This is a genomic window from Agrococcus carbonis, assembly GCF_900104705.1.
Lineage (GTDB): Bacteria > Actinomycetota > Actinomycetes > Actinomycetales > Microbacteriaceae > Agrococcus > Agrococcus carbonis.
In genome coordinates this window covers 2,347,838-2,403,194 of record NZ_LT629734.1, presented here as the reverse complement: position 1 = coordinate 2,403,194, position 55,357 = coordinate 2,347,838, and the positions used below count along the sequence as shown (strand labels likewise).

General features: G+C 72.1%; 58 protein-coding genes, 1 tRNA gene and 1 riboswitch (2 of these 60 cut by a window edge). Of the genes, 17 read left to right on the top strand and 42 right to left on the bottom strand.

The window, feature by feature from the left end; all coding sequences use genetic code 11:
- The 11 genes from atpD to prmC all read right to left on the bottom strand — a co-directional run.
- On the bottom strand, positions 1-86 hold the start of the coding sequence (atpD, locus tag BLT67_RS11575; protein ID WP_172802018.1) for a F0F1 ATP synthase subunit beta. Its footprint begins 1,378 nt before the window's first position; the window shows 86 of its 1,464 coding nt (coding positions 1-86); it begins with the start codon at positions 84-86; its stop codon lies off the left edge, out of view.
- Between the two features lie 21 nt (positions 87-107).
- Positions 108-992, bottom strand: coding sequence for a F0F1 ATP synthase subunit gamma (locus BLT67_RS11570; RefSeq protein WP_092667157.1), 885 nt, complete (start codon positions 990-992; stop codon positions 108-110).
- A gap of 23 nt (positions 993-1,015) precedes the next feature.
- On the bottom strand, positions 1,016-2,650 hold the full coding sequence (gene atpA / locus BLT67_RS11565) for a F0F1 ATP synthase subunit alpha (protein ID WP_092667156.1): 1,635 nt from the start codon (positions 2,648-2,650) through the stop codon (positions 1,016-1,018).
- Positions 2,651-2,676: 26 nt separating this feature from the next.
- On the bottom strand, positions 2,677-3,462 hold the full coding sequence (locus BLT67_RS11560) for a F0F1 ATP synthase subunit delta (protein ID WP_092667155.1): 786 nt from the start codon (positions 3,460-3,462) through the stop codon (positions 2,677-2,679).
- Positions 3,462-4,007, bottom strand: a complete 546-nt coding sequence (locus BLT67_RS11555) for a F0F1 ATP synthase subunit B (RefSeq protein WP_092667154.1) — start codon at positions 4,005-4,007, stop codon at positions 3,462-3,464. The genes BLT67_RS11560 and BLT67_RS11555 overlap by 1 nt, the downstream gene beginning before the upstream one ends.
- A gap of 7 nt (positions 4,008-4,014) precedes the next feature.
- Positions 4,015-4,251 carry an ATP synthase F0 subunit C gene (gene atpE / locus BLT67_RS11550; RefSeq protein WP_092667153.1) on the bottom strand — a complete coding sequence of 79 codons (237 nt, stop codon included), beginning with the start codon at positions 4,249-4,251 and terminating at the stop codon, positions 4,015-4,017.
- A 40-nt stretch (positions 4,252-4,291) separates the two neighbouring features.
- Positions 4,292-5,119, bottom strand: coding sequence for a F0F1 ATP synthase subunit A (gene atpB, locus BLT67_RS11545; RefSeq protein WP_172802056.1), 828 nt, complete (start codon positions 5,117-5,119; stop codon positions 4,292-4,294).
- Positions 5,120-5,280: 161 nt separating this feature from the next.
- Positions 5,281-5,724 (bottom strand): hypothetical protein, encoded by a 444-nt coding sequence (locus BLT67_RS11540; protein WP_092667151.1) that lies wholly within the window; start codon positions 5,722-5,724, stop codon positions 5,281-5,283.
- Positions 5,725-5,738: 14 nt separating this feature from the next.
- Positions 5,739-6,944, bottom strand: a complete 1,206-nt coding sequence (locus tag BLT67_RS11535) for a glycosyltransferase family 4 protein (RefSeq protein WP_092667150.1) — start codon at positions 6,942-6,944, stop codon at positions 5,739-5,741.
- 4 nt (positions 6,945-6,948) lie between these two features.
- Positions 6,949-7,617: an L-threonylcarbamoyladenylate synthase gene (locus tag BLT67_RS11530; protein ID WP_092667149.1), complete on the bottom strand. Its 669-nt coding sequence runs from the start codon at positions 7,615-7,617 to the stop codon at positions 6,949-6,951.
- Positions 7,618-7,684: 67 nt separating this feature from the next.
- Positions 7,685-8,554 (bottom strand): peptide chain release factor N(5)-glutamine methyltransferase, encoded by an 870-nt coding sequence (gene prmC, locus BLT67_RS11525; RefSeq protein ID WP_231945488.1) that lies wholly within the window; start codon positions 8,552-8,554, stop codon positions 7,685-7,687.
- Positions 8,555-8,678: 124 nt separating this feature from the next.
- On the opposite strand from prmC, the gene cysK reads away from it, so the two are divergent.
- Both cysK and epsC read left to right on the top strand, forming a co-directional pair.
- Positions 8,679-9,608 carry a cysteine synthase A gene (cysK, locus tag BLT67_RS11520; RefSeq protein WP_092667147.1) on the top strand — a complete coding sequence of 310 codons (930 nt, stop codon included), beginning with the start codon at positions 8,679-8,681 and terminating at the stop codon, positions 9,606-9,608.
- Positions 9,609-9,615: 7 nt separating this feature from the next.
- The gene (epsC, locus tag BLT67_RS11515; RefSeq protein WP_092667146.1) at positions 9,616-10,170 is read left to right on the top strand and encodes a serine O-acetyltransferase EpsC; all 555 of its coding nucleotides are present in this window, start codon (positions 9,616-9,618) and stop codon (positions 10,168-10,170) included.
- Here the strand turns inward: epsC and BLT67_RS11510 are convergent.
- The 14 genes from BLT67_RS11510 to lysA form a co-directional block, all read right to left on the bottom strand.
- On the bottom strand, positions 10,167-10,727 hold the full coding sequence (locus BLT67_RS11510; RefSeq protein WP_092667145.1) for an OsmC family protein: 561 nt from the start codon (positions 10,725-10,727) through the stop codon (positions 10,167-10,169). The genes epsC and BLT67_RS11510 overlap by 4 nt on opposite strands.
- Positions 10,728-10,864: 137 nt before the next feature.
- Positions 10,865-11,239: a DMT family transporter gene (locus BLT67_RS11505; protein WP_092667144.1), complete on the bottom strand. Its 375-nt coding sequence runs from the start codon at positions 11,237-11,239 to the stop codon at positions 10,865-10,867.
- 1 nt (position 11,240) lies between these two features.
- Entirely contained in the window at positions 11,241-11,555 is a 315-nt protein-coding gene (locus BLT67_RS11500) for a DMT family transporter (RefSeq protein ID WP_092667143.1), read from the bottom strand.
- An 11-nt stretch (positions 11,556-11,566) separates the two neighbouring features.
- Positions 11,567-11,631, bottom strand: a riboswitch (guanidine-III (ykkC-III) riboswitch).
- 31 nt (positions 11,632-11,662) lie between these two features.
- Positions 11,663-12,118 (bottom strand): hypothetical protein, encoded by a 456-nt coding sequence (locus tag BLT67_RS11495; RefSeq protein WP_092667142.1) that lies wholly within the window; start codon positions 12,116-12,118, stop codon positions 11,663-11,665.
- A gap of 4 nt (positions 12,119-12,122) precedes the next feature.
- Positions 12,123-12,728 (bottom strand): carboxymuconolactone decarboxylase family protein, encoded by a 606-nt coding sequence (locus BLT67_RS11490; protein ID WP_197674419.1) that lies wholly within the window; start codon positions 12,726-12,728, stop codon positions 12,123-12,125.
- A 118-nt stretch (positions 12,729-12,846) separates the two neighbouring features.
- Positions 12,847-13,308, bottom strand: coding sequence for an AAA family ATPase (locus BLT67_RS11485; RefSeq protein ID WP_092667141.1), 462 nt, complete (start codon positions 13,306-13,308; stop codon positions 12,847-12,849).
- 232 nt (positions 13,309-13,540) lie between these two features.
- On the bottom strand, positions 13,541-14,668 hold the full coding sequence (locus BLT67_RS11480; protein ID WP_092667140.1) for a ScyD/ScyE family protein: 1,128 nt from the start codon (positions 14,666-14,668) through the stop codon (positions 13,541-13,543).
- 159 nt (positions 14,669-14,827) lie between these two features.
- Complete coding sequence (locus BLT67_RS11475) at positions 14,828-15,085, bottom strand: PLDc N-terminal domain-containing protein (protein WP_092667139.1); 258 nt, start codon at positions 15,083-15,085, stop codon at positions 14,828-14,830.
- A 37-nt stretch (positions 15,086-15,122) separates the two neighbouring features.
- Positions 15,123-16,205, bottom strand: a complete 1,083-nt coding sequence (gene prfA / locus BLT67_RS11470; RefSeq protein ID WP_092667138.1) for a peptide chain release factor 1 — start codon at positions 16,203-16,205, stop codon at positions 15,123-15,125.
- A 1-nt stretch (position 16,206) separates the two neighbouring features.
- Positions 16,207-18,420, bottom strand: coding sequence for a transcription termination factor Rho (gene rho, locus BLT67_RS11465; protein WP_092667137.1), 2,214 nt, complete (start codon positions 18,418-18,420; stop codon positions 16,207-16,209).
- A 124-nt stretch (positions 18,421-18,544) separates the two neighbouring features.
- Complete coding sequence (thrB, locus tag BLT67_RS11460) at positions 18,545-19,543, bottom strand: homoserine kinase (protein WP_231945660.1); 999 nt, start codon at positions 19,541-19,543, stop codon at positions 18,545-18,547.
- A gap of 8 nt (positions 19,544-19,551) precedes the next feature.
- Positions 19,552-20,637 (bottom strand): threonine synthase, encoded by a 1,086-nt coding sequence (thrC, locus tag BLT67_RS11455; RefSeq protein WP_092667135.1) that lies wholly within the window; start codon positions 20,635-20,637, stop codon positions 19,552-19,554.
- Between the two features lie 9 nt (positions 20,638-20,646).
- Positions 20,647-21,942 (bottom strand): homoserine dehydrogenase, encoded by a 1,296-nt coding sequence (locus BLT67_RS11450; protein ID WP_092667134.1) that lies wholly within the window; start codon positions 21,940-21,942, stop codon positions 20,647-20,649.
- Positions 21,939-23,357, bottom strand: coding sequence for a diaminopimelate decarboxylase (gene lysA, locus BLT67_RS11445; protein ID WP_092667133.1), 1,419 nt, complete (start codon positions 23,355-23,357; stop codon positions 21,939-21,941). The genes BLT67_RS11450 and lysA overlap by 4 nt, the downstream gene beginning before the upstream one ends.
- Before the next feature lie 100 nt (positions 23,358-23,457).
- Here lysA and BLT67_RS11440 point away from each other — a divergent pair, with 100 nt between their 5' ends.
- Entirely contained in the window at positions 23,458-24,231 is a 774-nt protein-coding gene (locus BLT67_RS11440) for a DNA-3-methyladenine glycosylase (RefSeq protein WP_172802017.1), read from the top strand.
- Positions 24,232-24,316: 85 nt separating this feature from the next.
- Here BLT67_RS11440 and argS read toward each other — a convergent pair whose 3' ends face one another.
- On the bottom strand, positions 24,317-25,975 hold the full coding sequence (argS, locus tag BLT67_RS11435) for an arginine--tRNA ligase (protein ID WP_092667132.1): 1,659 nt from the start codon (positions 25,973-25,975) through the stop codon (positions 24,317-24,319).
- Positions 25,976-26,036: 61 nt separating this feature from the next.
- On the opposite strand from argS, the gene BLT67_RS11430 reads away from it, so the two are divergent.
- Complete coding sequence (locus tag BLT67_RS11430; RefSeq protein WP_157674346.1) at positions 26,037-26,648, top strand: hypothetical protein; 612 nt, start codon at positions 26,037-26,039, stop codon at positions 26,646-26,648.
- Between the two features lie 163 nt (positions 26,649-26,811).
- Here BLT67_RS11430 and BLT67_RS11425 read toward each other — a convergent pair whose 3' ends face one another.
- From BLT67_RS11425 to BLT67_RS11385, 9 genes are all read right to left on the bottom strand, one after another.
- The gene (locus BLT67_RS11425) at positions 26,812-27,603 is read right to left on the bottom strand and encodes a transglutaminase-like domain-containing protein (RefSeq protein ID WP_092667130.1); all 792 of its coding nucleotides are present in this window, start codon (positions 27,601-27,603) and stop codon (positions 26,812-26,814) included.
- A 36-nt stretch (positions 27,604-27,639) separates the two neighbouring features.
- Entirely contained in the window at positions 27,640-28,320 is a 681-nt protein-coding gene (locus BLT67_RS11420) for a type II secretion system F family protein (RefSeq protein WP_231945487.1), read from the bottom strand.
- Between the two features lie 209 nt (positions 28,321-28,529).
- Positions 28,530-29,459 carry a type II secretion system F family protein gene (locus tag BLT67_RS11415; RefSeq protein WP_197674418.1) on the bottom strand — a complete coding sequence of 310 codons (930 nt, stop codon included), beginning with the start codon at positions 29,457-29,459 and terminating at the stop codon, positions 28,530-28,532.
- Entirely contained in the window at positions 29,456-30,913 is a 1,458-nt protein-coding gene (locus BLT67_RS11410; RefSeq protein WP_092667127.1) for a CpaF family protein, read from the bottom strand. Before BLT67_RS11410 ends, BLT67_RS11415 begins: the two co-directional genes overlap by 4 nt.
- Complete coding sequence (locus BLT67_RS11405) at positions 30,910-32,079, bottom strand: AAA family ATPase (protein WP_092667126.1); 1,170 nt, start codon at positions 32,077-32,079, stop codon at positions 30,910-30,912. The genes BLT67_RS11410 and BLT67_RS11405 overlap by 4 nt, the downstream gene beginning before the upstream one ends.
- Positions 32,076-32,804: a Flp pilus assembly protein CpaB gene (gene cpaB, locus BLT67_RS11400; protein WP_092667125.1), complete on the bottom strand. Its 729-nt coding sequence runs from the start codon at positions 32,802-32,804 to the stop codon at positions 32,076-32,078. The genes BLT67_RS11405 and cpaB overlap by 4 nt, the downstream gene beginning before the upstream one ends.
- A gap of 4 nt (positions 32,805-32,808) precedes the next feature.
- Positions 32,809-33,828 carry a Tad domain-containing protein gene (locus BLT67_RS11395; protein WP_157674345.1) on the bottom strand — a complete coding sequence of 340 codons (1,020 nt, stop codon included), beginning with the start codon at positions 33,826-33,828 and terminating at the stop codon, positions 32,809-32,811.
- Entirely contained in the window at positions 33,825-34,214 is a 390-nt protein-coding gene (locus BLT67_RS11390; protein WP_092667123.1) for a TadE/TadG family type IV pilus assembly protein, read from the bottom strand. Before BLT67_RS11390 ends, BLT67_RS11395 begins: the two co-directional genes overlap by 4 nt.
- Before the next feature lie 76 nt (positions 34,215-34,290).
- On the bottom strand, positions 34,291-34,482 hold the full coding sequence (locus BLT67_RS11385; RefSeq protein WP_092667122.1) for a Flp family type IVb pilin: 192 nt from the start codon (positions 34,480-34,482) through the stop codon (positions 34,291-34,293).
- A 692-nt stretch (positions 34,483-35,174) separates the two neighbouring features.
- On the opposite strand from BLT67_RS11385, the gene BLT67_RS11375 reads away from it, so the two are divergent.
- The 3 genes from BLT67_RS11375 to BLT67_RS11365 all read left to right on the top strand — a co-directional run bounded on the left by BLT67_RS11375 (position 35,175) and on the right by BLT67_RS11365 (position 36,607).
- On the top strand, positions 35,175-35,810 hold the full coding sequence (locus BLT67_RS11375; protein ID WP_092667120.1) for an acyl-CoA-like ligand-binding transcription factor: 636 nt from the start codon (positions 35,175-35,177) through the stop codon (positions 35,808-35,810).
- A 42-nt stretch (positions 35,811-35,852) separates the two neighbouring features.
- Positions 35,853-36,491, top strand: coding sequence for an A24 family peptidase (locus BLT67_RS11370; protein WP_092667119.1), 639 nt, complete (start codon positions 35,853-35,855; stop codon positions 36,489-36,491).
- 43 nt (positions 36,492-36,534) lie between these two features.
- Positions 36,535-36,607, top strand: a tRNA-Arg gene (locus tag BLT67_RS11365).
- A 98-nt stretch (positions 36,608-36,705) separates the two neighbouring features.
- Here the strand turns inward: BLT67_RS11365 and BLT67_RS11360 are convergent.
- Positions 36,706-36,909 carry a DUF1918 domain-containing protein gene (locus BLT67_RS11360; RefSeq protein WP_231945486.1) on the bottom strand — a complete coding sequence of 68 codons (204 nt, stop codon included), beginning with the start codon at positions 36,907-36,909 and terminating at the stop codon, positions 36,706-36,708.
- Between the two features lie 120 nt (positions 36,910-37,029).
- Here BLT67_RS11360 and BLT67_RS11355 point away from each other — a divergent pair, with 120 nt between their 5' ends.
- The 4 genes from BLT67_RS11355 to BLT67_RS11340 all read left to right on the top strand — a co-directional run bounded on the left by BLT67_RS11355 (position 37,030) and on the right by BLT67_RS11340 (position 40,770).
- Entirely contained in the window at positions 37,030-37,623 is a 594-nt protein-coding gene (locus BLT67_RS11355) for a TetR/AcrR family transcriptional regulator (protein WP_172802015.1), read from the top strand.
- Between the two features lie 38 nt (positions 37,624-37,661).
- Positions 37,662-37,958, top strand: coding sequence for a metal-sensitive transcriptional regulator (locus BLT67_RS11350; RefSeq protein ID WP_092667117.1), 297 nt, complete (start codon positions 37,662-37,664; stop codon positions 37,956-37,958).
- 43 nt (positions 37,959-38,001) lie between these two features.
- Complete coding sequence (locus tag BLT67_RS11345) at positions 38,002-38,337, top strand: heavy-metal-associated domain-containing protein (RefSeq protein WP_092667116.1); 336 nt, start codon at positions 38,002-38,004, stop codon at positions 38,335-38,337.
- A gap of 219 nt (positions 38,338-38,556) precedes the next feature.
- Positions 38,557-40,770, top strand: coding sequence for a heavy metal translocating P-type ATPase (locus tag BLT67_RS11340; RefSeq protein WP_092667648.1), 2,214 nt, complete (start codon positions 38,557-38,559; stop codon positions 40,768-40,770).
- A gap of 56 nt (positions 40,771-40,826) precedes the next feature.
- Here the strand turns inward: BLT67_RS11340 and BLT67_RS11335 are convergent, their stop codons facing one another.
- From BLT67_RS11335 to BLT67_RS11325, 3 genes are all read right to left on the bottom strand, one after another.
- Positions 40,827-42,092 (bottom strand): acyltransferase family protein, encoded by a 1,266-nt coding sequence (locus BLT67_RS11335; protein ID WP_092667115.1) that lies wholly within the window; start codon positions 42,090-42,092, stop codon positions 40,827-40,829.
- A 260-nt stretch (positions 42,093-42,352) separates the two neighbouring features.
- Positions 42,353-42,985 (bottom strand): arsenate-mycothiol transferase ArsC, encoded by a 633-nt coding sequence (locus BLT67_RS11330; RefSeq protein WP_157674344.1) that lies wholly within the window; start codon positions 42,983-42,985, stop codon positions 42,353-42,355.
- Positions 42,986-43,104: 119 nt separating this feature from the next.
- Positions 43,105-44,538, bottom strand: coding sequence for a helix-turn-helix domain-containing protein (locus BLT67_RS11325; protein WP_092667113.1), 1,434 nt, complete (start codon positions 44,536-44,538; stop codon positions 43,105-43,107).
- Between the two features lie 170 nt (positions 44,539-44,708).
- Here BLT67_RS11325 and BLT67_RS11320 point away from each other — a divergent pair, with 170 nt between their 5' ends.
- Positions 44,709-46,577 (top strand): phosphoenolpyruvate carboxykinase (GTP), encoded by a 1,869-nt coding sequence (locus tag BLT67_RS11320; protein ID WP_092667112.1) that lies wholly within the window; start codon positions 44,709-44,711, stop codon positions 46,575-46,577.
- Between the two features lie 90 nt (positions 46,578-46,667).
- On the opposite strand, the gene BLT67_RS11315 is transcribed toward BLT67_RS11320, so the two are convergent.
- On the bottom strand, positions 46,668-47,609 hold the full coding sequence (locus tag BLT67_RS11315; RefSeq protein WP_157674343.1) for a hypothetical protein: 942 nt from the start codon (positions 47,607-47,609) through the stop codon (positions 46,668-46,670).
- A gap of 335 nt (positions 47,610-47,944) precedes the next feature.
- Here BLT67_RS11315 and BLT67_RS11310 point away from each other — a divergent pair, with 335 nt between their 5' ends.
- The 5 genes from BLT67_RS11310 to BLT67_RS11295 all read left to right on the top strand — a co-directional run bounded on the left by BLT67_RS11310 (position 47,945) and on the right by BLT67_RS11295 (position 53,118).
- A complete protein-coding gene (locus BLT67_RS11310) occupies positions 47,945-48,607 on the top strand; it encodes an FMN-binding negative transcriptional regulator (RefSeq protein WP_092667110.1) in 663 nt (220 codons plus the stop codon).
- A 51-nt stretch (positions 48,608-48,658) separates the two neighbouring features.
- A complete protein-coding gene (locus BLT67_RS11305) occupies positions 48,659-49,198 on the top strand; it encodes a sigma-70 family RNA polymerase sigma factor (protein WP_231945485.1) in 540 nt (179 codons plus the stop codon).
- Positions 49,195-49,932, top strand: coding sequence for a hypothetical protein (locus BLT67_RS13550; protein ID WP_172802014.1), 738 nt, complete (start codon positions 49,195-49,197; stop codon positions 49,930-49,932). The genes BLT67_RS11305 and BLT67_RS13550 overlap by 4 nt, the downstream gene beginning before the upstream one ends.
- 101 nt (positions 49,933-50,033) lie before the next feature.
- Positions 50,034-52,151 carry a TPM domain-containing protein gene (locus BLT67_RS11300; protein WP_172802013.1) on the top strand — a complete coding sequence of 706 codons (2,118 nt, stop codon included), beginning with the start codon at positions 50,034-50,036 and terminating at the stop codon, positions 52,149-52,151.
- A gap of 169 nt (positions 52,152-52,320) precedes the next feature.
- Positions 52,321-53,118, top strand: coding sequence for a PspA/IM30 family protein (locus BLT67_RS11295; protein WP_092667108.1), 798 nt, complete (start codon positions 52,321-52,323; stop codon positions 53,116-53,118).
- 63 nt (positions 53,119-53,181) lie between these two features.
- Here BLT67_RS11295 and BLT67_RS11290 read toward each other — a convergent pair whose 3' ends face one another.
- Together BLT67_RS11290 and BLT67_RS11285 are read right to left on the bottom strand one after the other, a co-directional pair.
- Positions 53,182-53,730 carry a hypothetical protein gene (locus BLT67_RS11290; RefSeq protein WP_092667107.1) on the bottom strand — a complete coding sequence of 183 codons (549 nt, stop codon included), beginning with the start codon at positions 53,728-53,730 and terminating at the stop codon, positions 53,182-53,184.
- Positions 53,731-54,498: 768 nt separating this feature from the next.
- A protein-coding gene (locus BLT67_RS11285; protein WP_172802012.1) for a glycosyltransferase crosses the window boundary here: on the bottom strand, positions 54,499-55,357 show its 3' portion. Its footprint extends 407 nt past the window's final position; only the last 859 of its 1,266 coding nucleotides appear in the window; its start codon lies beyond the right edge, outside the window; the stop codon is at positions 54,499-54,501.

The window sequence follows — 55,357 nt, the reverse complement described above, 5'->3', positions numbered from 1 at the left end:
ATGTCGACGACGGGACCGGTCACGCGAGCGACGCGACCGACGCCGGCCTGCGTCTGCGAGGTCTCGGTGGTGTCAGTGATGGTCATGGTGGTGGTTGCCTTTCGTGGCTACTTCGCCGAGGCGAGGGCGTCCGCGCCGCCCACGATCTCGGAGATCTGCGTCGTGATCTCGGCCTGGCGCGCGTTGTTGCGCAGGCGGGTGTAGTCGGTGATGAGCTTGTCGGCGTTGTCGGAGGCCGACTTCATCGCCTTCTGCGTGGCTGCCTGCTTCGCGGCGGCCGACTGCAGGAGGGCGTTGAAGATGCGGCTCTCGACGTAGACCGGCAGCAGGGCGTCGAGCACCTGCGCGGGCTCCGGCTCGAACTCGTAGAGCGGCAGGTGCTCAGCGGTGCTGGCATCCTCGGCCTCCACGACCTCGAGCGGCAGCAGCCGCACGGTCGTCGGGTCCTGCGTCATCATGCTGACGAAGCGGTTGTAGACGACGTGGATCTCGTCGACCTGCTCGGAGACGTAGGCCTCGAGCACGGCCTCGGCGATCTCCTGCGCCACCTCGGGCGTCGGGGCGTCCGAGATGCCCGTCCACTCCTTGACGTAGGGCCGCTGGCGGAACTTGAAGTAGCCGACGGCCTTGTTGCCGACCAGGTAGTGGTCGACCTCCTTGCCCTCCGCCTCGAGCTTCGCCCGCAGCTCGCCCGCCTCGCGGATGATCTGCGAGTTGAACGCGCCGGCGAGGCCGCGGTCGCTCGTCAGGATGACGATCGCCGCCCGCTTGAGCTCATCGCGCTCCACGGTGAGCGGGTGCGCCTCGTTGGAGTACGTGGCGACCGCGCTCACCGCGCGCGTGAGTGCTCGGGCGTACGGGTTCGACGCCTTGACGCGGACCAGTGCCTTCTGGATGCGCGATGCAGCGATGAGCTCCATCGCCTTCGTGATCTTCTTGGTCGACTGCGCAGACTTGATCTTCTGCGTATAGACCCGGAGCTGGGCTCCCATTCCGCCTCCTCAGCGAGCTCGCGTCAGCGACGGCCCTTGACGATCTGCTCCTGGTTGACGTCCTCGACCATCGGGTTGTTCGCCTCGGTGCCGGGGTCGGTGATGCTCGTCGTCTCCTTGCCCTGCCAGTTCTTGGCGAACTCGTCGACCTCGCGCTCCAGCTGAGCCTTGACGTCGTCCTCGAGCTTGTTGCTCTCGCGGATCTTGGTCAGCACGTCGCTGTTGCCGCGCAGGTGCTCGAGCAGCTCGGACTCGAACTGCAGCACCTGGCTCACCTCGACGTCGTCGAACTTGCCGTTGGTGCCGGCCCAGATCGAGACGACCTGCTCCTCCACCGGGTACGGCGAGTACTGCGGCTGCTTGAGCAGCTCGGTGAGGCGGGCGCCGCGCGCCAGCTGACGGCGCGATGCGGCGTCGAGGTCGGATGCGAACATCGCGAAGGCCTCGAGCGAGCGGTACTGGGCGAGCTCGAGCTTGAGCGTGCCGGAGACCGACTTGATCGACTTGACCTGGGCGTCGCCCCCGACTCGCGAGACCGAGATGCCGACGTCGACCGCAGGACGCTGGTTGGCGTTGAAGAGGTCGGACTGCAGGAAGATCTGGCCGTCGGTGATCGAGATCACGTTGGTCGGGATGTACGCCGAGACGTCGTTGGCCTTGGTCTCGATGATCGGCAGGCCCGTCATCGAGCCGGCGCCGAGCTCGTCGGAGAGCTTCGCGCAGCGCTCGAGCAGGCGCGAGTGCAGGTAGAAGACGTCGCCGGGGTAGGCCTCGCGGCCCGGCGGGCGACGCAGCAGCAGCGACACCGCGCGGTAGGCCTCGGCCTGCTTCGACAGGTCGTCGAAGATGATCAGGACGTGCTTGCCCTCGTACATCCAGTGCTGGCCGATGGCCGAGCCCGAGTAGGGGGCGAGGTACTTGAAGCCGGCGGGGTCGGAGGCGGGCGAGGCGACGATGGTGGTGTACTCCATCGCGCCGGCGTCCTCGAGCGCGCCCTTCACGGAGGCGATGGTCGAGCCCTTCTGGCCGACGGCGACGTAGATGCAGCGCACCTGCTTGTTGACGTCGCCCGACTCCCAGTTGGCCTTCTGGTTGATGATCGTGTCGATCGCGAGGGCCGTCTTGCCGGTCTGGCGGTCGCCGATGATCAGCTGGCGCTGGCCGCGGCCGACGGGGATCATGGCGTCGATCGCCTTGATGCCGGTCTGGAGCGGCTCGTGCACCGACTTGCGCTGCATGACGCCGGGCGCCTGCAGCTCGAGGGCGCGGCGACCGCTCGAGGCGATGTCGCCCAGGCCGTCGATCGGGTTGCCGAGCGGGTCGACGACGCGGCCGAGGTAGCCCTCGCCGACGGGGACGGAGAGGACCTCGCCCGTGCGGGTGACCTCCATGCCCTCCTCGATGCCACCGAACTCACCGAGCACGACGACGCCGATCTCGGTCTCGTCGAGGTTCTGGGCGAGGCCGAGCGTGCCGTCCGCGAAGCGGACGAGCTCGTTGGCCATGACGCCGGGCAGGCCCTCGACGTGCGCGATGCCGTCGGCGGCGTCGATGACGTGGCCGACCTCGGCCGTCGTCGAGGCCTGGGCCTCGTAGGACGAGACGAAGTCGGCGAGGGCGCCCTTGATCTCGTCGGGGCTGATGGTGAGCTCTGACATGTGTCTTCCTCTTCGGATGCTTCGACCTAGCCGAGCTTCAGGCGCAGGTCGGTGAACTTGGAACGGACGGTGCCGTCGATGATGTCGTCGCCGATCGAGACCCGCAGGCCGCCGAGGACCTCCGGGTCGACGATCTGCTGCAGCTGCAGCGTGCGGCCGTACTGGCGCTCGAGGCCGGCGCGGAGCCGGTCGAGCTGCGCCTCGGGCATCGCCCGGGCGGTGGTGACGACCGCGAGCGAGCGGCCTGCGGCCGCGGCGACCTCGGTAGCCGCGCTGCGCAGCAGCTGGCCGATGCGACGGCCGCGCGGCGCGCGCACGAGGTGGTCGAGGATGACGGCGGCGGCCGGGCTGGCCTTGCCGGCGAGGAGGCGCTCGACCAGGCGGGCCTTGTCGTCGGCCGAGCCGCGCAGGCCCCCGAGGGCCAGCTCGAGGTCGGCGTCGGACGCGACGATCCGCTGGAACGAGGCGATCTCGCCCGCGACGTCCGTCTCGCCCGCCGACTGCACGGCGACGCGGATGCCCGCGGCGTCGATGGCGGCGAGGAGGTCGGCGGGCTCGGACCAGCGCTGGCGCGCGAGGTGCGCGACGATCGAGACCGCCGGTGCACCGAGCTGGCCGAGCACGCGCTGGGCGAGCGCCGCGCGCGCGTCGGGGCCCGAGACCGCGTCGGCGAGCGACGCGAGCACCTGCGGGCTGCGCTCGATCGCGCGGGACGCCTGGAAGAGCTCCCTCGCGTCCTCGAGGCCGGCCTGCGGCTGCGCGCGGAGCGCCTCGTCGATGCCGGCTCGCGCCTGGCTGGTCGCGCTGCCCACTAGCGGTTCGCCCCCTCGCGCTCGAGGTCGGCGAGGAAGCGGTCGACGATCGCGGCCGAGCGGGCGTCGTCCATCGACTCGCCCACGACCTTCTCGCTCAGGTCGAGGGCGAGCGTGCCGACCTCGGACTTGAGCGACGAGAACGCCGCCTGGCGCTCCTGCTCGATGCGCTGGTGCGCCTGCGCGGTGATGCGCTCGGCGTCCTCGGTCGCGCGGGCCTTGAGGTCCGCCTCGATCCGGGATGCGTCGGCGCGCGCCTGCTCCTTGATGCGAGCCGCCTCGGCACGCGCCTCGGCGAGCTGGGTGTTGTACGACTCGAGCGCGGCAGCGGCCTCCGCCTGTGCCTCCTCGGCCTTCTTGATGCCGCCCTCGATCGCGGCGGCGCGCTCGTCGAGCAGCGCCTGCACGCGGGGAAGGACGACCTTCCAGAAGATCAGCAGGAGGACGACGAAGATGACCGACGACCAGAGGATGTCGTAGAAGGCCGGCAGCAGCGGGTTGGGCTGCTCCCCCTCCTCCGCCATCCTGAGTGCAGTTGTCAGCATCGAGGCCTCAGACCATGAAGAAGAACGTGGCGATGCCGATGAAGGCGAGCGCCTCGGTGAACGCGATGCCGATGAACATCAGGACCGTCAGGCGGCCCTGCAGCTCGGGCTGGCGGGCGACGCCCTCGATCGTCTTGCCGACGACGATGCCGACACCGATGGCCGGGCCGATCGCGGCGAGGCCGTAGCCGACGGTGCCGATGTTGCCGTTGATCTCGGCGAGAATGGTCGTGGCGTTGTCCACGGTGTTTCCTTCCGTTGGTTCCGGGAGTCCGGGGTTGAGGTCAGTGCTCTTCAGCCAGCGCGAGCTGGATGTAGATGGCGGTCAGGATGGCGAAGACGTAGGCCTGCAGCAGCGAGACGAAGATCTCGAAGATCGTGAAGGCGAAGCCGAAGACGAGGGTGCCGGCGCCGAGCGCCGTCCATCCGCCGCCGAGGCTGAAGATGAAGAAGTGGGTCGCGGCGAAGAACAGCACCAGCATGAGGTGGCCGACGAGCAGGTTCATCATCAGTCGGAGCGTCAGCGTGATGGGGCGCAGCACGAACGTCGAGATGAACTCGAGCGGCGCGACGATGATGTAGAGCGGCCACGGCACGCCCGACGGGAAGAGCGAGTTCTTGAAGAACGCGCCCGGGTGCTTCTTGACGCCGGCGTAGATGAAGGCGCCGTAGGCGACGAGCGCGAGCACGAGCGGCACGCCGATGACCGAGGTCCCCGCGATGTTCAGGAACGGGATGACGCCGGTGAGGTTCATCGCCAGCACCATGAAGAAGATGGTGGTGATGATCGGCAGGAAGCGCTTGCCGTCCTTCTCGCCGAGCAGGTCGTACGCGATGCCGTCGCGCACGAAGCCGAGGCCGAGCTCGATCATGCTCTGGCCGCGCGTCGGGATGAGGCGCATCTTGCGCGTGCCGAGCACGAAGATCAGGATGAGCGCCGCGGCCGCGATGAAGCGGACCAGCATGATGCGGTTGATGCCGAAGATCGGCGAGTCGTCCTCGAACCACGCGACGGCCGGCTCTGCGAAGAGGAAGACCGGCGGGAAGAAGTCGGCAAGGCTCGGCGGGTGGAACGGCTCTGGCTCGGTTCCAGCAGAGGCCAGCAGCGTCATCAAGGCGTTCAGCGTCTCTTCCTCAACCTCATGGCGCCTGGCGCCGGTTCGACGTCGGTGCGCCCCCTCGCGCGATCACGCTCGCAGTCGAGCGGCGCAGTGGGGGAGCAGGAAAACCCTATCAGAACGGCGGGAGCCGACTGCACGCGGCGCGCGTCCGATCAGGCCTTCGCGCCCGATGCGGGACGGCCCTGCGTCTCGTCGTCGGCGTCGCTGTCGACCGTCGGCTGGCGGCTCGTGGTGACGACGGCCACGTCGATCGCGAGCGAGCCGAGCACGGCCGTCACGAGCGAGCCGAACGCGACGCCGCGGTGGAGCCACTCCTGGTCGCCGAGCACGAACACGAGCACGATGAACAGCACGAACTTCAGCAGCCAGCCGCCGAGCACGATCCCGAAGAACGCGCCGGAGACCATCTGCCCCTTCGAGACGGTGAGGGCGAGCATGATGCTCGCGGCCGTCAGCATGCAGAAGATGATCGCGAGGGCCGTGCCGACCAGTGCGGAGGCGACGCCCGCGCCTGCGGCCAGGAACCATCCGACGACCCCGCCGACGATCGCGACGGCCGCGGCCAGGATGCCGCCCCACAGGAGGATGCGCTGCATGATCTTCGTAGTGGTCACCGGCGGTCCCCCAGGGTGTCGGCGCGGGTCGTGGCGCGTGTGTCGATGCGGGTCGGCTCCATCTTCCCACGCGCGGCGCGCCGCTCGCGCATCACGCGCAGGAACGTGCGCCAGACGCGGCGGCCCACCGGCGCCGCGGTGAGCATCGCGCACACGAGGAAGCCCACGAGCATGATGCCGAGCACGATCCACCAAGGCCAGAGGAGGAAGAGCAGGCACCCCACCGAGACGACCGTCGTCCACGCGTAGAAGATGAGCACGGCGCCGAGGTGCGAGTGCCCCATGTCGAGCAGCCGGTGGTGCAGGTGCTTGCGGTCGGCGGCGAACGGGCTGTTGCCGTTGACGACGCGGCGCACGACGGCGAGCACGAAGTCGGTCAGCGGCAGCAGCAGGATCGCCAGCGGCAGGAGCACCGGGATGAACGCCGGAAGGATCTGGCTGCGGCCGCCCATCGTGCCGAGGTCGATCTGCCCGGTGACGGCGATCGCGCTCGCCGCGGTGAGGAGGCCCAGCATGAGCGCGCCGCCGTCGCCCATGAACATGCGCGCGGGATGCCAGTTGGTGGGCAGGAAGCCGAGGCACACCCCGACGATCACGGCGGTGATGAGGCTCGCGAGCGAGAAGTAGGCGTTCTGCTGCGCGAAGTTCTGGCTGATCATCCAGATGTAGCCGAAGAACGCGGTCGAGCCGATGATCGTCGTGCCGGCGACGAGGCCGTCGAGGCCGTCGATGAAGTTCACCGCGTTCATCGCGAGCACGATGATGAGCACGGTGAGGCTGATCGCCATGGTCGACGACGGCACCGTGAGGCCCGCGATCGGCAGGCTCACGATCTGCACGCCGAAGAGCGCGACGCCCGTCGCGACCAGGATCTGCGCGCCGAGCTTCAGCATCCAGTCGAGGTCGAAGAGGTCGTCGAGCACGCCGATCACGCAGATCGCGACGGCGCCCCCGAGGAGGGTGAGGATGCGAGTCGGCTCGGCCCAGATGCCGGCGAACTCTGGCACCAGCGCGGCGATGCCGAAGGCCCCGAGCACGCCGATGCACATCGCGACGCCGCCGAGGCGGGGCGTCGGGCGCGAGTGCACGTCGCGCTCGCGCACGGGAGGGTGGATGCCGTGCTTGAGCGCGAAGCGCAGCACGATGCGGCTGGCGACGAAGGTGATGACCGCCGCCGCGAGCGTGATGAGCAGGAAGGTCATCGCATCAGTCGTCGGCGAGCAGGTCGCCGAGCGCCGCCGCGACCGCCTCGCGCGGCAGCACTCCCTGGCGGACGATGCGCACGACGCCGCCGGTCGAGCAGTCGAGGATGGTGGAGCCGTTCTGCGCCCCCGCAGGCACCTCGGCGCCCACCGGGCCCGCGTCGAGCACGAGCGCGATGCGGTCGCCGAGCATCTCGGCCGCCTCCTGGGCGGTCGTCGCGGCGGGCATGCCGTGCAGGTTGGCGCTCGAGACCGCGAGCGGGCCCGTCTCGCGCAGGAGCCCGAGCGCGATGGGGTGGTCGGGCACGCGCAGCGCCACCGTGCCGCCGGTGTCGCCGAGATCCCACGTGAGCGACGGCTGGGCGCGCACGATCACGGTCAGCGGGCCCGGCCAGTGGGCCTCGAGCAGCGGCTCGAGCTCGGGCGGGAACGCCTCGGCGAGCGCGGTCGCCATCGCGCGGTCGGCGACGAGCACGGGCGGCGGGAAGCCCCGGTCGCGGCCCTTCGCGGCGAGCAGGCCGGCGACGGCCGCGTGCGAGAACGCGTCGGCGGCGATGCCGTACACGGTGTCGGTCGGCATGACGATGCACTGGCCCGCGGCGACGGCGGTGCGGGCCGCCCGGACGCCGTCGAGGAGGGACGCGGGGTCGGCGCAGTCGTAGATGGCGGGCACCCGTTCATGGTAGTCCGCCGGGTGGGTGCGCTCCCCCGTCGCCGCCGCGCAGGCGGCGCCGCTGCGGCTACCGCGTGGCGGCCGTGACGCGGTCGCGGTCGGTGAGGTCGCGCAGCGTGCGCGCGTCGTGGAAGCCGGCGTCCTCGAGCATCGCGCGCACCGCCGCCGACTGGTGCTCGGCGTGCTCGAAGGCGACGAGTCCGCCCGGCGCGACGAGGTCGGCCGCGAGGGAGACGAGGTCGCGGATGAAGTCGAGCCCGTCGGCGCCCGAGTAGAGGGCGCCCTCGGGGTCGAACGAGCGCACCTCGTGGTCGGCGGGCACGGATGCGTGGGGCACGTAGGGAGGGTTGGAGACGAGCACCGCGACCGAGCCGGGCACGACGCCGACCGCCGCGAGCGCCGCCGCGTCGCGCGCGTCGGCGTGCAGCAGCAGCACCTCCGGCGCGAGCTCGGTGAGGTTGCGGCGCGCCCACGCGTACGCGGCCGGGCTCGCCTCGACCGCGATCACTCGTGCGTCGGCCTCGCGGGCGAGCGCGATCGCGATCGCGCCGGAGCCGGTGCCGACGTCGAGGACGATGCCGGGGACGCCCTCGGGCTGCCGCCGCAGGTGCTGCAGCGCGACCTCCACGAGCAGCTCGGTCTCGGGCCGCGGCACGAAGACGCCCGGGCCGACCTGCAGCTCGACGTGCCGGAACGGGGCGGTGCCGGTGATGTGCTGCAGGGGCTCGCGGCGCTCCCGACGGGAGACGGCGAGCAGGAACCGGGCCAGCGCATCCGCCTCGAACGCGCGGCCCATCGCGATGTCGACGCGGAGCTCGCCGAGGCTGATGCCCGCGGCCCACGCGGCGAGCAGCTCTGCGTCGGGGCCCGTGATGCCGGCCTCGGCGAGGCGGGCGCGGGCCTCGCGCACGACGTCGGCGACCGGCTGCTGCTCCACGGCTCCACGGTAGTGCTCGGCACATGGGCGGCATGACGGGGAATGCTGAGCGCGAGGCGTGCGCTGGCCCGGATGCGTTCCCGTAGTGTAGTAGCCAGGCTTCCACCCGATGAAAGGACACGGAATGGCGCGCATCTTCGATGACATCACGGCCACGATCGGCGGCACCCCCCTGGTGCGCCTGCAGCGGCTCGACGACACCGACGCGACCGTGCTGGTCAAGCTCGAGTCGTTCAACCCCGGTGCGTCGGTCAAGGACCGGATCGGCCGAGCGATCATCGACGCCGCCGAGGCCTCCGGCGAGCTGCGACCCGGCGGCACGATCGTCGAGGGCACGAGCGGCAACACCGGCATCGCCCTCGCGATGGTCGGCGCCGCCCGCGGCTACCGCGTGGTGCTCTCGATGCCCGAGACCATGTCGGTCGAGCGACGCGCCATCCTGAAGGCCTACGGCGCCGAGCTCGTGCTCACGCCCGGCCCCGACGGGATGCGCGGCGCGGTGGAGCGCGCGCGCCAGATCGTCGACGAGACGCCCGGCGCCGTGCTCGCCCGCCAGTTCGAGAACGAGGCGAACATCCGCGTGCACCGCGAGACGACCGGCCCCGAGATCTGGCAGGACACCGACGGCGAGGTCGACATCTTCGTCTCCGGCATCGGCACCGGCGGCACCATCACGGGCGCGGGCAACTACCTCAAGGAGCAGAAGCCCGACGTGCGGGTCGTCGCCGTCGAGCCCGCCGACTCGCCGCTGCTCACGAAGGGCCAGGCTGGCCCGCACAAGATCCAGGGCCTCGGCGCCAACTTCGTGCCCGCGATCCTCGACACCGAGGTGTACGACGAGGTCGTCGACGTCGAGCTCGACGACGCGGTGCGCGTGGGGCGCGAGCTCGCCGCGACCGAGGGCATCTTCGCCGGCATCTCCTCGGGCGCGATCGTGCACGCCGCGCTCGAGATCGCGCGCCGCCCCGAGTCGGCGGGCAAGACGATCGTCGCCATCGTGTGCGACACGGGCGAGCGCTACCTCTCCATGCCGATCTACGCCGACCTGGGCTGAGGCTGCTGTGGGCCTGCTGCACATCCGCGAGGACATCGAGACCGCCAAGCGCCACGACCCGGCGGCGCGGGGGGCGCTCACGATCGCCCTCACGTACTCGACCCTGCACGCGGTGTGGGCCCACCGCATCCACCACCGCCTCTGGCACGCCGGCGCGCGCTCGCTCGCGCGCGCCGGCAGCCAGTTCGCGCGCTTCATGACCGGCGTCGAGATCCACCCCGGCGCGCGCATCGGGCGGCGCTTCTTCATCGACCACGGGATGGGCGTCGTGATCGGCGAGACCGCCGAGGTCGGCGACGACGTCATGCTCTACCACGGCGTGACGCTCGGCGGCACCGCGAACGCCGCCGTCAAGCGCCACCCGACGCTCGGTCACCGCGTGCTGGTGGGCGCGGGCGCGAAGATCCTCGGACCCGTCGCGCTCGGCGACGACGTCAAGGTCGGCGCGAACGCCGTCGTGCTGCACGACGCCCCCTCGGGCGCGACGCTCGTGGGCGTGCCCGCGAAGCCCGTGCAGCGCACTGCGCCGGCCGAGCTGCCGCAGATCGAGTACTCGATCTAGGCGACGTCGTCCGGCTCGCCGGCCTCGACCGGCTGCGCGGCGGCGGGCGCGATGTCGTAGCCGACGGGCGTGCCCGCCTCGACCGTGCGCGAGACGGTGCAGAGCTTGTCGTGCGACAGCGCGACGACGCGCTCGACGAGCTGGGCCGCCTTCCGCCCGCCCTCGTCGTCGCCGAAGGCGAGGTGGAAGCTGAGGTGCAGGTCCTCCATGCGGTTGCCGCCCGCCGCGTCGACGACCTTGCGGCCGGTCGCCTCGACGCGGAACTCGGTGGGCTCCGCGCTGCGGGAGGTCACCGCGTCGACGTCCATCGACGAGCAGCCGGCGATCGCCGCGAGCAGCAGCTCGACGGGGCTCAGCAGCTGGTCGCCGTGACCGAACTCGAGCTCGGCGCCCGCCGCGTTCCGCGCCACGAACCGCCCGGTGGCGAGGCGGCGCAGCTCAATCGCGCGGCGCGCGGGGTCGGGAGCGGCGGTGCCGGGTGCGACGGAGTCGGCCGGGCTGGCGGATGCGGGGCTGGCGGATGCGGCGGCGGGGCTGGCGGATGCGGCGGAGGTCATGCGCTCATCGTGGCACGGCGTCCGCGCCGGTCGGCCCTGTGTCGCCCTGCCACCGCATCCGCTGGCCCTCTCAACGGCCATGCCGGACCGATGTGCTCGATGCGAGCACATCGGTCACGGATGGCCGTTGAGCCGTCTCAGGCGGGCTCGGATGCGTCGGGCTCGGCAGCCGGTGCCGGCTCGTGCCGCTCGGTGAGCGCGAGGCCCGCCACCGCGACGAGGATCCCGGCGAGGAACACGAGCATGAGCGGGTTCCACGGCTGGGCGCCCGTGACGAGCGCCCACAGCACGGTGAGCGCGCCGCCCACGCCGGTCCAGACGGCATAGCCGGTCGCGAGCGGGATGACCTGCACGGCCCGCTCGAGCCCGATGAAGCTCGCGATCGCGGCGACGCCGAACACGATCGCCGGCGCGAGCCGCGTGAAGCCCTCCGACTGCCCGAGCGCGGTCGCCCAGACGGCCTCGAGCACGGCGCTGACGAGCAGCACGATCCATGCGGTGCGGCGGCCCACGTCAGCTCACCAGCTTCAGGCCGACGAGGCAGCCGACGAGCAGCACGAGCAGCAGCGAGCGCACGAGCGTCAGGCGCTCCTTGCCGCGCGCGAGCTGCAGCAGCACGGTCGCGACGGCACCGACACCCACCCACACGGCGTACGCGGTGCCCGTCGGGATCTCGAGCATCGCCCACGCGAGGCCGCCCATCGACGCGGCCATGGCGACGACGAACAGCACCGTCGGCCGCCAGCGGCGGAAGCCCTTCGACGCCTGCATGGCTGCGGCCCACACCGCCTCCAGCAAGCCCGAGGCGATCAGGATCACCCACGACATGACGAGTCCCCTCTGGCCGTCTTGTCGCGATGCGGGTACGGCTCCCTCGTCCGCGGGTCCGACGTCGGAACCTCGCTCGCGAGGTTATCAGACACCGCTGGAGGGAGCTAGGGGCGGATGCGTCCGCCTGCGCCGTCGTCCGTCGCGCCCGGCTCGTCGGGCAGCGCCCGCTCCCCGAGCACCGAGTCCTCCTCGGGCCGGCCGTCGCGCACGGCGTCGTCGCCGAGCGCGGTGCGCGCGCGCCAGCTCGCGAGCGTGAGGCCGACGGCGAGCACGATCGCCGACAGCACGGCGAGCACCGCCGCCACATCCGTCGCCGCCTGCGCTACCGCGACGAGCGAGCCGACGGCGGCGGTCGCCGAGACCGCGGCCGTCAGCCAGGTGAGCGGCGTGGCCGCGCGATGCGTGCCCGCGTACACCGACGCATCCGCCCGCAGGCCCGCGCCCGGCAGCCCGAGCGCGCCCGGCGCGACGCGGCCCAGGCCGATGCGGTGCACGACGACCGCCATCGCGATCGCGCAGGCGGCGAGCAGGGCGGCGACGACGGCGAGCAGCGCGGGCATGCCGTCATCCTGGCACGCCGCCCGCGGGCGGCCTGCCCCACGCGATCGCGGCGCGCACGGCGTCGGGGGCGGATGCGTGCAGCTCGGCGTCGGGTGCGGCCCCCAGCGCGTCGTTCACGGTCGAGAAGGCGATGCGCGCGGCGACGTACGCGGTGAGCGCGGCGATCGCGCGGTCGTCGAGCCCGATCGCGCGGAGCGCGGCGATGTGGTCGGGCGTCGTGCCGTTGGGATCGCGCACGAGCTGGCGCGCCCACGCCGCGAGCGCCCGCTCCCCCTCGTCGAGCCCCGAGGCGGGCTCTCCCGCGAGCACGGCCGCCGCCGTGCCGGCATCGCTCGCGCTCGCGAGCCGCGTGCCCCACGCGTACGAGCAGTATGCGTCGCCGAGCTCGGCCGCGAGCGCGCTCACGACGATGCCCTTCTGGCGGAAGGTCAGCCCGGCCGCAGCCGCTGAGGACTGCGCGAGCGCCGTCCACGCGTCATTGACCTCGGGCATGTGCGCCCACACGCGGGTGAGGTTCATGACGTAGCCTTCGCTCTCGCGATCCGCGTCGTACATCGCCTCGACGGCGGCGTCGGCCGCCGGCTCGCTGAGGAATCCTGCGTCGGCCACGGCGCCTCCCGTCCCGTCCGAGCAGCCGGGAGCACCCGGCTGGCCGTCAGCGTAGACCCGCGCGCGGGCGCCGTCCAGGCGGGCGGCAGCGCCCGTGCGGCTGGCGCGACGCCGCCGATCAGGCGGTCTCGACGATGCGGTGGCGCTCGTCCTCGCCCGGCCACTCGAAGCCGTCGACGTAGGCGGCGAGCGCCGCGTCGTCGAGCACGACCGCGTCGGGCCCGGGCTCGCGCTCGTGCAGCCGCTCCTGCAGCGTCTCGAGCGGGGCGCGCACGACGACGAGCTCGGTCGTGACGCCCATCGCCCCGCAGCGCATCCGCCACCGATCCCGCACCTTGCGCGTCGAGAGCGAGGCGTCGAGCACCACGTGGCGGTCGGCGGCGACGCCGTCTGCGAGCCGGCTGTGCAGGTCGGCGTCGATCTGCTCCATGAGCTCGCGGGAGGGCCGCCCGTCGCGCACGCCGCGCGCCCACGCCTCGCGGTCGTACGAGAGCAGGAGCGCGCCGCGCTGCTCGAGCTCGCGCGCGTAGGTGGTCTTGCCCGCGCAGACCGGGCCGCACAGCAGCGTCACCTCGGCCATGGCGCGAGCCTACGCCCGGCGGCGCGGGTGCGCGCAGTGAGCGGTCGCCGTGGGCGCCAGGCGCCGAGCGGTGCGCGCGGCGAGCGGTAGCCGTCCGCGCCGGGCGCCGAGCGGTGCGCGCGGCGAGCGATAGCCGTCCGCCCGGGAGGTGGCGGCGCGCCGCTACCTCCCGGGCCGGCCGCTACCCGCCGGCGCTGGGAAGCGACGATGCGGATGGGCGGGCGGAGCCGGCTCAGCGCAGGTCGACGCGGATGACCGAACCGCTCCCCGCCGACACGGAGCCCACCGTCAGATAGGCGTCGTGCCCGCGGATGGCGAGGCCGTAGGGCGCGGTCAGGCCATCGACCACTGCCTCGTGGCTCGAGCCGCCCGGCGTGATCCGGCGCAGCGACCCGACGTGCCCGTCGAAGAAGTTCGCGTCGTCGAGCTGCACGGCATAGAGGGTGTCGCCCCGCCACGCGAGGCTCGTCACCATCGTGAGGCCCGTCGCGTACGCCGACACCTGGCCGCCGGTGGTGACGCGCCAGATGGTCGAGCCGCCGGTCGGGAACGGGAAGCCGGTCAGCTGCGAGACGTACAGCGCGCCGTCGGGGCCGACCGCGACATCGGTCGGCACGGCTTGCGGGGGCACCATCCCCTCGCCGAAGGGGTTCGGCACCGGCGCGCCGTTCGGGAAGGTCGTGACGAGCCGCTCGCCGCCACGGCCGACGATGAGCAGCGTGTTGCCGCCGGCGTCGGTGACCGCCCAGCGGTTGCCGTCGAGCGCGGTGAACCCGACTGCGTTGCTGTCCGGCGGCTGGTTCCCGTCCGGATTGTTCGCGAGCTCGAACGCGGCGAGATCGGCGACGCCCTCCAGCTGCGATGGCGTGAGAGGCGCCGCGCGCAGGTCGCCGGTGCGCAGCGTGCCGAAGGTCGCGTAGTCGCCCGGCAGGCTCGCGCGAGCGCTCGTGGCGCCGGAGAGCCCGCCGACCAGCACGGACACCCGCGTGCCGCGCACGTCGACGTCGGATGCGCCGATCACCTCGCCGTTGAAGAAGAGGGCGGGCAGGCCGGTCACGACCCGACGCTGCGCATCGCCGCGCACCTCGGTGACCGAGCCGGTGAATCCGCACGCCTGGAACTCGGCGGGCGCGCCGGGGATCGCGGTGCAGGAGTCGGCGGTGCCGGCCTCGGCGACGTAGAGCCGGTGGCCAGGACCGACGGAGAGCTGGCGGGGGTTGTTGAGCCCGGTCGCGACCGTGACCGGCTCGTCAGAGGGTGGGCCCGCGAGCGCCGGTGCGCCGGCGACGGCGAGCAGGCTGAGGCCCATGAGCGCCGCGGCCGCTGCGGCCGTCGCTCGGGAGAGGGCAGTGCGAGACATGGAGGTCTCCTCATCGCTGAGTGCTGGGAGCGCGTGACCACGACGGGTGTCGACGGCACCAGGCTCGCCGACTCCCCCTGCGCGGACAACCCCCGTGTCGCGTCAGGTGTGTCGCATCAGCTGTGTCGCGTCAGGTGTGTGCGGAAGGCCGCGGGCGCGTCAGGCGGATGCGCGGTCGGCCGAGCGCGCGTCGCGCGGCGGCCGCAGGATCCACCACGCGATCGGGCCGAGCACCGGCAGCGCCAGGATCAGCAGTGCCCAGACGACCGCCTGCACGCCGCTCAGCTCGCGCGAGCGCAGCACCTGCCAGAGGGCCGTCACGGTCAGCGCGAGCGCGACCGCCAGGACGAGCGACCACATGATGTCGTACCCGGCGGGCAGCAGCGGGTTCGTCACGTCGGTCGCGGGGATCGTCATGCGCCGAGGCTACCCGGCAGCACCACGAGGAGCGGCCTCAGCCCTCGTCGCCCGAGAGGGCCGCGAGCCGCGCCTCCTCGTCGGCGGCGATGCACGAGTCGATCACCGGCTGCAGCGCGCCGTCCATCACCGAGTCGAGGTTGTAGGCCTTGAAGCCCGTGCGGTGGTCGGCGATGCGGTTCTCGGGGAAGTTGTAGGTGCGGATGCGCTCGGAGCGGTCCATGCCGCGGATCTGCGACTTGCGCGCATCCGACGCCGCCGCCTCGAGCTCCTCCTGCTGCTTCGCGAGCAGGCGGGCGCGCAGCACGCGCATGCCGGCCTCGCGGTTCTGCAGCTGGCTCTTCTCGTTCTGCATCGAGACGGTGATGCCGGTCGGCAGGTGCGTGATGCGCACGGCCGAGTCGGTCGTGTTGACGCTCTGGCCGCCCGGGCCCGACGAGCGGTAGACGTCGATCTTCAGGTCGTTCTGGTCGATCTGGATCTCGTCCGGCGCATCCACCTCGGGGAAGACCAGCACGCCGGTCGTCGACGTGTGGATGCGGCCCTGCGACTCGGTCGCGGGCACGCGCTGGACGCGGTGCACGCCGCCCTCGTACTTGAGCGACGCCCACACGCCCTCCGCGGGGTCGTTCGACGACGACTTGATCGCGATCTGCACGTCCTTGAAGCCGCCCATGTCGCTCGGCGTCGACTCGAGCATCTCGACCTTCCAGCCGCGGCTCGTCGCGTAGTGCGAGTACATGCGCACGAGGTCGGCCGCGAACAGCGCCGACTCCTCGCCGCCCTCGCCGCCCTTGACCTCCATGATCACGTCGCGCCCGTCATCCGGGTCGCGCGGGATGAGCAGGCGGCGCAGGCGCTCCTCGGCCTCGTGGGCCGTCTGCTCGAGCGCGGGCACCTCCTCGGCGAAGGCGTCGTCCTCGCGCGCGAGCTCGCGCGCGGCCTCGAGGTCCTCCCCCGCCTGCTGCCAGCGCTCGTGCGCAGCCTTGATCTGGCTGAGCTCGGCGTAGCGCCGGTTCACCCGGCGCGCACGGCCGGCGTCGGCGTGCAGCGCCGGGTCGGCGAGCTGCTGCTCGAGGTCGGCGTGCTCGGCGAGGAGCCCTGCGACCGACTCGAACACGTCAGTCCTTGTCGTGCTGGCCGGGCACCGACTTCGAGACCTTCATGAGGAACTCGACGTTCGACTGCGTCTCCTTGAGCTGCTTCAGCACGATCTCGAGCGCCTGCTGCGTGTCGAGCCCGGCGAGCGCGCGCCGCAGCTTCCACATGACCTTCGTCTCCTCGACGCCCATGAGCATCTCCTCGCGGCGGGTGCCGGAGGCGTTGACGTCGACGGCGGGGAAGATGCGCTTGTCGGCCATCTGGCGCGAGAGGCGCAGCTCCATGTTGCCGGTGCCCTTGAACTCCTCGAAGATCACCTCGTCCATCTTCGAGCCGGTCTCGACGAGCGCGGTCGCGAGGATCGTGAGCGAGCCGCCGTGCTCGATGTTGCGCGCGGCGCCGAAGAACTTCTTCGGCGGGTAGAGCGCGCTCGAGTCGACACCGCCCGAGAGGATGCGGCCGGATGCGGGCACGGCGAGGTTGTAGGCGCGGCCGAGGCGCGTGATGCCGTCGAGCAGCACGACGACGTCGTGGCCCAGCTCGACGAGACGCTTCGCGCGCTCGATCGCGAGCTCGGCGACGATCGTGTGATCCTCGGCGGGCCGGTCGAAGGTCGATGCGATGACCTCGCCCTTGACGGTGCGCTGGAAGTCGGTGACCTCCTCGGGGCGCTCGTCGACGAGCACGATCATCAGGTGCACCTCGGGGTTGTTCTCGGCGATCGCGTTGGCGATGGCCTGCATCACGAGGGTCTTGCCCGCCTTCGGCGGCGACACGATGAGGCCGCGCTGGCCCTTGCCGATCGGCGACACGAGGTCGATCACGCGGGTCGAGAGCTTGCCGGGCGCCGTCTCGAGGCGCAGGCGCTCCTGCGGGTAGAGCGGCGTGAGCTTCGAGAACTCGACGCGGTTCACCGACTCCTCGGGCGACTGGCCGTTGACCGAGTCGACGCGCACGAGCGCGTTGTACTTCTGGCGGCTCGACTGCTGCTCGCCGTCGCGCGGCTGCTTGATGGCGCCGACGATCGCGTCGCCCTTGCGCAGCCCGTGCTTCTTCACCTGCGCGAGCGAGACGTAGACGTCGTTCGCGCCGGGCAGGTAGCCCGAGGTGCGCACGAACGCGTAGTTGTCCAGCACGTCGAGGATGCCGGCGACCGGCAGCAGCACGTCGTCCTCGTGGATCTCGGGCTCGGCGTCGGTGCCGCGCGTGCGGCCGCGACCGCGGCCGCGGCGCGAGCCGTCGTCCTGCTGCTGCTGCGGCTGCTGCTGCGCGCCCTGCTGGTTGCGGCCGCGGCCGCGGCCTCGGCGCGAGCCGCCCTCGTCGTCGGCGTCGTCGTCGTGGTGCTGCTGGCCCTGACCGCGCTGCTGGCCCTGCTGGCCCTGCTGGTCGTTGCCCTGGCCGCCCTTGCCGCGGCTGCGGCGACGGCGCGAGCCGCCCTGGCCCTGGTCCTGGTCGCCCTGGTCCTGGTCGCGCTGGTCCTGCTCGCGCTGGCCCTCGCCGTCGGCCTGGTCCTGCGCCTGGTCGCCGCGTGCCTGCTCGGCCTGCGCGTCGCGCTGTGCCTGGTCGCCCCGTGCCTGGTCGCCCTGGGCCTGGTCGCCCTGGTCGCCCTCGCGCTGCTCGCCGCGGCGCTTCCGTCCACGGCCGCCCTCGGCGGGCTCGGTCGCGGATGCGTCGGGCTGCGCGTCGCTCGCGGTCGCGGGCGCGTCGGCGGCCGACGCATCCGTCGTCTCGACCGCGGCGGGCGCCTCGGCCTCGGCGGTCGGCTCGGCGTCCGCCACCTTGCGCGAGCGGCTCGCGCGGCGCGCGGGGCGCTTCGGCGCCTCCTCGGCGGCCTCGCCGGTCTCGGCGGCCTCGCTCGTCTCGGCGGGCGCCTCGGCGGCGTCGGGCGCGCTCTCGGTGGCCTCGGCCTCCGCCTGCTTGCTGGCCGCGGTGCGGCGGGTGCTGGTGCGGCGCTTGGCCGCGGGCTTCTCGGCGGGGGCGTCGGCGGTCTCCCCGGCAGACGCAGCGGGCGCCTCGTCGGCAGGCGCGGCGGGCGCCTCCTTGGTTGGCGCGGCGGCCGCCTGGGCCACGGACGTCGTCGTCGCGCGGCGCGAGCGGCGCTTGGGCGCTGCGGCGGGCTCGGCGGTCGCCTCGGCCGCGGGCTGCGCCTCGGGCTGGCGCTGGGGCTCGCTCTGAGGCTCGCTCTGGGGCTGGGTGGTGTCGGCTGCTGCCGCGATGTCGGTCGTCTCGCTCATGACGCGAGTGCTCCTTCGATGTCGGCCCGCGCGCGATGTCGCGGGCGTGGGACCTTGACTCCCGCTGCGCCCATCGCCCTAGGGGCGATCGAACGCGTCAGAGATGCGGAGAGTGGAGTCAGAATCACCCCATGCCGGGTGTGACCACGGCACTGGCGGGGATGCGCTCCACTGTACCACCGCGGATGTCGACGGCGAGCAGGTGCGCGTGCCATGCCTCGGCGCGCTCCTCGACGATCCGGGCGGCGTCCAGCCGGGCCGCGGGGTCGGCCGCGAGCACGAGCACCGAGGGGCCCGCTCCCGAGACGACGGCCGCGTGGCCGGCGGCGCGCAGCGCCTCGATGAGCGCGCTCGTCGCGGGCATCGCGCTCGCGCGGTACGACTGGTGCAGACGATCCTCGGTCGCGTCGAGCAGCAGCTCGGGGCTCTGCGTGAGCGCCGCGACGAGCAGCGCCGAGCGCGACACGTTGAACACCGCGTCGGCGTGCGGCACGGCCTCGGGCTGCAGGCTGCGCGCGAGCTTCGTCGACATCGTCGCCTCGGGCACCGCGACGAGCAGCGAGACGCCGCGGTGCACGGCGAGCTGCTTCTGGCGCGGGCCGGTCTCGTCGACCCACGCGATCGTGAGGCCCCCGAAGATCGCGGGCGCGACGTTGTCGGGGTGTCCCTCGAGCTCGGTCGCGTAGCGCAGCACGTCGTCGTCGCCGACCTCGACGACCCCCTCGAGCAGGCCCTTCGCGGCGAGCACGCCCGAGACGATCGCGGCGCCCGACGAGCCCATGCCGCGGCCGTGCGGGATGCGGTTGGTCGCGGTCAGGTGGAGGCTCGGCGCCGCGACGCCGACGCGGTCGAAGACGTGCAGCAGCGAGCGCGCGACGAGGTTCGACTCGTCGGTCGGCACCTCGCCGGCGCCCACGCCCGTGACGTCGACGCGCACCTGCGGGCCGTCGGCGCCCGGCACGGTCGCGACGACCTCGAGCTCGTCGTGCACGTTGAGCGCGAGGCCGAGCGTGTCGAAGCCGGGGCCGAGGTTGGCGCTCGTCGCGGGCACGCGCACGCGCACGCGGCGGCCGTCGGGCACGGTCGGCTGGGCGCCGGGGGCTGCCGCGGCGCCCGCGGGCATCTCGCCCGTCATGCGAGCCCCAGCAGCTGCGCGACCTGCGCGGTGTCGGCGTCGGCCGACTCGGGCTGCGCATCCGAGCCGTCCTCGCGCTTGAGGCCCCACTGCGCGTCCTTGAGCCCGTGGCCCGTGACGGTGAGCGTGACGGTGGCGCCGGCGGGGATGTCGCCCGCGGCGTGCCGCTCGAGCAGGCCCGCGACCGAGATGGCCGAGGCCGGCTCGACGAAGACGCCGGTCGAGGAGGCGAGCAGCCGCTGCGCCTTCAGGATGTCGGCGTCGCCGATCGCGGTGATCGAGCCGCCCGACTCGTCGCGCGCGTCGAGCGCCTGCTGCCACGACGCGGGGTTGCCGATGCGGATTGCGGTCGCGACCGTGTCGGGCTCGCGCACGACCTCGCCGCGCACGATCGGGGCAGCGCCCGCGGCCTGGAACCCGAGCATCCGGGGTCGCTTCGTGGCCATGCCGCTCGTCTCGGCGAGCGAGTAGCCGCGCCAGTAGCTCGTGATGTTGCCGGCGTTGCCGACCGGGATGAGGTGCAGGTCGGGCGCGTCGCCGAGCACGTCGACGATCTCGAGCGCGGCGGTCTTCTGGCCCTCGATGCGGTCGTCGTTCACCGAGTTCACGAGGTGCACCGGGTACTGCTCGGCGAGCTCCTTCGAGATCTCGAGGCAATCGTCGAAGTTGCCGCGCACCTGCACGATGCGCGCGCCGTGCACGACCGACTGGGCGAGCTTGCCCATCGCGATCTTGCCCTCGGGCACGAGCACGATCGCCTGGATGCCGGCCGCCGCCGCGTAGGCCGCCGCAGCCGCCGAGGTGTTGCCGGTCGAGGCGCACGCGATCGCCTTCGCGCCCTTGTCGATCGCGCGCGAGACGGCGACGGTCATGCCGCGGTCCTTGAACGACCCCGTGGGGTTGAGGCCCTCGAACTTCACGAGCACGCGCGCATCCGTCATCTGCGAGAGCGCCTTCGACTCGATGAGCGGGGTGCCGCCCTCGCCGAGCGTGACGACGGTCGACGCATCCGTCACGTCGAGCACGTCGGCCCACTCGTGCAGCACGCCCCGCCACTGGTTCCGCTGGCTCTGCTTCAGCATCTGGTCCTCCTAGTCGATGAGCCGGATCACGCTGTCGATCCGCTCCACGTCGTCCTGCTGCTCGAGCGCCTCGAGCACCGATGCGATGCGCCCCTCGCTCGCGGTGTGGGTGCCGAGCACGAGCGAGGCCGAGCCGTCGCTCGGATCCTGCCGCACCGACTCGACCGAGACGCCGTGCTCCGAGAGCAGCCCGGCGATGCGGGCGAGCACGCCCGGCCGGTCGGCGACCGTGAGCGCGAGCTCGTGCCGCGCGAGCACGTCGGCGAAGGGCGCGAGCCCCAGGTTGGCGTGCGTCGAGACGGGCATGCCGGGGCCACCGGCCACGTGCCGGCGCGCCATCGAGACGAGGTCGCCGAGCACCGCCGAGGCGGTCTCGGGGCCACCGGCGCCCGCCCCGTAGAACATGAGGTCGCCCGCCGATTCGGCGGTGACGAAGATCGCGTTCATCGCCTCGTGCACGGCGGCGAGCGGATGCGTGCCCGGCAGCGAGACGGGATGCACGCGGGCCGAGACGCGGTCGGCGCCGTCCTCCCCCGCGACCCGTTCGCAGATGGCGACCAGCTTGAGCACCCGGCCGCCCCGCTCGGCCTGCTGCACCATCGCATCCGTCACGCCCGTGATGCCCTCGCGGTGCACCTGGTCGGCGGGCACCTCGGTGTGGAAGGCGAGCGAGGCGAGGATCGTCGCCTTGCTCGCGGCGTCGAAGCCCTCGATGTCGGCGGTCGGGTCGGCCTCGGCGTAGCCGAGCGCGGTCGCGGTCGCGAGCGCGTCCTCGAGCGACGAGCCCTCGGTGTGCATGCGGTCGAGGATGAAGTTGGTCGTGCCGTTGACGATGCCCATCACGCGCGTGACGCGGTCACCGGCGAGCGACTGCTCGAGCGGGCGGATGATCGGGATCGCGCCGCCGACCGCCGCCTCGTAGGCGACGTGCGCGCCGACGACCGCCGCCGCCTCGAAGAGCTCGGGACCGTGCGCGGCGACGAGGGCCTTGTTGGCGGTGACGACGTCGGCGCCTGCGGCGAGCGCCTCGAGCAGCAGCGTGCGGGCCGGCTCGATCCCGCCGAGCAGCTCGACGACGATGTCGGCGCCCGCGACGAGCGTCTCGAGGTCGTCGGTGAGCAGCTCGCGCGGCAGCTCGACGTCGCGCTTCGCGTCGACGTCGCGCACCCCGATGCCGACGAGCTCGAGCGGCGCGCCGACGCGGGCGGCGAGCTCGTGCTGCTGCTCGATGAGCAGGCGCGCGACCTGCGAGCCGACGCTGCCGGCGCCGAGCAGCGCGATGCGGAGGGAGCGGTAGTGGTTCATGCGGATGCGGCTCCTGGGTTCTCGGCGACGAGGCCGGCGTCGAGGCCGGCGTCGCGGGCGAGGAGGTCGTCGATGGTCTCGCGGCGCACGAGCGTGCGCACGGCGCCGTCGCGCACGGCGAGCACCGGCGGGCGGGGCGCGGCGTTGTAGTTCGAGGCGAGCGAGTGGCAGTAGGCGCCGGTCGTCGCGACGGCGAGCAGGTCGCCGGGCGCGACGTCGCTGGGCAGCCACTCGGCGTCGACGACGATGTCGCCCGACTCGCAGTGGCGGCCGGCGACGCGCGCGAGCATCGGCTCGGCGTCGGATGCGCGGCTCGCGATGCGCGCGGAGTACTGCGCGTCGTAGAGCGCGGGTCGCGCGTTGTCGGCCATGCCGCCGTCGACCGAGACGTAGGTGCGGGTGCCCTCCGCGAGCCGCACGGGCTTGATCGTGCCGACCTCGTAGACGGTGACGCCCGCAGGCCCCACGATCCAGCGGCCCGGCTCGATCGCGATGCGCGGCACCGCGACGCCGAGCTCGGCGGCGGCGGCCCGCACCGCATCCGCGAGGCCCTCGGCGATGGCCTCGATCGGCTCGGGGCTGTCGGCGGCGGTGTAGGCGATGCCGAAGCCGCCGCCGAGGTTGAGCTCGGGCAGCGGGTCGTCGCCGCCCAGCTCGGCGTGCAGCGCGAGCATGCGGCGCGCCGACTCGGCGAAGCCGTCGGCGTCGAAGATCTGCGAGCCGATGTGCGTGTGGAGGCCCACGAGCTCGAGGCCCGGCAGCTCGCGGATGCGCGCGACGACCGCGGGCGCCTCGGCGAGCGGGATGCCGAACTTCTGGTCCTCATGGCTCGTCGCGAGGAACTCGTGGGTCGAGGCGTGCACGCCCACCGAGATGCGCAGCCGCACGCGCTGCGCGCGGCCGGCGCGGGCGGCGGCGGCGCTGATGCGCTCGGCCTCGATCGCCGAGTCGATGATGAAGGTGCCGATGCCGGCGGCGACACCCGCCTCGATCTCGAGCTCGGACTTGTTGTTGCCGTGGAAGCCGATCGCCTCCGGCTCGACGCCCGCGCGCAGCGCGAGGGCGAGCTCGCCGCCCGTGCAGACGTCGATGCGCAGGCCCTCGGCGCGCATCCAGCGGGCGATGTCGGCGGTGAGGAGCGCCTTGCCGGCGTAGTAGACGTCGACGCCGGCGGCGCCCCGCTCGGGCGCGAACGCCGCGTCGAAGGCGGTGCGGATGCGGCGGGCGCGGTCGCGCACCTCGGTCTCGTCGACGAGGAGGAAGGGCGTGCCGTGCTGCTGCGCGATCTCGCGCAGGTCGGCGCCGCCGACGTGCAGCGCGCCGTCGACGCGCTCGGCGCTCGCCGGCCAGACCCCGTGGGCGAGCGCGTTCGCGTCGGCTACGTCGGGCAGCTGGGGGGCAAGCGGGTGCGGCACGGGGACTCCGTCCGAAGGGGGTGGTGGCCTGGTGTGCAGGCGGCGTCGGCGCTTGTGGCGCTGTGACCATCCTACGGAACGGTCAGATACCGTGCGGTGCGTGCTGACCCCTGACGCAACCTGGTTCGAGCGCGACCCGCTCGAGCTCGCGCCGCTGCTGCTCGGCGGGGTGCTGCGGCGGGCGGATGCGGCGGGCACCGTCGCGCTGCGCCTCACCGAGGTCGAGGCCTACCGCGGCAGCGACGACCCGGGCGCGCACACGTTCCGGGGGAAGACGGCGCGGAACGCGACGATGTTCGGCCCCGGCGGACACGTCTACTGCTACTTCACCTACGGCATGCACCACGCCGTGAACATCGTCGCGGGGCCGGAGGGCCTCGGCTGGGGCGTGCTCGTGCGCGCCGGGTCAGTGGTCGAGGGGCACGATCTCGCGGCCGAGCGGCGGCACGTGCGACGCTCGACCCGCATCGCGGGCGAGCTCGCGCGCGGCCCCGGCAACGTCGCGCAGGCGCTCGGCGCGACCCTCGCCGACGACGGCGCCCCCCTCGTCCCCCTCTTCGCCGGTCGAGGAGGGCGCGCCGCAGGCGCACCCGTCACGAGACCAGCTCCGCACCCTGATCGCTTAGACCCGCAAGCCCGCGCCGAGCTCACCGCGCCCCGCGCTGGTCGAGTAGGCGGCGCAGCCGCCGTATCGAGACCACCCGTCACCTGGTCCTTCGAACCAGCCCCGACGCCGCCCCCGCACACCACCGGCCCGCGCGTCGGCGTCAGCGGCCCCGGCGGCGACGCATCCGCCTACCCCTGGCGCTTCTGGATCCCAGGCGAGCCGAGCGTCTCGGCGTACCGGCCGGCGGCACCGCGCAAGCGGTCGTAGCCCCTCGCGAGTCGCTGATGCGTGCGCGACGCGGCGGATTCTTTCTTCGACCGCGACACCGTTGGCCGCGTCTGCGCGCGGTTGACTACATGCGCTCCGGCGCCGAGACGCCCACGGTCGACAGCGCCGTGCGCAGCACCTGGCCGGTCGCGTCGTTGAGCCACAGGCGCGTGCGGTGGAGCGTCGTAATCTCCTCCTCGCCCTGCGGGGTGACGCGGCACGCGTCGTACCAGCGGTGGTAGAGGCCCGCGAGCTCCTCGGCGAAGCGCGCGACGCGGTGCGGCTCGCGCAGCTCGGCCGCCTGCGCGAGGACGCGCGGGAAGTCGGCGAGCGCGCCCAGCAGCGCCGACTCGGTCGCGTGGTCGAGCAGCGACGGGTCGAACTCCGAACGCTCGACGCCCGCGGCGGCGGCGTTGCGGCCGACGGCCGACATGCGGGCGTGCGCGTACTGCACGTAGTAGACGGGGTTGTCGTTCGTGCGCTGCGTGAGCAGCTCGAGGTCGATGTCGAGCGGGGTGTCGGCGCTCGAGCGCACGAGAGCGTAGCGCGCCGCGTCGACGCCCACCGCATCCACCAGGTCCTCCATCGTGACGATGGTGCCGGCGCGCTTCGACATGCGCACGGGCTGGCCGTCGCGCATCAGGTTGACCATCTGGCCGATGAGGATCTCGAGGTTGTGGTGCGGCTCGTCGCCGAACGCCGCGCACATCGCCATCATGCGGCCGACGTAGCCGTGGTGGTCGGCGCCGAGCATGATGATGTTCTGCTCGAAGCCGCGGTCACGCTTGTTCTGGTAGTAGCCGATGTCGCCCGAGAAGTAGGCGGGCTGGCCGTTCGAGCGGATGACGACGCGATCCTTGTCGTCGCCGAAGGTGGTGGTGCGCAGCCAGAGCGCGCCGTCCTCCTCGAAGACGTGACCGCGCTCGCGCAGCACCTCGATGGCGCGCTCGACCGAGCCGTCGGACTGCACCTGGTGCTCGTGGAAGTAGACGTCGAAGTCGACGCCGAACTCGTGCAGGTCGCGCTTGATCTCCTCGAACATGAGCGCGACGCCGCGCTCGCGGAACGTCTCCTGCAGCGCCTCGTCGTCGAGGTCGAGCAGGTCGCCGTCGTAGCCGTCGTCGACCTGGCGGGCGATCTCGGCGATGTAGGCGCCGCCGTAGCCGTCCTCGGGCGTGGGGTCGCCGCGGAAGGCCGCGACGAGGCTGCGCGCGAAGCGGTCGATCTGGCCGCCGTGGTCGTTGAAGTAGTACTCGCGGGTGACGTCGGCGCCCTGGCGCTCGAGCACACGGCCGAGGCTGTCGCCGACGGCGGCCCAGCGGGTGCCGCCCATGTGGATCGGGCCGGTCGGGTTCGCGGAGACGAACTCGAGGTTGATCTTCACGCCGGCCAGGGTCTCCCCCGCGCCGTACGCGTCGCCCGCCTCGACGATCGTGCGGGCGAGCTCGCCCGCGGCGCCCGCCGCGAGGGTCAGGTTGATGAAGCCGGGGCCCGCGACGTCGGCACGCTCGATGCCTTCGACGCCCGAGAGCTCGCCCGCGACCTCCTCGGCCAGCTCACGCGGGTTCGTGCCGGCCTTCTTGGCGAAGCGCATCGCGGCGTTCGTCGCCCAGTCGCCGTGGTCGCGGTTGCGCGGGCGCTCGAGCACGATGTCGCCCTCGCCGACCTCGACATCCGCCGCTCGTCGCCCGACCGCCGAGCGGACGGCGGCGAGCACGGCGGCAGAGAGATCAGAGGGCTGCATCCTTCGATTCTAGTCCGCGCGGCTATCAGAGATCGTCGCCGGTGCGCCCTAGTCTGGCTGCATGTCGAGCCCCAGCCTGCGCATCCGTCGTCACCGTGTGAGTCAGGGCGGTGCCCGCCGCATCTGGCCCGCCACGATGGTCGTCGCGGCGACCGCGCTGGCACTGACGGGATGCGGAGAGCCGGGCGTGCTCGCGCCGACCGACTCCGCCGAGCCGTCGACGAGCGCTTCGTCGGAGCCGACGCAGCAGCCGGGCGCGAGCGAGACGCCCGACGACAGCCCCGCCCCCAGCGGCTCGGCACAGCCGACGACGCCGCCCGTCGCGGGCGACCTCGCGTGCGCAGACGTGTTCACCGCCGCGCAGCTCTACGACTTCAACCCCAACTTCGCACCGACGACGGATGCGGGCGACCTGCCCGGCGTGATCGCCGACATCGCGGATGCGGGCGGCACGGTGTGCGCGTACCAGCACGTGACGGGTTCGGACCGGCTCGTGATCGGCGTGCTCCAGGGCATGGGCAACTTCAGCGCGCCCGAGTTCGAGACGGTCGGCGGCGAGGGCGTCGCGACCTCGACCAACGGCAGCGCCGTAGTGAGCGCAGCCTCGATCTACTTCGCCGAGCTGCGCGACGCGCAGCCGGTCCTCGACGAGGTCGCCGGCAACCTCGACTGACCGCTCGCTGGTCGAGTAGACGGCCGACGGCCGTCGTATCCAGACCTGCCGCCCCTAAGCCGGTCGAGGCGGGCGCGGCGCAGCCGACCTCTCCCGGGACCGCCGCCCCCTCGCCGGTCGAGGAGGGCGCGCGCGGAGCTCGCACCCGCCACGAGACCCATCGCTACAGGATGCGATACCGCTCCCGCGAATCATCGACCGCCCCTTCCGGCAGCGCGTCATCGCTCGCTCGCACACGAAGCGACGTCAACGTGACGGGGTTCCCCGTCGTCGTCGCCCACGCTGTCTCGAGCGCATCCGCGCCGGTCGCGATGCGGATCAGACTCCCCCGCGGCGCGAGGCCGGTGGGGTCGACCACCCACCAGTCGTCGTCGACGAACACCTCGGCCACCGCGTGGAAGTCGGGCGGGGTGAGCCCCGGCGCGTAGACGCCGACGTACCGGGCGGGCACGCCGGCAGCGCGCGCAAGCGCGATCATCACGTGGGCGTAGTCGCGGCACATGCCGCCGCGCTTCGTCAGCGTCGTGACCGCGGAGTCGTCGATCGCCGACAGGGCAGGGGCGTACGTGAAGCTGCGCGCGATCCAGTTGCGCATCGCGTCGAGCTGCTCGAAACCGCTCGCGCGACCGAACCGCTCGTCGACGAACCCCCTCAGTGCACTCGCCTCGACGTAGCGCGAGTCCTCGAGGTACCGAGCCGGATCGCCGTGCGCGATCGGCCGCTCGAGCCCCTGCAGCGAAGTCTCGACCTCGACCTCGAGCGCTCCAGCCGGGGCAGTGAAGATGAGCTGTTGAGTGTCGTGCGCGCCGGGCAGCAGCTGCCAGTCGACTGCTTCGCCTCCGACGGCGACTGAGATCCGGTCATCGGATGCGTACGCGCCGGCTGGCAGCACCAACAGCGTGAAGTCTGTAGCGCCCGCGAGCGACATGGAGAACGTGGCGTGGGCGGTGCGCATCTCGCCGATTCTCCCACGAGCGCTGCGGCGCGTCGCTCAGACGTTGCTGAACGCCGACATGATGTTGATGACCGCCGGCCCCATGATCACGATGAACAGCGCCGGCAAGATGCACACGATGAGAGGGAACACCACCTTCACCGGAACCTGCTGCGCTTTCTCCTCCGCCCTCTGCCGCCGCTTGAGCCGCATCTCTGCGGCTTGAGTCCGCAAGACATCGCCAATCGAGATTCCGAATGCGTCCGCTTGCAGGATGGCGCGCACGAATTGGCGCAGGTCTGGCACCTCGTTCCGCTCTCCGAGCTCCTTGAAAGCCTGCGCCCGTGAAACTCCCATTCGGATGTCTTGCAGGGTGCGAGTGAATTCTTCAGCCAGTGCGCCCTTTCCATTCGCGGCCGCCCTGGACATGGCGGCGTCGAACGCCAGCCCGGCCTCGACCGCGATCGTCATCTGGTCGAGTGTGTCGGCGAGTTCCAGCTGAATGCGCTGATCCCGCTCCTGCCCGCGGCTGAGCAGCAGCAGGTCGGGAAGGAAGTAGCCGATCACAGAGGCGAGTGCAAGTACCAAGACGAGCACCGAGTCCTGGCCGGTGAGGCCGGCGATCGCGACGAGCGCCGCGCCAAGCGGAACGACCAGCATCTTCACCACGAGAAGACGTTCGAGCGTCCAGTCCGCGGGTCGTCCCGCCCTCGCATGCTGGCGGGCCAGCAGGGTCACGAGAGGCGGCGGCGTCAGCTTGCGTGCCAGGTGCGGCAAACCTCCAGCGCCTTCTGCAACTCGCTCATCGACTACCGCTCTGTCACCTCGATGGAGATTGCGAACTATGCTGGACCGTCCTCGGAAGGCGGTTTGGTCGAGGACGACTACCAGGGACCCAGCGCCCACCGCCACCAGCGCGGAGATGAGAAATAGAGAGTCGCCAGGCATCAGAACTTGATCTCCACGGTCTTGTACAGCCAGATCCCGCCAACGACCATCAGAACAGCACCACCAGCGAGCATCGCGATGCCGAGACCGGACGCGAACAGCGGGGCCAGGTAAGCGGGATTGATGATCATCAGGAAGCCCGCTACTCCAAAGGGCAGGGCCATGAGGATCACGGCGGACAGCCGGCCTTCAGAACTCAGCGTCTTCACTTGCCGGCGGATCTGCCCTCGTTCGCGGATGGTATGGGCGACTCCGTCCAAAGTCTCGGCCAGACTGCCCCCCACCTCTCTGTTGATCGCGATCGCCTGCGCCGTCCAATGGAAGTCTTCGCTCGCCATGCGGTCCGCTGCCTCCTCGAGAGCGGCCACCACGGGGCGCCCGATGCGTGCTTCGTTGACGATCCGAGCAAGCTCGCTTGCGCTGGGTTCTTCCGACTGCTGCGCGACCGAACCGAGCGCCTGCATCGTGCTGTATCCAGCCCGCAAGCTCGAAGCCAGCAATTGCAAGGTGCCGTCGAGCTGGGTCGCGAATGCGTCCCTCCGCCGAGCGATGCGGATATTGAGGAACAGCATGGCGACCACGGGACTTGCTGCGGCCGCGATCACGGACAGCCAGCCGGCGCCCAGGAGCAGCGTGGCAGCGAGCACCGCGACAGCCAGCACGCCGATCAGAAAGGCGAAGTCTTGTGGCTTGGTGCGGATGCCTGCAAGATCGAGACGGTTGGCGAGCGCGCCCGAACGACCCGCGAGCACTCTTCCGACGAGCGTGGTCGCGGCATCCGCCGCTCCGGCCAAAGCTCCGTCTCCGTCCCGCACTGGCGGTCGTCTGCGCTCCCGGGGAAGCCTCTCGCGCCCTGGGTCGGCGGCAACCACGACTGCGGCGCCAACTCCCAGCGCGACGGCGCCGGCCGCCATCGCGATGATCGTCACAGCGTCCTCGGCACGTCGAACATGCCCGGCGGCAGACTCACGCCCAGGTCATGGAGGCGCTCAGTGAACTTGGGACGCACGCCGGTCGCGATGGGCGATCCCAGGAACCGGCCGTTCGCATCCTGCCCGGCCGCGAAGTCGAAGACGAAGACATCTTGCAGCGTTACGATCTGGCCCTCCATACCGACCACTTCCGTCACCGCGGTGACGCGGCGCGACCCGTCGCGCAAGCGGGTGAGTTGCACGATGACGTCGACCGCCGAAGCGATCTGCTCCCGAATGGCCCGCAGCGGCAGCTCCATCCCGGCCATGAGTACTAGGGTCTCCAAGCGTGCGACAGCGTCGCGGGGAGAATTCGCGTGCACGGTCGACAGCGACCCGTCATGACCCGTGTTCATCGCCTGCAGCATGTCGAGCGTCTCTCCGCCGCGAACCTCGCCCACGACGATGCGGTCTGGCCGCATTCTGAGTGAGTTGCGCACGAGATCTCGGATCGTCACTTCGCCCTTGCCTTCAGTGTTCCTCGGTCGAGACTCCAGACGCACTAGGTGCTCCTGCTGCAACTGGAGTTCGACGGCATCTTCGATAGTGATGATGCGCTCCTGCGGCGGGATGAACGACGACAGCACATTGAGCAGCGTCGTCTTTCCGGTCCCTGTGCCTCCCGAGACGATGATGTTGAGCTTGCCCTCGACGCATGCCTGCAACAGGTGCGCCATCTGGACGGTCAACGTGCCGAAGCGAATGAGATCCGGCACTTTGAACGGGTCCGTCGAGAAGCGCCTGATGGTCAGCGTCGAGCCGGAGAACGCAAGCGGCGGAATGACCGCGTTGACTCTCGAGCCGTCTTCGAGGCGGGCGTCGACCATGGGCGACGACTCATCGATGCGTCGACCGATTCGTGTCACGATCCGCTCGATCACCCGGCGCAGTTGCTCCTCTGACGTGAAGCGCACGGCTGCCCGTGTCAGTTTGCCGCCGCGCTCGACGTAGACGTTGTCGGGTCCGTTGACCATGATCTCTGTCACGGACGGGTCGTCCATGAGGCGTTGCAGGGGGCCCAGTCCAAGCACATCGTCGCGGACTTCGTTGATCAGCCGCTGCCGCTCTTCCCCGGTCAGAGGAGCCTGCTCCGCCTCGACGATGCTGTTGAGCTCGTCCCTCACGATCGCTTGCAACTGCTCTTCGGACAGCTTCGGGTCGTTGAGACGCGTCCCGATGTGAGAGTAGAGCGCCTCGGCGACACGCTCCTTCACGCGCACGAGCGCGTCGTGGCCGTCACCCTGACCTGTCGGCGTCTCGAGGCGGTCGGCATCGGCAGGCGTCTTTGCTGGGAGCTGGGCCAGTTCCTCGGCGGCGCGCCGCGCACGTCGAGTTGCGGGCTGTTCCGTGGCGGTGGACTTGGAATCCGACTCCTCACCCCGCGCCGCGAGCCGGCTTGCAAGACTCGTCATCGTCGGCCCTTGCGACCTCGACCGGTAGGCGGAGCAACGTACGCCGCTAGCAACTTGCGGAGCTGCTTCGCCACGGGGTCGCCAGGCCGTTGCATGAGCAGGGGTTCTCCCGTATTGAGCGAGTGTGTCACCGCTCGAGAGAAGGGGATGGTGATATCGACTGCCGACCGGATCGTCGCTTCCACGTCGGCGACGGATAGGCCTCCCTTGGGGTCGGCGAAGTTGAGCAGGACCTGACGAGAGCCCGGCAGCATGCCGAGTTCCCGCAACGTCGCTATCTCCTTGCGGAGGCCGCGCACCCCCGGAACGTCGAAGGTGGTCAGCATCACGGGGTCGGTGGTGTGGTCCAGTGCCGACAGCGTTCTCGGCTCCAGGCCCGCCGCCGTGTCCAAGACGACGAATCGAAACTGCGATGCGAGCATCCCGACGAGTGACCCGACCTGCCCCGCATCGACGGCTTCAGCGGCGGCTGGGTCCTCCGGCGCAGCGATGACGTACAAGCCGGACGAGTGTTGCGCAAGCTGGGTCTTGAGCGCGATCGGATCGCGCAGCGCGGGGCCTTGCACGATGGCATCGAGCGTGAACTCAGGCTCCATCGCAAGCGCGGTCGCGACGTCGCCGAACTGCAGGTCGAGGTCGACAAGGACCACGCCTCCTGGAACGAGTTCCGCGAGACCGATAGCCAGGTTAGTCGCGACGGTTGTCTTCCCCGCACCGCCCTTTGGCGAGAGCACTGAGATCACCCTCGCGGGCGCGCGCCCGCCTGGCGAACTCGGGTCGCTCGGTGCTCGCCGAGCGATTGCGGCGCTTGCTGCACGCTCCAGCGCAGCACGCAGAGCCGCGACGTCAACTTCGGGCGCCAGCACGTCGCGCACCCCCGCGCGCATGGCCGGCATCGCAAGTTCCCGGGGGTCCCCGAGGAGCATGACGGCGGTACCCGGCAGATACGCGTCCAATCGAGCAGCCAACGCGAGCGCGGGTTCGGCCGCGCGACTTGCGTCGATCACGATGACGTCTGGCAGTGACTCGTGCTGCAGTTGGGCCAGAAGGTCGGCCGGCTCACTCGGGAGCGTGTGACCTGGCAGCGCGATGCATCTGCCTTCCGCCGCCTCGAGCACCTTGCTCCTCAAGTCCGCGGAGTCGCTCGTCAGCAAGACATTGCTCACTCGAAAGCCTCCTCGACCGTCACGATGCGGGTGCCCTCTTCCGGCACCGTCGAGCTCTCGAGCGACAAGTACACCGAGCCGAACTCGTGACCGAATACCACGCGCTCAGCATCGGCCGGCGAGAGCGCCAAGGTCACCATCAGCGTGTCGGCGACTGCCTGCTGAACTTCCTCGCCGTCTTCGTTGGTATCCACAGACGCGGCGCCTACGACTTCAACGACGAGCACCTTATGAAGGATCAGGTGCGTCTGATCTATCTCGCCGCCATCCGTGCGCACCGTAGCGGAGATGAACACACCGACGGTATCGCCGGGGCGCAACTCTCCGCCTATGACGCGCTTCGGCTCGAGCTGGAGCGACAGCGTGAGCAGATCTTCGGGCACCTCGACTGCCCGATCGAGATCCTCGGGCGCAGCGAAACGCGATGAGAGTAGCTGCTCCCCCGGTTGCAGGTCCGTAGTGGTCACCATCCCCGCCACGTCCCCGAGGTCGGTCAACGCGCCCGGCACTACGGCCGCAGAAGGGATCTCCGAAACAAGGACCGAGCGAGCGAGCGATTCTGCAGCAGAGCCTTCACTGATCGGTTCGGCGACCATGAGCACCTCGGTGGGGCTCATTCGCTCCATCGCTCGAGAATCCGCCGCGCTGGCATACAGAAAGGTCAGGACGCCGCCGACTGCAGCGACCAGGAGCGCGGCCAGGGCCACGATGAGCCTCCGGATCATGGGTTCACCCTCCAGTAGGGATCCGAAGCTCGACGCTCGTCGAGCCAAGTCGCGGCCCGGTCGGGCTCGTCTCGAATCCGGAGTCGAGATCGACGTACCGCTGCACCGTTCCCGCGATGCAATCGTCGTTGTTATGGCATGAGGACGTGCCCGTCCCCGCGCTGCCTTTGTTGTTCTTGTAACCGGTCAGAGTGAAGGAGATGTATCCGAAGACCCGATATTGTGCGTTCGCGCCAGAATCTCGGGTCTCGTCGAAGATCGGAACAAGAACGGTCTGGCCGATCATCGCTCGAAGCTCCGCATCGCTGCAGGTCGGCGTGCGGCCCGGACGGGAATCGAACCAGCCGCCGGCGCCCGTCGTCGCCGTGCAAGGCGACGAGGTTGTGAGCCAGCCGAACCCGCCCGGAGGAGCGGTGCCGTTGGGTCCCTTGGGGTTGGTGCCCACGGGACAGTTGTGGAAGTCGCTGTTGTTGCCCTTGCTGAAGAGGACCACATTGGTTGCGGCTGCAGGGATGTTGAGACCGACCACATTCCCCGTTGCGTCGCGAAGTACGTCAGACGCGCCGAGCCGAGCCCAATGGGCGATCTCACACCAGGAGATCGCAAGAGGCAGGTGCGACCCACGGACCGGGTATTGGTTCCAGGAGGCCGCCGATCGAGCAGTGAGCTCTGCGTCGTCGATGCCGATGATGGGCGCGAACCAGAAATCGCGGTCGGATGCGGTCTCAACCTCGACCCAACCGCGTGCGGGGTCGACGTCGAGATCTTCGATTCGCGCGGCCCCCCCCATGGGGTTGTTCGCCGTTGCAAGAGACGCCGCGACTGCGGCTGTGCCCGTGCAAGCTCGAACCGCGCAATGCTGAGCCACCGCCAGCGCCGCGGCGTCCGCGCCGTGCTGAAGACGCTGTCGATCGGCGTTTGCCGCGCTGACATCGATGGCAAGTGCCGCCATAGCCAGCAGCGGCACGAGGAGGATTGCCACCCAGACCGCGACAGCGCCGCGGTCCCTGCGTTCCCGCTTCATCCGTTGCATCTCATCGTCCCCGATCCTTCAAGTGTCAGTGACGTGCCGAACACGCCGCCGAAGAGGGGCACGTTCGTGCGTGTGACGACGGCACGGACGTTCCCGCCAGCGGAACACGCCGCGATGGGTTGGAGCACCGCGCCTTGCGCCGCGGTGCCGGCGACCGAGGCGGCGGCCCGGTCGCGCGCGGCCGTCATCGCCTGAGTAGGAGTTCCGTCGGAGAGTACGTAGACCCGCACGGCATCCCGTGCCGCGTTGTCCAGCAAGGTTTGGACGTGGAAGGCGTAACCAAAAGAGATGATTCCGAAGGTCAGCAGGAGCAGGATTGGAAGCACAAGCGCGAACTCGACCGCCGCTGCCCCGCGATCACGGGGATTCGTTGACATGCTAACTCCGACCGCAACGGACTACGAGACGGGTGTGGCGCTCGGCACAACGTCCGAGCGCCACACGTCTCACGACTCAGGCGGGGGTGAGGTCGAGGCCGGCGAACAGGTCGCGCAGCTGGCCGCCAAATGCGAACACGGCGACGATGATGACGATCGCGATGCCGGCGACCATGATGCCGTACTCGACAGCGGTCGCGCCGCGGTCGTTCTTCTTGTCGAATCGGTCAGCCACGAAGGTCTGAGCCGCAACGAGGAATGCGAGCATGGAGGTTTCCTATCTAACAGGCCCAGAGCTGGGGACTCCGGTGCTTGAGGGATGCCGACCCTGGTGGGCCGACGACGATGATGCTTTCATGCCCGTTGCTCAGGACGCAAGATTCCGCATCCCCAAGATTCGCTTAACTACGCGATTCCGGTGTGTCAGCCCTCGCCACGCGTAGTAAACGCGCGCGCCGCCGCATCGAGACCGCCGCCGAGAAGAGCAAGTACCTCCTCGCCGAGAAGGGCCACCGCTGCCAGGACAGCAACTGATATGAGCGTCGCGATCAGGGCGTACTCGGTAGCGACCGCCCCTCTGTCGGCCTGCGCGCCACCGGCAGCCTGCCGGTTGCCATCGGGTTCCGAAGCTCCGATCACGTTCAATTCCTTCCCGCGTCTGATCGCTCAGACACTGGCCGCGTCTCCGTACCGCAGGCAAGACCAGGAAGCCAAGGAAGCGCTCAGGAACTGAGTTGCCGAGACGGCAACCTTTTGATTTGCGCAAGATGACTTGACTATAACGGCGTTTCGCAAGAAGATCAGCACGCGGGGACGAGTCGAGCTCCGCACCCATCGGTGCCCCGGCACCCTAAACTCGAGATCGGGCCCGCCATGCACGCTCCTGCGACCCGCCGCCTTGCGCCGGCCACAGCATCCGCATGGCTCGCGCTCGGTGTCTCCTGGGTACGGTGATCCCCCATGCCTGAGACCAGCACCCCCGACGAGCACCCGCGGCCCGGGCTGCGTGAGCGCAAGAAGGCGCTCACCCACCGCACCATCGCCGACGCAGCGTTCGACCTCACCATCGAGCACGGCCTCGAGGGCGTGACGATCGACCAGATCGCCGACCGCGCGTTCGTGTCGCCGCGCACGGTGTCGAACTACTTCACCTCGAAGGAGGCGGCGATCATCGCGGCGCGCAACAACGCGCCCGTCGAGCTGCTGCACGGCCTCGAGGAGCGCCCCGCCGATGAGACGCCGCTGCGCTCGCTGCGCTCGGTGATGACCACCGCCATCCGCGCGTGGGGCAAGGAGCAGCTCGAGGCGCTCAAGGCGAAGGAAGAGCTCATCATGCGCTACCCCGCGCTGCTGCCCCACCGCATGGCGCAGTACGACGAGCTCGAGGACGCGATCCGCATCGCGATCGCCGAGCGCACCGGCACCGACGCCGAGACCGCGCCCTACCCGCGACTGATCGCCGGTGCTGCGAGCACGGCCGTGAAGACCGCGATCCGGGTGTGGGACACGACCGGCGGCGACGCCGGCGCGATCGCCGACCTCGTCGACGAGGCCTTCGACGAGCTCGAGGCCGGCCTCTCCCCCGACGTGGCCTGAGCCTCCGCGGCGGCGAGCCGCCGGTGCCATAGCATCGGCCCGATGCCGCCCCTCGTGATCGCCCTCGCCGCCGTGCTCTGCGCGGTGGCCGCGTGGCTGCTGACGCCCTGGGCGCGGCGCATCGCCGAGAGCGACTCGCGCTGGCTGCACCGCGCCGTGCCAGCAGCGATCGGCGCCGTGGCGGGGGCCGGCGCCGCCTTGATCGCGGACCACTGGGCCGTGCTGCTGGCCCTCTGCGCTCTCGCGATCGGCGCGGCGCTGCTCGTGCCCGTCGATCTCGCGGTGTTCCGCCTGCCGGATGCGATCGTCTGGCCGACGACCGGTGCAGTGCTCGGGATGCTGCTGGTCGCGGCGGTCGCGACCGGCGAGTGGGCGCGGTTCGGGTGGGCGCTCGCGGCGATGCTGATCGTCGGGGTCATCTACTTCGCGCTCGGCTGGATCGCGCCGCAGAGCTTCGGGCTCGGCGACGTGAAGCTCTCGCTCGTGCTCGGGCTCGCGCTCGGCTGGTTCGGCTGGCGCGCGGTGCTCTGGGGCATGCTCGGCGGCTTCGCGGTCTTCGCGGTCGTCGCGCTGCTGCTCGTCGCCACGCGCCGCGTCTCGCTCAAGTCGGATCTGGCGTTCGGCCCGTGGATGCTCGTCGGCGCTTGGGCGGGACTGGCGGTCGGAGCGGTCAGCGCGTAGCGCGCGCGGTGATAGATTGGTCGCCGCTGCCTCGCGCAGCCCGGCCCCCATAGCTCAGGGGATAGAGCGTCTGCCTCCGGAGCAGAAGGCCGTAGGTTCGAATCCTACTGGGGGCACGTCGCACGCTTGCGCGAGGCCCTTCGGGGCTCGCGCGCGACGTGCTCGTCGGCCCGTCCCGGGCCCGAGCTCATCTCTGGGAAGAGTTCGACGCTCCTCACCCGCCCGAGATCACATGCGCATCCGGCCCCGGGAACAGCAGCCCCTCGTGCCCGTCCTCCCAGCGCACGAAGAACGGCGGCCCGCCGCCCTCGCCGCGCGCCTCGAGCACCTCGCCCTCGCGCCGCGGCTTGTCGACAGCGCTGCCCTCGACGACGACCCTGTCGCCCGCCTTCGCCTGCATCGCCACCACCTCCCGCATCCACCATGCTCGCGGCGGCGAGGGTTGGCAAGGGAGTGGCGCCGGCAGCCGGAAGACACGCGACTGATGAGCCGCGCCCGCAGCGCTTCGCCGCGCGCAAAACGCCGTATGCTTACCGCCATGGGACGACCCCGCCTCCACGACGAGCACCTGCGCCAGCGCCTGCTGGAAGCCGCGACCGATCTCATGGCCGTCGAAGGCCCTGACTTCTCGCTGCGGCCGCTCGTCGCCTCCGTCGGCACCTCGACCTCAGCGGTGTACTCGCTCTTCGGCTCGCGCGGCGAGCTGCTCGAGGCCATCACGGTGCGCGCGGCGAGCTCGTTCGTCGAGGCGCAGGAGGAGGTCGCGGACGGCTCGCCCGTTGAGCGCATCGTCGCGCTCGCGCACGCGATCCGCAGCTGGGCGGCGGATCACGCGGCGATGTTCCAGGTGGTCTTCGGGCGCACGAACGCCTCCCCCGCCATCGCCGAGGCGCGCGACACGACGACGCAGCCGCTGCAGGATGCGGTCGCCTCGGCGATCGAGCAGGGCGTGCTGCACGGCGATGCCGAGACCACGACCCGCATGATCTTCGCCGGCGTGCACGGCTTCATCGCCCTCGAGCTGCTCGGCCACTACCCCGCCGACGAGGCCGACGCGCTCTACGACGCGCTGCTCGCCGCGATGTGGCGCGGCTGGGCCACGCCCGAGCACATCGACGCGCTCGCGGCCTGACCGTTGCCGTCGATACCCCTCGGGGGTATCATCGTCGCATGACCACCACCGCGCCGCACGGCTACATGGCCGACAAGGATGCGCTGCTCAAGCGCCTGCGCCGGGCCGAGGGCCAGGTGCGCGGCGTGGCGCGCATGGTCGACGAGGACGCCTACTGCATCGACATCCTCACCCAGGTCTCCGCCGCCACGAAGGCGCTCGAGACCGTCGCGCTGCAGCTGCTCGAGGATCACCTCGCGCACTGCGTCGCCGAAGCCGCCGAGACCGGCGGCCCCGTCGCGCAGCAGAAGCTGAGCGAGGCGAGCGCCGCCATCGCGCGGCTCGTGCGCTCCTGACCACCGATCCCCCGCATCCGACCGACCGATCGAAAGGCCCCCCATGATCCAGCCCATCGAGATCATCTCCACGCCCACCGACAGCACCGAGCAAGCAGGCGGCTGCTGCGGCGGCGGCTGCTGCTCGACCGACGCGGGCGCCGCGGCCAGCGCGACCGAGACGGGCGTGACGCAGTCGTTCGCCGTCGAGGGCATGACGTGCGGCCACTGCGTCTCGTCGGTCACCGAGGAGATCTCGGGCCTCGCGGGCGTCGAGGGCGTCGACGTGCAGCTCGTCGCGGGCGGCCGCTCGACCGTGACCGTCGCCTCGGACGCGCCGCTGCGCATCGACGACGTGCGCGCCGCAGTCTCGGAGGCCGGGTACTCGCTGGTCGACTGAGGCTCGCTGGTGGAGCGCCGATCCCTGTGGGGGTCGGCGCTTCGTCGTGCCTGAGGTTGTGGGTCTCGTGACGCGTCCGGCCGGAGGCCGGGCGCTCCTCGACCGGCGGGAGTGGGCGGGCGATTCTCGGCCGACGGTCGCCGCATTGCGCGTGATACCCCTGGGGGGTATCGTGGGCGCGTGAGCACTCCCACCGTCATCGACCTCGAGATCGGGGGCATGACCTGCTCCTCCTGCGCGGGGCGCATCGAGCGCAAGCTCGGCAAGCTGCCCGGCGTCGAGGCGAGCGTCAACTACGCCACCGAGATCGCGCACGTCACGCTGCCCCAGGGGCTCACGGTCGAGGATGCGATCCGCACCGTCGAGCAGACGGGCTACACCGCCGCGGTGCCCACGCCCGCGGCCGACGGCGACCACGACGCCGCCGGGCGCGGCCTCGTGACGCGCCTCATCGCATCCGCAGCCCTCGGCGTGCCCGTCGCGGTGCTGTCGATGGTGCCCGCGCTGCAGTTCGCCGGCTGGCAGTGGATGGTGCTCGCGCTCACGCTGCCGATCGCGCTGTGGGGCGCGTGGCCGTTCCACCGCGCCGCGGCCGTCAACCTGCGCCACGGCGCCGCGACGATGGACACGCTCGTCTCGCTCGGCGTGCTCGCCGCGCTCGGGTGGTCGCTGTGGGCGCTCATCTGGGGCGACGCGGGCCGCATCGGCATGCGCATGGAGCTGCAGCTCTTCGGCGGCCACGGCGACGAGCTCTACCTCGAGGTCGCGGCCATCGTGACCGTCTTCCTGCTCGCCGGCCGCGTGATCGAGCACCGCGCCAAGCGCTCGAGCCAGCAGGCGCTGCGCGCCCTCGCGCGCCTCGGCGCGAAGGAGGCGAGCGTCATCCGCGACGGCGTCGAGTCGCGCATCCCGGTCGGCGAGCTCGTCGTCGGCGACCGCTTCCGCGTCGTGCCGGGCGAGAAGATCGCGGCCGACGGCGTCGTCGTCGAGGGCGCCTCGGCGATCGACGCGTCGCTGCTCACGGGCGAGTCGCTGCCGATCGAGGTGACCGTCGGCAGCGAGGTGACCGGCGCCACGATCAACGGCCACGGCATGCTCGTGGTCGAGGCGACGCGCGTCGGCGCCGACACCGAGCTCAGCCGCATCGCGTCGCTGCTCGAGCGCGCCCAGGAGGGCAAGGCCGACGTGCAGCGCGTCGCCGATCGCGTCTCGCAGTTCTTCGTGCCGGCCGTGCTCGTGCTCTCGGCGCTCGCGCTCGCGGGCTGGCTGCTGCTCACCGGCGACGTCGTCGCAGCGTTCACGGCCGCGGTCGCGACGCTCATCATCGCGTGCCCGTGCGCGCTCGGCCTCGCGACCCCCACCGCCCTTCTCGCAGGCACCACCCGCGGTGCGCAGCTCGGCATCCTCATCCGCGACGCGCGCGTGCTCGAATCGAGCCGCGGCATCACGACGATGCTCGTCGACAAGACCGGCACCGTCACCGAGGGCCGCATGCGCGTCGAGGCCGTGACGGCCGCTGACGGCGAGGACGCGGACGCCGCGCTGCGCATCGCCGCGGCCGTCGAGCGGGCGAGCGAGCACCCGATCGCGCGCGCGATCGTCGAGGCCGTCGAAGCAGCGGATGCGTCGGTGCCGGCCGGCGCCCCGGCGCGCGCCGCGGTCGTGGCCGAGCAGGTGCGGGCGGCCGTCGGCGCCGGCGTGACCGGGCTCGTCGACGGCCTCGCCGTGCAGGTCGGCAAGCCCGCGTGGCTCGCCGCCGACTGGGGCGTCGCGATGCCCGACGAGCTCACCGCGGCGTTCGAGGCGGCGGAGGCCAAGGGCGCGACCGCGCTCGCCGTCGCCTGGAACGGGCGGATGCGCGCGGTCGTCTCCGTGCGCGACACCGTGAAGGCGACGAGCCGCGCCGCGGTCGCTCGGCTCGCGCGGCTCGGCATCGACGTCGTGATGCTCACGGGCGACCACGAGCGCGCGGCGCGGGCCGTGGCCGACGAGGTCGGCATCGACCGCGTGGTCGCGGGCGTCACGCCCGCCGGCAAGGTCGGGGCGGTGCGCGCCGAGCAGGAGCGGACCGTGCGGGGCCGTGCCGCGAAGGTCGCGATGGCAGGGGACGGCGTCAACGACGCGGCCGCGCTCGCGGCCGCCGACCTGGGCCTCGCGATGGGCACGGGCACCGATGCTGCGCAGCAGGCCGCCGACATCACCCTCGTGCACGGCGACCTCGCGGGGGCGGCGGATGCGGTGGCGCTGTCGCGGCGGACGCTGCGGACGATCCGCGTCAACCTCTTCTGGGCCTTCGCGTACAACGTCGCGGCGATCCCGCTCGCGATGGCAGGGCTGCTGAGTCCGCTCATCGCCGGGATCGCGATGGCCTGCTCGAGCGTGTTCGTCGTGCTGCACTCGCTGACGCTGCGGGGGTTCCGGCCGACCGTGTGATCTCGATACGGCCGGCTGCGCCGGCCTACTCGATCAGCGGAGGGGGCGGCGCGTCTTCAGGGCGCGACGAGGCTCGCCCGGCGGCCGCGGATGAGCCAGATCGCCGCCGTCGTGCCGACGACGCCCACGACCGCGAGCGTCGTGTCGAGCCCGAGCACCATGATGAGGAACGGCGCCGCCGCGAACAGCACGACCGCCGTCGCGGTCACACCCATGCCCGGATGCACGGGGGCGACGAGGTGCGCGGGGCTGCGCTCGTACCGCACGAGCCAGAGCGAGAGCAGCCACACGATGCCGAGCACGAGGAAGAGCACCGGGATGCGAGTGAGCCACCAGGTGCCGGAGGCCGGCTCGGGCAGCGGGATCGGCAGCAGCAGCTGGATGCCGACGACGATCATGATCACCGGCAGGTGCCACAGGTAGATCGTCATCAGCCGGCTGCCGGAGAACCAGACGACGCCGCGCGCGGCGCGCGTGCGCATGAGGGCGCTCAGCGGCCGGTGCAGCAGCGTGAGCGCCGCCGCCTGCACGACGCCCAGCACGAGCATCGGCACCGTCGGCGGGTACTGGTTGGAGAGCATGCTCCATGAGTAGCCCGCGACCGGGACGACGGCGTAGAGCGCGGCGAAGCCGACCGCGATGATCGCGGCGAGCGTCCAGGGCGACCGCGACCGGAACCATCCGTCATGCATCCAGAAGCCGAGCTGCTGCACCGCGACCCAGATGATCACGACGTTCGGCAGACCGAGCAGCTCGATGCCCGAGAGCAGCCGCACGGCGTCGACGAGCGCCGCCGCGACCGCGAGGAGGACGAGCGTCGCGACCGGCGCGCGGCGGTGCAGGCGGATCATGAGCGGGGCGAGCGCCTGCGCGAGCACGTAGGCCGCGAGGAACCACAGCGGCGAGCCGATGCCGATCGCGACGGTGTCGACGAGCGCGGGGTCGACGCCGAGCGCCCACGCGCCAGCGAGCGCGAGGGCGAGGAAGAGGAACAGCGGCAGCGCCGGGCGCGCGAGCCGGGCGAGGCGCGTGCGCACGAACGCGTTCGCGTCGCCGCCGCGCCGCTCGAGGCTCTGCCAGCCGGCCATCGCCGCGAAGCCGCCGACCACGAAGAACAGCGGCATGATGTCGCCGATCCACGTCGCGCCCGCGAACCACGGCTGCGCCTCGACGGTGCGCTCGATGACGAGCGCGCCGTCGGCGCCGCGGCCGACGCCGACGAACAGCAGGTGGATGACCACGACCAGCAGCACGCACGCCACGCGCGCGAGGTCGAGCGTGAGGTCGCGGCTCGCGAGCCGGGCGTCAGCGTCGACGGTCATGGCGGAACGATAGCGGGGCGGCGGATGCGGTGGTGGGCGGGGCGCGGGCGTGTGTCGAGTGGGCGGGTGGGCTCGATGCGGCACTGCGGGGCTACTCGACCGACGAGGGGGCAGTGCGGGCCCAAGGGTCTCGTGACGCGTCCGGGCTCCGCCCGGGCGCTCCTCGACCGGCGAGGGGGGCGGGGTGGTCTCGTGACGCGTCCGGGCTGCGCCCGGGCGCTCCTCGACCGGCGAGCAGGGGCGCTCAACCGGCGAGGGGCTCAGGCGTCGAGGGCGTCGAGGAACTCCTGCACGCGGCGGCGCACGCGGTCGCGGATGCGTCGCACCTCGTCGGTGCTGAGGCCGGCCGGGTCGTCGAAGTCCCACGCCTCGACCCGCTGGTGCCGCGCGACGTCGAACGGATGCTCGATGAGCATCGTGATGATGACGTCGGCAGCCCGCGCGACGTCGTCGGTGACGGGCTTCGGGAAGCTCTCGGTGAGCGGCACCCCGTCCTCCTCCATCACGTCCATCACCGTGCGCAGCACCTCGTCGGCCGGGCTCACCGCCGCCGAGAGCGCCTCGACGCGGCCGTCGCCGAGCGCGTTGAGATAGGCGGCCGCCATCTGCGAGATGCCGTCGTTGCGGATCGACTCGACGAGCACCCGCACCGGTCCGCCCTCGTCGCGGGATCCTGCGCGCTCGAGCGCCTGCAGGCGGTCGGCGGCGAACTTGAGGGCGAGCGGCGCGAGGTGCGCCTTGATGCGGGCGCCGCGCGCGAGCGTCGCGTGCGACTCGAAGACGATGCGCTCGACGAGGGTGGGATCGAAGGTCGGATGGAGCTCGGCCAGGTGCGCGGCACCGCGTCGGAGAGTCTGCTCGATCGAGTCGAGCCCGTCGGTCATCTCGGTCATGTCGGCTCCCTGGGTCGACGTGGCGAGATCACTGTAAGCCGGGCGCGGCCGCCTGCCAAGGGCGTGGCGGACGCGCTCGGCGACCCGACGCATCCGGCCCCCTGCCCCGGGCGGCGCGGTCACAGCGCGGGCGCGTGGCGCTCGAGGAACTCGTAGAGCTCGGCGTCGTCGACCCCCGGATAGGTGCCGCTCGGCAGCGGGGCGAGCGTGTGCTGGTGCATGCGCGCCGACGCCCACGACTTGTGGCGCCAGCGGTTCGCGAGCGCGTCGTCGGGCAGCGCGCAGCAGCGCTCGTCGGGGCACGTGGACACCTGGCGGAACGCGGTCTGCGCGCCGCGGAAGTACTTCGCGTCGTCGAACGGCACCCCGAACGAGATGGAGAACTCGCCCTCGGTGCCCGCGCCGATCTGCGTCGAGCACCAGAAGGTCCCGGCGGGCGTGTCGGTGTACTGGTAGAACTCCGTCGTGCGGCTCGTGCGCTCGAAGGCGCTGCGGGCGGCGAACTTGCGGCACACGACCTGCCCCTCGGCGTGGCCGGAGGCGTCGACCGGGATGGGCATGCCGTCGTTCTCGTAGACGCGGGAGAGGGCGCCGTCCTCGGCGACCCGCAGGAAGTGCACGCGCAGGTCGAGGTGCGTGGTGGCGAGGTTGGTGAAGCGCATCGCCGCGGTCTCGTGGGTGACGCCGAAGGCGTCGCGGAAGTCCTCGACGGCGAGGTTGCGCTCGCGCTTGGCGCGCGAGAGGTACTCGACGGCGCGCGAGCGGGGCATGAGCGTCGCGGCGGCGAAGTAGTTGATCTCGAGCCGCTGCTGCAGGAACTCGCGGTAGTCGCGCGGCTCGTGATGGCCGAGCAGCCGGTGCGCGAGCGCCTGGAGCGCCATCGAGCGCAGGCCGTGGCCGCCGGGGATCGACGCCGGCGGCAGGTAGATGCGGCCGGTCTCGAGGTCGGTGACCGAGCGCGTCGAGTGCGGCAGGTCGGTGACGTAGACGAGCTCGAAGCCGAGCCGCGCGGCCATCTCACTGACGGTGCGGTGGGTGAGGCTGCCGCCCTCGTAGCCGACGGCGCGCAGCTGCTCCTCGGCGAGCTCGTCGAGCTCGGGCAGCGAGTTGTCCTGCTCGCGCATGGCGAGCCGCAGCGCTGTCGCGTCGCGGCGCGCCTGCTCGGGGGTGGCGATCGCCTCCCGCGCGCGTCGGTCGAGCTCGCGGTGCAGGCCCACGAGGGCGCGCAGGTGCTCGTCGCTCATCGAGCGGGTCGGCCGCACGGTCGGCAGCCCGAGCCTGCGGTAGCTCGGCGACTCCTGCAGCCGCTGCAGGTCGAGCTCGAGGCGGCTGCGCTCGGTGGGCGGCTCGGGGTCGAGCAGCTGCGCGCTCGTGACGCCCAGCACGTCGGCGATCGCCTGCAGGTGGCTGAGCTTCGGCTCGCGGTGACCGTTCTCGATGAGGGAGAGCTGGCTGCCCGCGAGCCCGATGCGCTCGCCGAGGGCATCGAGCGTCAGCTCGGCCGCGGTGCGGAAATGACGGATGCGGTGCCCGAGGACTGCTGCGTCGACCATGCCCCCAGTGTACGAAACTTCTGGCGAATCTTCGCCATATTGGTCGCGACCGCCGCGCGTAGGACCTCCGCGGGCCGCTGGAAGGGCGAACTTTCACCGCGGTCAAGGACTCCGTGATCCTTCTCGCCCGGGCGGGCCACCGCATCCGCGCCCCGGGTCAGACTCGAAGCATGACGCTCATCCCTCCCGCGCCGACCCGCTCCGCCGCCAAGCCAGTGAAGCCCGGCTCGGTCAACGCCCCCGAGGGCGCCGACCCCCGCGTCGTCGCGTGGGTCGCATCGGTCGCCGAGCTCACCGAGCCGGCCGACATCGTCTGGGCCGACGGCACGCCGGAGGAGTACCAGCGCCTCATCGACATCATGCTCGAGGCCGGCACGATCGTGCCGGTGCCGAAGCGCCCGAACAGCTACCTCGCGCGCTCGCACCCCGACGACGTCGCGCGCATGGAGAGCCGCACGTTCATCTGCGCCGAGGACGCCGACGACGCCGGCCCCACGAACAACTGGCGCGACCCCGCCTCGATGCGGCAGGTGCTCGGCGGCCTCTTCGACGGCTCGATGCGCGGCCGCACGATGTACGTCATCCCGTTCTCGATGGGTCCCGTCGGCGGCCCCATCTCGAAGCTCGGCATCGAGATCACCGACTCCCCCTACGTCGTCGCGTCGATGCACGCGATGACGCGCGTCGGCACCGCCGCGCTCGAGGCGATGCGCGGCACGACCGACTGGGTGCCCGCGGTGCACTCGATCGGGGCGCCGCTCGCCGAGGGCGAGCAGGACGTCGCGTGGCCGTGCAACTCGACCCGCTACATCTCGCACTTCCCCGAGACGCGCGAGATCTGGTCGTTCGGCTCCGCCTACGGCGGCAACGCGCTACTGGCGAAGAAGTGCTTCGCGCTGCGCATCGCCTCGGTGCAGGCGCGCGACGAGGGCTGGCTCGCCGAGCACATGCTGCTGCTGCGCATGAAGCACGAGGACGGCCGGGTCATGCACCTCGCCGGCGCCTTCCCCTCGGCGTGCGGCAAGACGAACCTCGCGATGCTGCAGCCGACCATCCCGGGCTGGAAGGTCGAGACGCTCGGCGACGACATCGTCTGGATGCGCCCCGGCGAGGACGGCCGGCTGTGGGCCATCAACCCCGAGAACGGCTTCTTCGGCGTCGCCCCCGGCACCTCGGAGAAGACCAACGCCACCGCGATGGCGATGATGGAGCACGACACGATCTTCACGAACGTCGCGCTCACCGCCGACGGCGACGTGTGGTGGGAGGGCATGACGAAGGAGGCCCCCGAGGGCCTCATCGACTGGCAGGGCCGCCCCTACGACCCGGCCAACGGCCCGGCCGCGCACCCGAACGCCCGCTTCACCGTGCGCGCCGAGCAGGCGCCCTCGATCGCTCCCGATTGGGAGGAGGCGGTGCCGCTCGACGCGATCATCTTCGGCGGTCGCCGCCCCACGCAGGTGCCGCTCGTGCTGCAGGCGCGCGACTGGGAGCACGGCGTCTACGTCGGCTCGACGGTCTCGAGCCAGCAGACCGCCGCCGCCGAGGGCACCGTCGGCGAGATCCGGCGCGACCCCTTCGCGATGCTGCCGTTCTGCGGCTACAACATGGGCGACTACTTCTCGCACTGGATCGACATGGGCCACCGGCTCGGCCGCCACGCGCCGAAGATCTTCTCGGTCAACTGGTTCCGCCGCGACGCCGACGGCGGCTTCCTGTGGCCGGGCTTCGGCGAGAACGCCCGCGTGCTCGAGTGGATCGCCGGCCGCGTCGCCGGCACCGCGGCGGGCGTCGACACCGCGATCGGCATCATGCCGGCCGAGGGCTCGCTCAACCTCGAGGGGCTCGACCTCGACGCCGAGGTCGTCGACGAGCTGTTCGAGATCGACCCGAAGGCGTGGCTCACCGAGCTCGTCGACGTCGAGGCGTTCTTCGGCCAGTTCGGCCACGCGCTGCCCACGGGCCTCGTGCGCCAGCTCAACCACGTGCGGTGGCGCCTCGAGCACGTGCAGCAGGCGCAGCCGGTCGCGGCCGCCTGACCGTCCCAGCGCGCAGCGCGCAGGGCGCAGCGGAGAGTTGCGGCGTGTTGGGGCTTGCACGGTTCGTGCAGCCCCACACGCCGCAACACTTCAGCGGGATCCAGGCGCGCGCCGCGCGAGTGCCGCGCGCACGCGCTGCACGAAGTGGGCGCCTCGCCGCGCCATGTGCGCGCGGGTGACGCGGATCGTGATCCAGCCCGCGGACTCGAGGCGCGCGTACCGATCGATGTCCACGTGCCACTGCCGCTCCTCGCGGTGCCCGTCGCCCTCGTACTCGATGGCGATGCGGCTGTCGGGGTAGCCGAGGTCGGGGCGGCTCTCGATGCCGTCGACGACGACCAGCGGATGCACCGCAGGCTCAGGGAGACCGGCCTCCACCAGCAGCAGCCGCACGATGGTCTCGAAGCGGGAGTCGACGCCGACTCGCGCGTGGGCTGCCGCGGCGCGCAGCGCGGCGACGCCCGCGAGCCCTCGGTCGCGGCGGAGCAGCGCGGCGAGGCGCTCCGGTGTGGCCCACGGCCGGCCCGCATCTCGGCGCAGAGCCAGCCCCGGGTATCGCTGCGACGGCGTCAGGAGCGCGTCGAGCACCTGCACCAGCGCCTCGTGAGAGAGCTCGCGGGCGAGCGTGCGCGTTGTGCCCCACGGATCGAGCAGCCGCAGGCCGTCGACCTCCACGACGGTCGTGCGGACCGGGTCGACGGCGATGTGGCGCGTGCCGCGGGTGAAGCCGCGCGTGGAGCCCCGCGGACGCGCGATGACGAGCGGCTCGTCCTTCGTCCACCGCTCGGCGATCGGCAATCCCCAGAGGCGCGCCGCGGTGATGCCGCCGAACGCATGATGCGCTGCCATGACCGTCGCGTACGCGGTCGAGAGGTCGAGGACGGTATCGATCGCGTGCGCGCGCACCTGCCGGAACGGGGCGATGAGGGAGCCGTGGCGAAGCCGATCGGCGCTGACGCCAGCGCGCATGGCGTCCCGCACGCGGAACGCTCCCTGGTGGAATGGTTCGGGCAGCGGTTGCTTGGCCGGCATGGGCGCAGGATGCGGGCTGCGCACGGCTCGCGCTCGTCGCTCGGCCGTCGCTGTGGACAGCGTCGCACCCGCCGTCCCGCGGAGTTGCGGCGAGTTGCGCCGATACGCGCCGCCGATGCACGACTCGCCGCAACTCCTGGCGGCGCGCGCGGCGCGGGGCGGAGGCGCGCACCGCGAGGCCGCGCGGCGCGGGGCGGCGCGAGGGGTAGGCGCGCGGCGCCCCGCGCGGCGAGGTGCGGGCAGCCGCGCGGCGCGGAGCGGGCGCACGGCACGGCGCGGCGCGCGGGAGGGGCGGATGTCCCCCGCGGCGGCGAGTTGTCGGGGAGGATGAGGCCATGCAGCCGAACCCGCTCTATCGCATCGGCGCCGAAGCGGTGCGCGAGATGCTCGAGCGCGCGCCGTGGGCGCAGCTCGTGTCGCACCCCGCATCCGGCCCCGTCGCCTCGCCCTCGCCGGTGCTGCTCGCGCCCGAGGATCCCGGCGGCGACGACGAGCGCATCGTGCTCGAGACGCACCTCGGGCGCGCCGACGCGCGGCTGCACGGGCTGCTGCAGCCGCGCGAGGACGGCGCGCCGCACACGCTGCTGGTGATCGTCGCGGGCGACCACGGCTACATCTCGCCCAGCTGGTACGTCGGCAACGACCGCGGTCAGGTGCCGACGTGGAACTTCGAGCAGGCCAACCTCACGTGCGAGGTCGAGCTGCTCGACGCGCAGGCCAACCTCGAGACGCTGCGGCGCCTCGTCGAGCACTTCGAGTCGCGCTACGCGCCCGAGCACGGCGTGCGGCTCGACCTCGACGACGACGGCAACCGCGGGATGGCGATGGGCACCGTGGGCCTGCGCCTCACCGTGCGCGGCTTCGACGCGAAGTCGAAGATGAGCCAGAACAAGTCGGAGGAGACGCGGGCCGAGGTGCTCGCGCACCTCGACGCATCCAACCCGTCGCTCGCGGCGCGGATGCGCGCGGCCGACGCCGACGCCCGAGTGGCGGGCTGACCCCAACCCCCGACCGCGGTCGTTCGTCGTAGAGGGCAGGAGGAGCATCGCGTGGCAGCCAGGTGGGAGCTGGTGGTGGCCGAGCTGGTCGCCGAGCGCGGCGACGCGCTCGTGCGGTACGCGATGCTCCTGACCGGCGACGAGGAGGAGGCGCGCGACATGGTGCAGGATGCCCTGACCGCGACGTTCGGCAGGCTGCGCAACGGCTTCGAGGTCGAGCAGGCCGAGGCGTACGTGCGGCGCGCGATCGCGAACCGCTTCCTCGACCGCGCCCGCCGCGGGCAGCGCTGGCGGCGCATCGCCCCGCTCGTGGGCGAGCGCGAGCGCGTCGACTCGGGCTCGACCCTCACGGGCGAGCGGCTCGACATGGCCGCGCGGCTGCAGCGCCTCAGCCCCCGCGAGCGCGCGTGCATCGTGCTGCGCTACGACGAGGACCGCACCGTCGAGCAGGTCGCCGCCGAGCTCGGCATCTCCCCCGGCGCCGTCAAGCGGTACCTCTCGGATGCGCTCGGCAAGCTGCGCGGGATGCTCGAGCGGGAGCGCGATCGGGATCGCCGCGCCGACGGCCAGACGATCGGGGGCGGGCTGTGAGCGACGACGAGCTGCGGCGGCGCCTCCAGGAGGTGCCGGGTCCGGGTGCCCGGCTCGACGCCGACGCGATCGTCGCGAGCGCCAAGCGGCGCCGGCGGCCGAAGACCATCGCGCTGTCGTCGGCGGCGACCGCGGCCGCGGTGCTGATCGTCGCGCCCTTCGTCACGCCGGGGCTCTCGCCGCTGCGGCCCGCGAGCGAGGTGGGCTCACCGATGGACGCGGCCGCGCCGGAGTCGGACGCCGGCGCGGACGGCTCGGGCGAGGAGTCGGCCGGCGGCGCGACCGAGCCGGGGGACGCGGGCGCGACGGAGGCCGGGGAGGCCCCCGCCGCATCCGACACCGACCTCGCCGCGGCGTGCCGCTACCCCTCGCTGCTGGCCGAGACCGGCATCCGGGCGACGTTCGCCGACGACCCGGGCGACGGCCGCGTCGACATCGCGTTCGAGCTGCCCGCCTCGGGCGGCGAGGTCGTGGTGCTCGGGGTCGCGATCGCGCACGTCGCCGCCGACGGCGCGATCGTCTCAGCGCCCGAGGTCGCGGCGTTCGACGACAGCGGCACGCGCAGCCAGGCATCCGGTGCCGGCGGCCTCGTCCGCCTCGGGACGTTCGTGCTCGACGACGCCCCGCCGGTCGACTGCGGCGTCGGCGGCGAGAGCAGCGAGGCGCCGCTGCTGCTCGTCGAGCTCGACGGGCAGGCGCGCGGGGTCGTCGGCGAGCCCGGCGGCGTTCGCTGAGAGCGGCGGATGCGGGGGCCATCCCCCAGGCTGCCGGCTACTTGCGCTGGCTAGACTCACCGCACGCCGGCACGTTCCGACGCCGGCACGAGGGAGCGCAGATGCACGTCCGGATCGTCCGCCCGCTGGTCGTTGCCGCCCTGGGCGCGGCCGCCATGCTCGGGCTCTCGGCAGGCGCGCTCGCCCCAGGCCTCGGGCTCGAGGACCCCGTCGACCTCGGCGGCGACGCGTTCGTCGACGCGACCGGCGACTTCGCGAGCGACGTGGCCGAGGTCAACGCGCACCTCGAGGAGCACAACGCCGCCTCCGACGCCGACGTGTACGCAGTCGTGGTCGACTCGTTCGACGGTGTCGACCGCGGCGACTGGGCCGTGCAGAGCGCCGAGGCTTCAGGCCTGCCGCAGGACGCGCTGCTCATCACGATCGCGATGCAGGACGGCCAGTGGGGCCGCGCCGTCGCGAGCGGCTACCCGCTCTCGGGCACCGAGGTCGACCAGCTCGCGCAGCGGTCGCTCGTGCCCGCGCTCAACAACGGCGACGTCGCCGGCGGCGTGATGGCGATGGCGGATGCGGTGGGCGACGCCGTCGAGGCCGGTGGCGTCGGCGGCGATGGCGGCACCGAGGTCAACGTCGACGGCTCGGCCGTGTGGCCGGTCGTCGCGCTCGTGGGCGGCGCGGCGGTCGTCGGCGGCGGCGCGTGGGCCGTCACCCGCGGGATGCGCGCGAACCGCCGCCGCAAGAGCGTGCAGGCGCAGCAGAAGCAGCAGCAGCTGAGCCTCGAGGAGCTGCGCCAGCGCGCCGACATCGCGCTCGTGCAACTCGACGACACGGTGCAGCAGAGCGAGCAGGAGCTCGCGTTCGCGGGCGCGCAGTTCGGCGAGGATGCGGTGCGCCCGTACCGCGAGGCGCTCGACAAGGCGAAGCGGGGCCTCGCCGAGGCGTTCGGCCTGCAGCAGCAGCTCGACGACGCGTTCCCCGACACCGATCAGGAGGTGCACGACTGGTCGAGTCGCATCCTGCAGATCGCCGAGGGCGCCGGCAACGAGCTCGCGAGCCACGCGACGTCGTTCGAGCAGTTGCGCGACCTCGAGCGGAACGCCCCGCAGGTGCTCGAGTCGGTCGCGCAGTCGCGGGCGGCGCTCGACGGGCGGATCGCGAATGCGAAGCGGATCCTCGACCGGCTCGACGACGTGCACGCGGGCGCCTCGATCGACCCGGTGCGCGAGAACATCGCCGGCGCCGAGCGGCAGCTGCCCAACATCGACCAGTCGATCGCGGCGGGCCGCGCCGCGGTGCAGGCCTCGAACGGCGCCGACGCGGCGCTCGCGGTGCACGCCGCCGAGGCCGCGCTCGCGCAGGCCTCGGGCCTGCTCGCGGCCGTCGAGCGCGCGGAGGGCGACCTCTCGACCTCCGCCCAGCAGCTGCACGACCTCGTGCAGGACTCGCTCGGCGACATCGCAGCGGCGAAGACGCTCCGCAGCACGCAGACGACCGACCTCGCGCCGCTCATCGCGCACGTCGAGGAGCAGGTCGCCGCCGCGCAGCGACGCCCGACCGACACGCTGAGCGTGCTCGCCAACCTGCAGCGCGCCAACCAGCGGCTCGATGAGGCCACCGGCCACGCGCGCCAGGCGGGCATGCAGGCGCAGCGCATGCAGGCCGACCTCGGCCGCTGGATCGCCTCCGCGCGCGCCAACGTCGACCGCGCCGAGGACTACATCGCCACGCGCCGCATCGGCGTCGGGCCGCACGCGCGACAGCTGCTCGCGACGGCCCAGCAGGAGCTCGCGCAGGCGCTGCGCTTGCAGCAGGCCGACCCGCAGGCGGCGATGCAGTACGCGCAGTCGTCCTCCCAGCACGCCGAGCAGGCGATGCAGGATGCGTCGGGCGACGTCGTCGGCTGGGGCGGCCAGGCCCGCAACCCCTACTACCGCCAGGGCGGCTGGGGAGGCGGCGGCCGCGGGCAGGACATGCTCACCGGCGGCCTGCTCGGCTACATCCTCGGCGACATCATGAACGACGCGAGCCGGGGCGGCCACAGCGGCGGCTTCACCGACCCGTTCGGCGGCGGCGGCGGAGGCGGCGGCGGCGGCGGCCTCGGCGACCTCTTCTCCGGCGGCGGCGGCTCCTTCGGCGGTGGGGGCGGCGGCTTCTTCGGCGGCGGCTTCGGCGGCGGAGGCGGCGGCTTCGGCGGCGGAGGCGGGAGCTTCGGCGACTAGCGCCCAGCCGCCGCGGAGCGCCCGCGACCGCCCCGCCACCGCACCAGCGCACCGGCGACCACCACGCATCCGACCACGACGCATCCGACCCACGACCAATCGACCACCGACCACCAGCCAGAGATCGACCCATCAGCCGCAGCCCGCGGCACTCGCAGGGAGGAACACCATGTCCAAGCAGTCCATCCTCGGTCGCATCGCGCAGCTCGCGAAGGCCAACATCAACGCGCTGCTCGACCAGGCCGAGGATCCGCAGAAGATGCTCGACCAGATGGTCCGCGACTACACCAACTCGATCGCCGAGGCCGAGGCGGCCATCGCGCAGACCATCGGCAACCTGCGGATGCAGGAGCAGGACTACCAGGAGGACGTGCGGGCCGCTGAGGACTGGGGCCGCAAGGCGCTCGCCGCGTCGCAGCGCGCCGAGGAGCTGCGCGCCGCCGGCAAGCCCGACGCCGACAAGTTCGACAACCTCGCGAAGGTCGCGATCGGCAAGCAGATGCAGTCGGAGTCGGAGGCGCGCGCCGCCGAGCCCTCGATCCAGTCGCAGAACGAGGTCGTCGACCGCCTGAAGACGGGCCTCGAGACCATGAAGGGCAAGCTCGACGAGCTCAAGGCCAAGCGCTCGCAGCTCATCGCGCGCGCGAAGGTCGCTCAGGCGCAGTCGCAGGTGCACGACGCGGTCAAGTCGATCGACATCCTCGACCCCACGAGCGAGATCGGCCGCTTCGAGGAGAAGATCCGCCGCGAGGAGGCGAAGGTGATGGGCCAGCAGGAGCTCGCCGCCTCGACGCTCGACGCGCAGTTCGAGGCGCTCGAGGACGTCGGCCGCCAGACGGAGATCGAGGCGCGGCTCGCGGCGCTCAAGCACGGCGGCTCGGGCTCGCAGGGGCAGCTCGGCACGGGCAACGGTGCCACGGCCGACCACGGCGACGGCAGCGTCGAGGCCGAGGTCGTCGACCGCTAGATCACGGCGCGTCGAGGGAGGGGAGGTCCGGATGGGCCTCCCCTCCCTCGCGCGTGGGGTCGGTCAGACGCCCCAGTAGTCGAGGATCGCCGCGCAGTAGTCGTCGTTCGTGCCGGTCGACCCGAAGACGACCTCTTCGCTGATCGGCTCCTCCTCGTCGGGGTCGATGACGAGGCGGATGCGGATCTGGCCGCTGCCCTTCGCGATGATCCGCCCGTCGTCGTCGAGCAGTCGGCCGCCGCCCGTGAACAGGACCGTGATCGTCAGCGTGCCGTCGTCGTTGACGACGATCTTGTGGTCCTTGGCGAGCGTGTTGGGCTGGATGTCGGTGACGGTGAGGCCGTTGTAGGTGAAGGTCTGGACGACGCGGAGCCGCTCGTGGAACCACTCGATGTCGTCGCCGCGCGTCCTGACGACGCCCGTCCCCGTCTGGTCGTACGTGTAGGTCGGCTCGATGTCGGCGCCGCAGAAGCCGCCTTCCACCGTGCCGCTCTCGGAGTAGTCGAGGCTGTAGCGATCGAGGACGCGAGCGCTCGCGGGGGCTGCGCCGGCGGCGACGAGACCGCTGACGAGGAGGGCGGTGGCGAGCACCGCGGCGTGCTTCTTGAACATGGTGGGGCCCTTCGAGGAACGGAATCGGACGGACAGCGTCCACCTCGTGACCCACACATCCACAACAGAACCGGCTGCGCCGGCGGCCCTGCCCTGGGCAGAGGGTAGTGCGGGGCGCAGGGGCGGGAAAGCACCGAATTCTGGGCGAGCCCCGTGGGTTGAGGGGGCCGCGGCCGCAGGCCGCTGCCGTCACGAGACCGCGGGGGCCAGCGGATCGCTCCTCTGGTCTCGTGACGCGAGCCGGCTCCGCCGGCGCGCTCCTCGACCGACGGACAGGGCGGCGAGCGCCGCAGCTTGAGGAGGCCGCGGCTGCAGGCCGCTGCCGTCACGAGACCGCAGGCGCCAGCGGATCGCTCCTCTGGTCTCGTGACGCGAGCCGGCTCCGCCGGCGCGCTCCTCGACCGACGGACAGGGCGGCGAGCGCCGTGGGTTGAGGGGGCCGCGGCCGCAGGCCACTGCCGTCACGAAACCGCAGGCGCCAGCGGATCGCGCCGTAGGTTGAGGAGGCCGCGGCCGCAGGCCGCTGCCGTCACGAAACCGCAGGCGCCAGCGGATCGCTCCTCTGGTCTCGTGACGCGAGCCGGCTCCGCCGGCGCGCTCCTCGACCGACGGACAGGGCGAGGCGCCGCGACACGCTCCTCGACCGACGGACAGGGCGAGGCGCCGCGACACGCTCCTCGACCGACGGACAGGGCGGCGAGCGCCGCAGGTTGAGGAGGCCGCGGCCGCAGGCCGCTGCCGTCACGAAACCGGAGGGGTCGGCAGCCGCTACGGGGTGGCGCGGGCGGCGATCGTCGCGCGGTAGACCGTCTCGAGCTCGTGCGCGACGTCCTGCCAGTCGCGGCGGGTCGCGGCGCGCCGTCCTGCGAGGCCGAGCGAGACCTGCAGGTCGACGTCCTCGAGGATCGAGCCCACCGCATCCGCCCAGTCCATGGGGTCGCGGCCGTCGACCAGGATGCCGGTCTCGCCGTCGAGCACCGACTCGGTGAGCCCGCCGACGCGGGACGCCACGACCGGCGTGCCGCTTGCCGCGGCTTCGAGCGGCACGAGGCCGAACGTCTCGGTACGGCTCGGCACCACCACGACGTCGGCGGCGTCGAGCAGCTGCGCGAGCGCCTCGCGGTCGACGCTGCCGATGTGCCGCACGCGGCCCTCGACGCCGAGGTCGCGCGCGAGGTCGTGCAGCGACTCGAGGTAGCGCTCGTCGCCGGGGGTGGCATCGCCGGCGAGCACGAGGACCGCGCCGGGCAGGTGCTGGAGCATGCGCACCGCGAGATCCTGGCCCTTGAGCGGCTGCACGCGGCCGACGCACGCGATGAGACCGTCGTCCGGGCGCACGCCCAGTCGGGTGCGGACGTCGGCCCGCGTCGCGAGCGGCTCGGGATGGAACAGGAGCGTGTCGACCGCCGGCGGCACGAGCCAGACGCGTCCGGGCGCCGCCCCGAGGCCGTCGCACAGCATGTCGACCTCGGCGCGCGAGACGGCCGCGATCGCATCCACCTCGCCGGCCAGGTAGCGCTCGGTGAGCAGGCGGCGCTCGGGCTCGGCGCGGTCGGCGTCGCCGATGCGGCGGTTCTTCTCGTGCGCGAGCGTGTGGAACGTCTGGACGATCGGCATGCCGAGCGAG

Coding starts and splice junctions, on each gene's coding strand:
- BLT67_RS11570 (WP_092667157.1), bottom strand. CDS start 992: ATGGGAGCCCAGCTCCGGGTCTATACGCAGAAGATCAAGTCTGCGCAG.
- atpA (WP_092667156.1), bottom strand. CDS start 2,650: ATGTCAGAGCTCACCATCAGCCCCGACGAGATCAAGGGCGCCCTCGCC.
- BLT67_RS11555 (WP_092667154.1), bottom strand. CDS start 4,007: ATGCTGACAACTGCACTCAGGATGGCGGAGGAGGGGGAGCAGCCCAAC.
- atpB (WP_172802056.1), bottom strand. CDS start 5,119: ATGACGCTGCTGGCCTCTGCTGGAACCGAGCCAGAGCCGTTCCACCCG.
- BLT67_RS11540 (WP_092667151.1), bottom strand. CDS start 5,724: ATGCAGCGCATCCTCCTGTGGGGCGGCATCCTGGCCGCGGCCGTCGCG.
- BLT67_RS11535 (WP_092667150.1), bottom strand. CDS start 6,944: ATGACCTTCCTGCTCATCACGCTCGCGGCGGCGGTCATCACCTTCGTC.
- cysK (WP_092667147.1), top strand. CDS start 8,679: ATGGCGCGCATCTTCGATGACATCACGGCCACGATCGGCGGCACCCCC.
- BLT67_RS11510 (WP_092667145.1), bottom strand. CDS start 10,727: ATGACCTCCGCCGCATCCGCCAGCCCCGCCGCCGCATCCGCCAGCCCC.
- BLT67_RS11500 (WP_092667143.1), bottom strand. CDS start 11,555: ATGTCGTGGGTGATCCTGATCGCCTCGGGCTTGCTGGAGGCGGTGTGG.
- BLT67_RS11495 (WP_092667142.1), bottom strand. CDS start 12,118: ATGCCCGCGCTGCTCGCCGTCGTCGCCGCCCTGCTCGCCGCCTGCGCG.
- BLT67_RS11485 (WP_092667141.1), bottom strand. CDS start 13,308: ATGGCCGAGGTGACGCTGCTGTGCGGCCCGGTCTGCGCGGGCAAGACC.
- BLT67_RS11480 (WP_092667140.1), bottom strand. CDS start 14,668: ATGTCTCGCACTGCCCTCTCCCGAGCGACGGCCGCAGCGGCCGCGGCG.
- BLT67_RS11475 (WP_092667139.1), bottom strand. CDS start 15,085: ATGACGATCCCCGCGACCGACGTGACGAACCCGCTGCTGCCCGCCGGG.
- rho (WP_092667137.1), bottom strand. CDS start 18,420: ATGAGCGAGACGACCGACATCGCGGCAGCAGCCGACACCACCCAGCCC.
- thrB (WP_231945660.1), bottom strand. CDS start 19,543: ATGCCCGCGGGCGCCGCGGCAGCCCCCGGCGCCCAGCCGACCGTGCCC.
- thrC (WP_092667135.1), bottom strand. CDS start 20,637: ATGCTGAAGCAGAGCCAGCGGAACCAGTGGCGGGGCGTGCTGCACGAG.
- BLT67_RS11450 (WP_092667134.1), bottom strand. CDS start 21,942: ATGAACCACTACCGCTCCCTCCGCATCGCGCTGCTCGGCGCCGGCAGC.
- argS (WP_092667132.1), bottom strand. CDS start 25,975: ATGCAGCCCTCTGATCTCTCTGCCGCCGTGCTCGCCGCCGTCCGCTCG.
- BLT67_RS11430 (WP_157674346.1), top strand. CDS start 26,037: ATGTCGAGCCCCAGCCTGCGCATCCGTCGTCACCGTGTGAGTCAGGGC.
- BLT67_RS11425 (WP_092667130.1), bottom strand. CDS start 27,603: ATGCGCACCGCCCACGCCACGTTCTCCATGTCGCTCGCGGGCGCTACA.
- BLT67_RS11410 (WP_092667127.1), bottom strand. CDS start 30,913: ATGACGAGTCTTGCAAGCCGGCTCGCGGCGCGGGGTGAGGAGTCGGAT.
- cpaB (WP_092667125.1), bottom strand. CDS start 32,804: ATGATCCGGAGGCTCATCGTGGCCCTGGCCGCGCTCCTGGTCGCTGCA.
- BLT67_RS11395 (WP_157674345.1), bottom strand. CDS start 33,828: ATGAAGCGGGAACGCAGGGACCGCGGCGCTGTCGCGGTCTGGGTGGCA.
- BLT67_RS11390 (WP_092667123.1), bottom strand. CDS start 34,214: ATGTCAACGAATCCCCGTGATCGCGGGGCAGCGGCGGTCGAGTTCGCG.
- BLT67_RS11385 (WP_092667122.1), bottom strand. CDS start 34,482: ATGCTCGCATTCCTCGTTGCGGCTCAGACCTTCGTGGCTGACCGATTC.
- BLT67_RS11375 (WP_092667120.1), top strand. CDS start 35,175: ATGCCTGAGACCAGCACCCCCGACGAGCACCCGCGGCCCGGGCTGCGT.
- BLT67_RS11370 (WP_092667119.1), top strand. CDS start 35,853: ATGCCGCCCCTCGTGATCGCCCTCGCCGCCGTGCTCTGCGCGGTGGCC.
- BLT67_RS11360 (WP_231945486.1), bottom strand. CDS start 36,909: ATGCGGGAGGTGGTGGCGATGCAGGCGAAGGCGGGCGACAGGGTCGTC.
- BLT67_RS11355 (WP_172802015.1), top strand. CDS start 37,030: ATGGGACGACCCCGCCTCCACGACGAGCACCTGCGCCAGCGCCTGCTG.
- BLT67_RS11350 (WP_092667117.1), top strand. CDS start 37,662: ATGACCACCACCGCGCCGCACGGCTACATGGCCGACAAGGATGCGCTG.
- BLT67_RS11345 (WP_092667116.1), top strand. CDS start 38,002: ATGATCCAGCCCATCGAGATCATCTCCACGCCCACCGACAGCACCGAG.
- BLT67_RS11340 (WP_092667648.1), top strand. CDS start 38,557: ATGACCTGCTCCTCCTGCGCGGGGCGCATCGAGCGCAAGCTCGGCAAG.
- BLT67_RS11335 (WP_092667115.1), bottom strand. CDS start 42,092: ATGACCGTCGACGCTGACGCCCGGCTCGCGAGCCGCGACCTCACGCTC.
- BLT67_RS11330 (WP_157674344.1), bottom strand. CDS start 42,985: ATGACCGAGATGACCGACGGGCTCGACTCGATCGAGCAGACTCTCCGA.
- BLT67_RS11325 (WP_092667113.1), bottom strand. CDS start 44,538: ATGGTCGACGCAGCAGTCCTCGGGCACCGCATCCGTCATTTCCGCACC.
- BLT67_RS11320 (WP_092667112.1), top strand. CDS start 44,709: ATGACGCTCATCCCTCCCGCGCCGACCCGCTCCGCCGCCAAGCCAGTG.
- BLT67_RS11315 (WP_157674343.1), bottom strand. CDS start 47,609: ATGCCGGCCAAGCAACCGCTGCCCGAACCATTCCACCAGGGAGCGTTC.
- BLT67_RS11310 (WP_092667110.1), top strand. CDS start 47,945: ATGCAGCCGAACCCGCTCTATCGCATCGGCGCCGAAGCGGTGCGCGAG.
- BLT67_RS11300 (WP_172802013.1), top strand. CDS start 50,034: ATGCACGTCCGGATCGTCCGCCCGCTGGTCGTTGCCGCCCTGGGCGCG.
- BLT67_RS11295 (WP_092667108.1), top strand. CDS start 52,321: ATGTCCAAGCAGTCCATCCTCGGTCGCATCGCGCAGCTCGCGAAGGCC.
- BLT67_RS11290 (WP_092667107.1), bottom strand. CDS start 53,730: ATGTTCAAGAAGCACGCCGCGGTGCTCGCCACCGCCCTCCTCGTCAGC.